45 protein-coding genes (2 of these 45 cut by a window edge) are annotated in these 57,671 nt (G+C 69.6%); 17 read left to right on the top strand and 28 right to left on the bottom strand.

Annotation, left to right across the window (positions count from 1 at the left end; all coding sequences use genetic code 11):
* The 9 genes from ABZ717_RS00485 to ABZ717_RS00525 all read right to left on the bottom strand — a co-directional run.
* Nucleotides 1-1,306, bottom strand: the 5' portion of a protein-coding gene (locus ABZ717_RS00485) for an NAD-glutamate dehydrogenase (protein ID WP_358503263.1). 3,569 nt of this gene lie to the left of the window's left edge; only the first 1,306 of its 4,875 coding nucleotides appear in the window; it begins with the start codon at nt 1,304-1,306; its stop codon lies off the left edge, out of view.
* A 458-nt stretch (nt 1,307-1,764) separates the two neighbouring features.
* Nucleotides 1,765-2,472 (bottom strand): haloacid dehalogenase-like hydrolase, encoded by a 708-nt coding sequence (locus ABZ717_RS00490; RefSeq protein ID WP_358503513.1) that lies wholly within the window; start codon nt 2,470-2,472, stop codon nt 1,765-1,767.
* Between the two features lie 116 nt (nt 2,473-2,588).
* Entirely contained in the window at nt 2,589-3,047 is a 459-nt protein-coding gene (locus ABZ717_RS00495; protein WP_358503266.1) for a hypothetical protein, read from the bottom strand.
* Between the two features lie 79 nt (nt 3,048-3,126).
* The gene (locus ABZ717_RS00500) at nt 3,127-3,786 is read right to left on the bottom strand and encodes an HAD family phosphatase (protein ID WP_358503269.1); all 660 of its coding nucleotides are present in this window, start codon (nt 3,784-3,786) and stop codon (nt 3,127-3,129) included.
* Nucleotides 3,787-4,106: 320 nt separating this feature from the next.
* Nucleotides 4,107-5,780 carry a glycoside hydrolase family 3 N-terminal domain-containing protein gene (locus ABZ717_RS00505; RefSeq protein WP_358503272.1) on the bottom strand — a complete coding sequence of 558 codons (1,674 nt, stop codon included), beginning with the start codon at nt 5,778-5,780 and terminating at the stop codon, nt 4,107-4,109.
* Nucleotides 5,781-5,912: 132 nt separating this feature from the next.
* The gene (locus ABZ717_RS00510) at nt 5,913-6,419 is read right to left on the bottom strand and encodes a PTS glucose transporter subunit IIA (protein ID WP_358503275.1); all 507 of its coding nucleotides are present in this window, start codon (nt 6,417-6,419) and stop codon (nt 5,913-5,915) included.
* Nucleotides 6,420-6,561: 142 nt separating this feature from the next.
* On the bottom strand, nt 6,562-6,798 hold the full coding sequence (locus ABZ717_RS00515) for a glucose PTS transporter subunit EIIB (RefSeq protein WP_067607352.1): 237 nt from the start codon (nt 6,796-6,798) through the stop codon (nt 6,562-6,564).
* Between the two features lie 154 nt (nt 6,799-6,952).
* Entirely contained in the window at nt 6,953-8,449 is a 1,497-nt protein-coding gene (locus tag ABZ717_RS00520; RefSeq protein ID WP_358503278.1) for a PTS transporter subunit EIIC, read from the bottom strand.
* Between the two features lie 44 nt (nt 8,450-8,493).
* The gene (locus ABZ717_RS00525; RefSeq protein ID WP_358503281.1) at nt 8,494-9,231 is read right to left on the bottom strand and encodes a GntR family transcriptional regulator; all 738 of its coding nucleotides are present in this window, start codon (nt 9,229-9,231) and stop codon (nt 8,494-8,496) included.
* A gap of 429 nt (nt 9,232-9,660) precedes the next feature.
* Between ABZ717_RS00525 and ABZ717_RS00530 the strand changes: the two genes are divergently transcribed.
* Nucleotides 9,661-10,704 carry an SIS domain-containing protein gene (locus ABZ717_RS00530; RefSeq protein ID WP_358503284.1) on the top strand — a complete coding sequence of 348 codons (1,044 nt, stop codon included), beginning with the start codon at nt 9,661-9,663 and terminating at the stop codon, nt 10,702-10,704.
* 76 nt (nt 10,705-10,780) lie between these two features.
* Here ABZ717_RS00530 and secA read toward each other — a convergent pair whose 3' ends face one another.
* Nucleotides 10,781-13,624 (bottom strand): preprotein translocase subunit SecA, encoded by a 2,844-nt coding sequence (gene secA, locus ABZ717_RS00535; protein WP_358503287.1) that lies wholly within the window; start codon nt 13,622-13,624, stop codon nt 10,781-10,783.
* A gap of 331 nt (nt 13,625-13,955) precedes the next feature.
* Here secA and ABZ717_RS00540 point away from each other — a divergent pair, with 331 nt between their 5' ends.
* Entirely contained in the window at nt 13,956-14,486 is a 531-nt protein-coding gene (locus ABZ717_RS00540; protein WP_358503290.1) for a hypothetical protein, read from the top strand.
* Nucleotides 14,487-14,641: 155 nt separating this feature from the next.
* Here ABZ717_RS00540 and raiA read toward each other — a convergent pair whose 3' ends face one another.
* From raiA to mtrA, 5 genes are all read right to left on the bottom strand, one after another.
* On the bottom strand, nt 14,642-15,313 hold the full coding sequence (raiA, locus tag ABZ717_RS00545) for a ribosome-associated translation inhibitor RaiA (protein WP_358503293.1): 672 nt from the start codon (nt 15,311-15,313) through the stop codon (nt 14,642-14,644).
* An 858-nt stretch (nt 15,314-16,171) separates the two neighbouring features.
* Nucleotides 16,172-16,972 (bottom strand): phosphoribosyltransferase family protein, encoded by an 801-nt coding sequence (locus ABZ717_RS00550; RefSeq protein WP_358503296.1) that lies wholly within the window; start codon nt 16,970-16,972, stop codon nt 16,172-16,174.
* 110 nt (nt 16,973-17,082) lie between these two features.
* Entirely contained in the window at nt 17,083-18,978 is a 1,896-nt protein-coding gene (locus ABZ717_RS00555) for an LpqB family beta-propeller domain-containing protein (protein ID WP_358503299.1), read from the bottom strand.
* Between the two features lie 50 nt (nt 18,979-19,028).
* Nucleotides 19,029-20,795: an MtrAB system histidine kinase MtrB gene (gene mtrB, locus ABZ717_RS00560; protein ID WP_358503302.1), complete on the bottom strand. Its 1,767-nt coding sequence runs from the start codon at nt 20,793-20,795 to the stop codon at nt 19,029-19,031.
* 16 nt (nt 20,796-20,811) lie between these two features.
* A complete protein-coding gene (gene mtrA / locus ABZ717_RS00565) occupies nt 20,812-21,489 on the bottom strand; it encodes an MtrAB system response regulator MtrA (protein ID WP_067607333.1) in 678 nt (225 codons plus the stop codon).
* A 447-nt stretch (nt 21,490-21,936) separates the two neighbouring features.
* On the opposite strand from mtrA, the gene ABZ717_RS00570 reads away from it, so the two are divergent.
* From ABZ717_RS00570 to ABZ717_RS00595, 6 genes are all read left to right on the top strand, one after another.
* Nucleotides 21,937-23,424 (top strand): glycerophosphoryl diester phosphodiesterase membrane domain-containing protein, encoded by a 1,488-nt coding sequence (locus ABZ717_RS00570; RefSeq protein WP_358503306.1) that lies wholly within the window; start codon nt 21,937-21,939, stop codon nt 23,422-23,424.
* Nucleotides 23,421-24,068, top strand: a complete 648-nt coding sequence (locus ABZ717_RS00575; protein WP_358503309.1) for a DUF4129 domain-containing protein — start codon at nt 23,421-23,423, stop codon at nt 24,066-24,068. Before ABZ717_RS00570 ends, ABZ717_RS00575 begins: the two co-directional genes overlap by 4 nt.
* Complete coding sequence (locus tag ABZ717_RS00580; RefSeq protein ID WP_358503311.1) at nt 24,065-25,264, top strand: DUF4350 domain-containing protein; 1,200 nt, start codon at nt 24,065-24,067, stop codon at nt 25,262-25,264. The genes ABZ717_RS00575 and ABZ717_RS00580 overlap by 4 nt, the downstream gene beginning before the upstream one ends.
* A gap of 99 nt (nt 25,265-25,363) precedes the next feature.
* Nucleotides 25,364-26,347, top strand: a complete 984-nt coding sequence (locus ABZ717_RS00585; RefSeq protein WP_358503314.1) for a MoxR family ATPase — start codon at nt 25,364-25,366, stop codon at nt 26,345-26,347.
* The gene (locus ABZ717_RS00590) at nt 26,347-27,645 is read left to right on the top strand and encodes a DUF58 domain-containing protein (protein ID WP_358503317.1); all 1,299 of its coding nucleotides are present in this window, start codon (nt 26,347-26,349) and stop codon (nt 27,643-27,645) included. The genes ABZ717_RS00585 and ABZ717_RS00590 overlap by 1 nt, the downstream gene beginning before the upstream one ends.
* 61 nt (nt 27,646-27,706) lie before the next feature.
* Entirely contained in the window at nt 27,707-29,743 is a 2,037-nt protein-coding gene (locus ABZ717_RS00595; protein ID WP_358503319.1) for a tetratricopeptide repeat protein, read from the top strand.
* Here ABZ717_RS00595 and ABZ717_RS00600 read toward each other — a convergent pair.
* Nucleotides 29,724-29,900, bottom strand: a complete 177-nt coding sequence (locus ABZ717_RS00600) for a DUF397 domain-containing protein (RefSeq protein WP_358503321.1) — start codon at nt 29,898-29,900, stop codon at nt 29,724-29,726. The genes ABZ717_RS00595 and ABZ717_RS00600 overlap by 20 nt on opposite strands.
* A gap of 29 nt (nt 29,901-29,929) precedes the next feature.
* Nucleotides 29,930-30,925: a stage II sporulation protein M gene (locus ABZ717_RS00605; protein WP_358503323.1), complete on the bottom strand. Its 996-nt coding sequence runs from the start codon at nt 30,923-30,925 to the stop codon at nt 29,930-29,932.
* 118 nt (nt 30,926-31,043) lie between these two features.
* On the opposite strand from ABZ717_RS00605, the gene ABZ717_RS00610 reads away from it, so the two are divergent.
* Complete coding sequence (locus ABZ717_RS00610; protein ID WP_358503325.1) at nt 31,044-31,979, top strand: RDD family protein; 936 nt, start codon at nt 31,044-31,046, stop codon at nt 31,977-31,979.
* Nucleotide 31,980: 1 nt separating this feature from the next.
* Here ABZ717_RS00610 and ahcY (ABZ717_RS00615) read toward each other — a convergent pair whose 3' ends face one another.
* Together ahcY (ABZ717_RS00615) and ahcY (ABZ717_RS00620) are read right to left on the bottom strand one after the other, a co-directional pair.
* Entirely contained in the window at nt 31,981-33,243 is a 1,263-nt protein-coding gene (ahcY, locus tag ABZ717_RS00615) for an adenosylhomocysteinase (RefSeq protein ID WP_358503327.1), read from the bottom strand.
* Nucleotides 33,244-33,256: 13 nt separating this feature from the next.
* Nucleotides 33,257-34,690: an adenosylhomocysteinase gene (gene ahcY / locus ABZ717_RS00620; protein ID WP_358503330.1), complete on the bottom strand. Its 1,434-nt coding sequence runs from the start codon at nt 34,688-34,690 to the stop codon at nt 33,257-33,259.
* A gap of 130 nt (nt 34,691-34,820) precedes the next feature.
* Between ahcY (ABZ717_RS00620) and ABZ717_RS00625 the strand changes: the two genes are divergently transcribed.
* Both ABZ717_RS00625 and ABZ717_RS00630 read left to right on the top strand, forming a co-directional pair.
* Nucleotides 34,821-35,231: a MerR family transcriptional regulator gene (locus tag ABZ717_RS00625; protein WP_358503332.1), complete on the top strand. Its 411-nt coding sequence runs from the start codon at nt 34,821-34,823 to the stop codon at nt 35,229-35,231.
* A gap of 192 nt (nt 35,232-35,423) precedes the next feature.
* Nucleotides 35,424-36,566 carry a hypothetical protein gene (locus tag ABZ717_RS00630; RefSeq protein ID WP_358503335.1) on the top strand — a complete coding sequence of 381 codons (1,143 nt, stop codon included), beginning with the start codon at nt 35,424-35,426 and terminating at the stop codon, nt 36,564-36,566.
* 21 nt (nt 36,567-36,587) lie between these two features.
* Here the strand turns inward: ABZ717_RS00630 and ABZ717_RS00635 are convergent, their stop codons facing one another.
* The 4 genes from ABZ717_RS00635 to ABZ717_RS00650 all read right to left on the bottom strand — a co-directional run bounded on the left by ABZ717_RS00635 (nt 36,588) and on the right by ABZ717_RS00650 (nt 40,274).
* Complete coding sequence (locus ABZ717_RS00635; RefSeq protein WP_358503338.1) at nt 36,588-37,946, bottom strand: protein kinase; 1,359 nt, start codon at nt 37,944-37,946, stop codon at nt 36,588-36,590.
* A 215-nt stretch (nt 37,947-38,161) separates the two neighbouring features.
* Nucleotides 38,162-38,344 (bottom strand): Trm112 family protein, encoded by a 183-nt coding sequence (locus ABZ717_RS00640; RefSeq protein WP_067607312.1) that lies wholly within the window; start codon nt 38,342-38,344, stop codon nt 38,162-38,164.
* Nucleotides 38,345-38,384: 40 nt separating this feature from the next.
* Entirely contained in the window at nt 38,385-39,749 is a 1,365-nt protein-coding gene (locus ABZ717_RS00645) for a phosphomannomutase/phosphoglucomutase (protein WP_358503342.1), read from the bottom strand.
* A 123-nt stretch (nt 39,750-39,872) separates the two neighbouring features.
* Nucleotides 39,873-40,274, bottom strand: coding sequence for a DUF3499 domain-containing protein (locus tag ABZ717_RS00650; RefSeq protein WP_067607308.1), 402 nt, complete (start codon nt 40,272-40,274; stop codon nt 39,873-39,875).
* Nucleotides 40,275-40,537: 263 nt separating this feature from the next.
* Here ABZ717_RS00650 and ABZ717_RS00655 point away from each other — a divergent pair, with 263 nt between their 5' ends.
* On the top strand, nt 40,538-40,888 hold the full coding sequence (locus ABZ717_RS00655; RefSeq protein WP_358503345.1) for a metallopeptidase family protein: 351 nt from the start codon (nt 40,538-40,540) through the stop codon (nt 40,886-40,888).
* Nucleotides 40,889-41,135: 247 nt separating this feature from the next.
* Here the strand turns inward: ABZ717_RS00655 and ABZ717_RS00660 are convergent, their stop codons facing one another.
* The 4 genes from ABZ717_RS00660 to ABZ717_RS00675 form a co-directional block, all read right to left on the bottom strand.
* On the bottom strand, nt 41,136-42,788 hold the full coding sequence (locus tag ABZ717_RS00660; RefSeq protein ID WP_358503348.1) for a DUF5719 family protein: 1,653 nt from the start codon (nt 42,786-42,788) through the stop codon (nt 41,136-41,138).
* Nucleotides 42,789-46,235 (bottom strand): glycosyltransferase family 2 protein, encoded by a 3,447-nt coding sequence (locus ABZ717_RS00665; RefSeq protein WP_358503351.1) that lies wholly within the window; start codon nt 46,233-46,235, stop codon nt 42,789-42,791.
* Nucleotides 46,236-46,528: 293 nt separating this feature from the next.
* A complete protein-coding gene (locus ABZ717_RS00670; protein WP_067605953.1) occupies nt 46,529-46,816 on the bottom strand; it encodes a WhiB family transcriptional regulator in 288 nt (95 codons plus the stop codon).
* Nucleotides 46,817-47,055: 239 nt separating this feature from the next.
* Complete coding sequence (locus ABZ717_RS00675; RefSeq protein ID WP_358503355.1) at nt 47,056-48,480, bottom strand: hypothetical protein; 1,425 nt, start codon at nt 48,478-48,480, stop codon at nt 47,056-47,058.
* Nucleotides 48,481-48,728: 248 nt separating this feature from the next.
* Between ABZ717_RS00675 and cofD the strand changes: the two genes are divergently transcribed.
* The 4 genes from cofD to ABZ717_RS00695 all read left to right on the top strand — a co-directional run bounded on the left by cofD (nt 48,729) and on the right by ABZ717_RS00695 (nt 54,067).
* Nucleotides 48,729-49,712, top strand: coding sequence for a 2-phospho-L-lactate transferase (cofD, locus tag ABZ717_RS00680; protein ID WP_358503357.1), 984 nt, complete (start codon nt 48,729-48,731; stop codon nt 49,710-49,712).
* Nucleotides 49,709-51,004 carry a coenzyme F420-0:L-glutamate ligase gene (locus tag ABZ717_RS00685; protein ID WP_358503360.1) on the top strand — a complete coding sequence of 432 codons (1,296 nt, stop codon included), beginning with the start codon at nt 49,709-49,711 and terminating at the stop codon, nt 51,002-51,004. Before cofD ends, ABZ717_RS00685 begins: the two co-directional genes overlap by 4 nt.
* A 300-nt stretch (nt 51,005-51,304) precedes the next feature.
* Nucleotides 51,305-52,894 (top strand): Na+/H+ antiporter, encoded by a 1,590-nt coding sequence (locus ABZ717_RS00690; RefSeq protein ID WP_358503363.1) that lies wholly within the window; start codon nt 51,305-51,307, stop codon nt 52,892-52,894.
* Between the two features lie 159 nt (nt 52,895-53,053).
* Nucleotides 53,054-54,067, top strand: coding sequence for a chitinase (locus ABZ717_RS00695; protein ID WP_358503366.1), 1,014 nt, complete (start codon nt 53,054-53,056; stop codon nt 54,065-54,067).
* Nucleotides 54,068-54,194: 127 nt separating this feature from the next.
* Here ABZ717_RS00695 and ABZ717_RS00700 read toward each other — a convergent pair whose 3' ends face one another.
* Complete coding sequence (locus ABZ717_RS00700) at nt 54,195-56,822, bottom strand: bifunctional FO biosynthesis protein CofGH (RefSeq protein ID WP_358503369.1); 2,628 nt, start codon at nt 56,820-56,822, stop codon at nt 54,195-54,197.
* Between the two features lie 216 nt (nt 56,823-57,038).
* Here ABZ717_RS00700 and ABZ717_RS00705 point away from each other — a divergent pair, with 216 nt between their 5' ends.
* Nucleotides 57,039-57,671, top strand: the 5' portion of a protein-coding gene (locus tag ABZ717_RS00705; protein WP_358503372.1) for a lysylphosphatidylglycerol synthase domain-containing protein. Its footprint extends 315 nt past the window's final position; 633 of the gene's 948 nt are visible here — the first part of the coding sequence; the start codon lies at nt 57,039-57,041; its stop codon lies beyond the right edge, outside the window.

A 57,671-nucleotide genomic window follows, 5' to 3' on the forward strand; every position in this document is an offset into this window, starting at 1 on the left:
GCGGCATGTACACGAAGCAGGACATGTAGCGGCCACCGTAGGGGTCGCGGCGCATGAACAGCTTGGTGCCGCGGCGCTCGCGCAGGCGCAGGACGCCCCGGACGATGCTGTAGAGCTCGCCGACCGGAATCTGCAGGAGTTCCTCGCGGGGGAAGGTCTCCAACAGCTCGATGAGGTCCTTGCCGTTGTAGCTCTCGGCGTCGAACCCGGCCTGGGACAGCACCTCGGCCCGCTTGCGACGCAGGATGGGGATCTCCCCGATGCCCGTGTTGTCGGCCTGGGAGGTGAACAGTCCGAGGAAGCGGCGCTCACCGACGATGTTGCCCTGGGCGTCGAACTTCTTGACGCCGATGTAGTCGAGGTACTTGGGGCGGTGGACGGTGGCGCGCGAGTTGGCCTTGGTCAGGACCAGGACGTAGGGCTCGCGGGCCTTGGCCCGGATCTCCGGCGGCAGGGCCGCGAATCCGGTGGAGGCCGGCGGGTCCATGCGCAGGATGCCCAGGCCGGTGCCGGGTTCCGGACGCAGGGAGTCGTCCCCGTTCTCGTCGGTGACCAGGGCGTACTCGCGGTACCCCATGAAGGTGAAGTGACGGCTTTCGAGCCAACGCAGGAAGTCGACGCTCTCGCCGACCTCGCGCGGGTCGACGCCTCCAGCGACCAAGGGGTCGGGGTCGGCGGAGATCTCGTCCGCGATCCGGCGGATCCGGTCACTCATCTTGTCGGCGTCCTCGTCCACTTGGCGGACGTCGCCGAGGACGGTCTCCAGGCGGGAGGTGATCTCCTTGACCCGCTCGGGATCGCTCTGCCGATCGATCTCGACGTGCATCCAGGACTCGTCGACGGGCAGCAGGCCGTCGCCGCCGATCTCCGGGTCGATCTCGATCAGGTGGCCGGAGAGGTCGCGCCCGACGGTCATCTGGGGGTGGATGACGGCGCGCACGCCCGCACCGAGGTCGGCGAGGGCCATGGTCACCGACGAGACGATGAAGGGCGCGTTGTCGGTGATCACCTCGACGACGCTGGACTGCTGTTCCCACCCGTCCCGTTCGAGGTCCGGGGTGTAGACGCGGACCTTGCCGCGCCCGGGGGTGCGCTCGGTGCCGAAGGAACGGTGCGCCTCGGCGGCGCCGCAGATCTGTTCGGGGGAACGGTCGCCGATCTCTTCGGGATCCGTGTGGCGGTAGTAGAGGGGAAGGAAACGGCGGATCGCGTCGGCGGCCTCGGGGCTCAGGCGAGCCCCCGGTTTCCACCGAGAGGCCGCGTCGTTGAGCAACTTCTGGAGAATGACGTCGGATTGCCCGGACATAGGGATCTCACTCCTTTGTGAGCGGCGTCGGACGAGCGTCGCGAAGGACAGCGGGTCATGTGACGTGTCGGCCGGTCGGCCGGCCGAACCGTCGGATCCGTGAACTTCTGTGGTCGACTGTGAGTTTCCGTGAACCCCTTGGGGCACAAGGGAACCGAAGTCGGCGTGGTCGGGTCCGTACCTGTGCGCACAGGTGACGTGAAGCGAGGTGGGGAACACCGTTGTTCCCACCTCTGGGGCACCCCGAGAGCGGGGGCCCGGCCCCCACCGTAGCGGGGACCCCGACCAGGCTACTGGTTTCGATCCCCGAGAACAGAACCGACACCGATACACGGTGATCGGTGTTGATGTGGACGGAATCGCGATGGTTCACACCAGTACACAAAGGGAACACGCCCTTCTCGCCGACGACGCTCGCTGTCGTTACGGAGACGTTACCGCCCCTCAGGGCGATGTATCTAACTCGTGGTGGCCTGGTGGACCGCGGTCATCACGGCCCGGGGGTCGCTCAGGTCGGGCAGGATGATCTGCGCCCCGGCATCCCGCAGCTGTCCCTCGGTGGAGGAGTCGCTGAGGACTCCGATAGGGGTCGCCCCACCGATCAGCGCGGCCCGCACGTCCGGGACGGAACCGGCGATGAACACCGTCTCCTCCTCCGTGTAGGCCCGTCCGCCCTCGCCCGAGGCGTGGAGTCGGATGGACTGGATCAGGCTCGCCTTGGGGTAGTTGACCGACCCGAACCCGCCCACGGCCAGGTTGAGGTAGGTGTCCAGACCGAAGGCCACCAGTTTGGCCGTGGCGTTGGCCCGGGTGCTGCCGCTGACCACCGTCTGGACGGTGTCGGGCATGGACGCCACCGCGGCCAACGACGCCGATGCGCCGGGCAGGGCACGCCCCTTGGCCAACAGTTGGTCGCCACGGGAGGCGAAGGAGGTCTCCAACGCGGCCAGGAAGTCGGCCAACGTCTCGGTGTCGGCTTCGAAGTCGACGTAGTTGCGGGCGCAGAACTCGAAGAACATCTCCGAGTCGGTGCGGCCCGCTGCCGACGTCAGGTAGACCAGCGGTTCACCGGTGACCTTCTCGAAGGCCTCCGCGTAGGCGACCCGCATGACCTGACCGACGTCGAGGAGGGTGAGGTCGATGTTCCATAGCACCAGGCGGCTGATGGCTTACTCCTCGGCGTTCGGGGTTTCGGGACGCCACCCATTGTGCCGGATGGCCTCATAAGGGGGGAATCGGCGTCCGAGTCCGGCCAGAGCCGCCCCGTATTCGACACCGAGCGTCAGCCGCGGAAGTCCTCGACCACGTAGCGGATCTCCTGGACGGCGAACCACAGCAGTTCGTGGTCGTCGGCGGCGCCGGACCCGGGGTCCTCCACCGCCTTGGCGACGTCCGCGACGGCTCGCTCGTCGTCCACGTGCGCCGCCTTCAACCTCTTGTAGGGGATGCTCGCCCGAACACCCACCCGCGCGACGCCGTCGCCGTGCCGGGCCTGGTGTTCGACGATGTGGTCGGGCATCTCTGCGGTCAGGACCACGCGTCGGCGCGGGGCCCGCGGGTCGGCGGCCAGCAGCCGCAGCGACTCCTCCGCGGCCGCGTACATGGCCTCGTACTCGGCCTCCTCGGGGTCACCGCCGGGCCCCGGTTCGGCCGTGAAGGCGGTCAGGGGCTCGGCCTCCAGGCGGCCCTCGTCGAGGAGGGCGGCCAGTGCGGGGACGGTGCTGGGCAGGAAGACGTACATCGAGGCTCCAGGGCGCGATCGGGTTCACTACGAGTTTCCCAAAGAACCCGAGGTGACCGGACCCGCGCCCCGTCGTGGATCAGACCGGTTGGCGTTGGTGGTCGCCCTCCGGGACCAGGAAGCGGGTCAGCGCCGCACGGGTGCTGTCCACGTCCGTGTGCAGGATGCCGGTCATTCCGAGGGACTCGGCGGTGGTGACGTTGTGTTCGAGGTCGTCGATGAAGACGCACTCCTCGGGCGCGAGTCCCAACCGTTCACAGGTGTGCAGGTAGATGCGCTCCTCGGGCTTGCGCATGCCCACCTCACCGGAGATGACGACGGTGTCGAAGGTGGCGGTGAAGCGCTCACGCGGGTAGCCGTTGCCCCAGGAGTTGGACAACAGCGCCGTGGCGTGCCCGCCGGTCCGGGCCGACCGGAGCGTTTCGTACATGCCGTGGACCGGGTCGAAGCGGGAGAACATCCGGTGGATGAGTCCCTCGGCCTCGACCGGGCCACCGTGGGTGGAGCGCAGCAGCGCGGCCAGGTCCCGTTCGAACTCGGCGGTGTCGATCTCGCCGCGTTCCAGGGCGTGCACGGGGTTGTCGGCCAGGCTGCCGTCGAAGTAGGGCCGGGTGACCTCGTAGTAGTGGTCGACGTCGATCGCGTCGTCCTGGAGCCAGCCCCGGATTCCGTCGATCAGTGGCGGAGTGAGCACGCCGCCCCAGTCGGAGATGACCCCTCGTCGGGTGGTGCGGTTCATCCGATCGCCTCCTCAGGTGAGCCGTAGGAACCACCCGCCCGGCTCCTCGAAGGCCGAGGAGTCGGGCGGGGAACCGTTCTTCCCGTTCCCCGCCCGACTCAACCTCGCGAACCGAACGACTCACCCCCGAAGGTTCCACCGCTGACCCAGGTCCGGTTCAGTGAACCACGGGGGGTTACCCGTTCGGGCGCCGTCAGGGTTCTGGAGGTGCCGGCGGTGGGATAGCACGCTTTTCCGCTATCCCACCAAGGCGCCGAAGGTTCCTGACTCCCAGGCGCCCGAACACGCCAAAGCGAAGCGGAGGCGCTAAAAAACACCGCCTAGTAACCGAGACCCGTGCCGGATTCCACGTCCGCGCCGGGGATGTCCACCGGCAGCGCACCCGAAGGTTCGACCTCTCCGGCGATGACCCTGGCGGCGGCCGTTCGGGAGACCTCCACCGCCGAATACAGGGCGAGGTAGCCCTCGACCTCGGGAATGACCTCCAGGTCGTAGGGGCCGCCCTGGGACACGGCCACGACCGGTGTGCCCGCGCCCTGCGCCGAAGAGACCAGGCCCTGTTGCTCGGTGGAGCCGCGGGCGCCCTCGGTACCCACCACGAGCACGTCCTCGCCGCTGTCCACGACCTCCAGGCCCGTGTCGGACAGGGCCGGGGCCAGGCTTTCGGAACCCACCCCCGCCACCCGCACCTTGGTGCCCCGTGCGAGGGGCAGGAGGTCGTTCTCGTTCCGCACCAGGGTCACCGAGGCCTCGGCCACCCGACGGGCGGCCTCGGCGTGCTCGGGGTCCTCCATGACCGCGGTGGCCGCGGCCGGGTCGATCGGATCGGCCTCCAGGATTCCGCGCTTCTCCTTGAGCGTCAGCACCCGCAGCACCGACTCGTCGACGCGTTCCTCGCTCAGCCGACCGCTCTCCACGGCCTCGCGAATCGCGGAGAGCGCGGCGCTCGGGTCCGGCGGCATCAGGAGTTGGTCCACACCCGCCTCGATCACGCGAACCGCGACCTCCCCGTCGTCGTGACGCTGACGCACGCCCTCCATGTTGAGGGCGTCGGTGGTGACCACACCGTCGTAGCCGAGTTCCTCCCGCAGGATCCCGTCGATGATCGACGGTGAGATCGTCGCGGGATCGGGGTCCTCGGAACCGTCCAGCTGCGGCATGAGCACGTGGGCGGTCATGATCGAGTCCACCCCCGCCTCCACCGCGGCCCGGAACGGCGGCAGGTGCTCGGCCTCCCACTGGTCCCGGGGCAGGTCGATGACGGGCAGACCGGTGTGGCTGTCCACGTCGGTGTCGCCGTGCCCGGGGAAGTGTTTGGCCACCGGCACCACACCGCTCTCGGCGTAGGCGCCGGCCTCGGCCAGCACCATCTCGGCGACCTTGTCCGGGTCGGAACCGAACGAACGGTTGCCGATCACCGGGTTGTTCGGGTCGGTGTTGACGTCGGCGTCCGGGGCGTAGTTGAGGTTGATGCCCACCGCGGCCAGCTCGGTGGCGGTGGTGGTGGCGCGCAGGGCCGCGAGTTCGGTGTCGCCGGTGGCCCCGACCGCCATCGCGTCGGGGAAGTGCGTGCCCACGGGCATGCGTACGACCCGGCCCTGCTCCTGGTCGATGCCGAGGAACAGGGGAACCCCCTGCCCCTGTTCGGCGGCCAGTTCCTGAACCCCGACGGACAGCTCGGCGATCTGTTCGGCGTCGCTCAGGTTCGCGTCGAAGTAGATGAGCCCGCCGGGGTTGTAGGACTCGATGAGCGTGGCGTTCTCCGCGGCCGTGGTGCCCTGGGCGGTGAGGACCATCAGCTGGCCGATCTTCTCGTCCAGGTCCATTCCGGCCAGGAGTTCGGGTGCAAGGACCGGCTCGAAGGGCTCGGCCGAGGCTTCCGGTGACTGTTCGTTCTCTCCGGGCGAGGTTCCCACCTCCTCGGGTGTCGTGGTGCAGGCGGTCATCATCAGGGCGAGGCCTGCGCAGACCGGGGCCAGGGCGTGCGGTTTCATGTGGGGTGTCATCTCCGGCGGTTCGCTTGGTGCGGCCGGAGAATACCCTGTCGGGTTCGGTGGGCGGGGTCACCCCGCCGGTGGCTCGGTTATGGCCTCGGCTCCGTCGAGGGCGTTCGGGTGGTCGGGTGTTCAGGGCCGGACCGGGTCCGGGGTCCACGCGAAGAGCTCGTCGCCGGCGGTGACGGCGCCACTCGCGTGCCCGCTCAGGGCGTCGCTGCCGGCGTCGAGTGCCACCACCGGGACCACGGAGGGTCTGCCCAGGGAGGCGACCAGCCCCGGCGACCACTCGATCACCGGAGTGCCCGCCGTGACCTCGGCGCCCTCCGAGACGAGGAGGGTGAACCCCTCCCCCGCGAGTTGCACGGTGTCGATGCCCAGGTGGACCAGGACACCGTGTCTGTCGTCCGGGGCCATGACCACGAAGGCGTGGGGGTGGAGCTTGACCAGGGTCCCGGATATGGGCGCCACCGCCTCCTGCCGGGACTCCTGACCGCCCTCCTGGCCGGGTTCGGGGTGTACGGCCAGCCCGGGGCCGACCATGCTCTGTGAGAAGACCGGGTCGGGCACGGTCTCCAGGGACATCGCCGTTCCGGTGACGGGGGAGAGTACGCGCAGCGCACTGGTGTGGTCTGACATGGGGGAGATCTTCCCTACGGACGCGACTTAATCCAGGATCACATCGACCAAAAGGGCCGAAGGGCCCGCGTTCTCTCCCCCACCCCGTCCCGGAACCCTCCGGCGGTCGCCCCGACGGCCGTTCCGGCACTCTGACCGGGGGTTACTCCAGCAGGTCCTGGATGTCGTCGGTGAGGCTGTCGGCCTCGGGTCCGACGACGACCTGGACGACCCTGCCCGAGACCAGCACCCCGTGCGCGCCGGCGGCCTTCAGGGCCTCCTCCTTCACCAGCCCCGGGTCGGCGACCTCGGTGCGCAATCGGGTGATGCAGGCCTCGATGTCCTCGATGTTGGCGGCTCCGCCCAGCCCGGCGACGATCGCCTCAGCCTTGTCGGCCATGTACCCTCCGCGCTCTGTTCTCGCGTGTCCGACGGACACGTCCACGAATCCCAACCGAGCTTAGAAGGTGATGGACCGCACACGCCAGGGTCGACGCCGACCGGTGCCCGGCGAAGGTCCCGGGGCACCGGTCGACGAGGACGGTCGGCGTGGGTCAGTCGGCGGGGTCCTTGCCGGCCCCGGCGGCCCCGGCGGCCCCTCCGTCCTCCCCCGTTCCACTCGAACCGGCGCGGTTCTCCTCGTCGGCGGCCGAGGTGGTGTGCGCGGCGACGTTCTCCTCCGGTTCGGCCTCCCTGCCCGGGGTGGGGATGTTCAGCTTCTTGATCAGCAGGTAGAAGATCCCGAAGTAGACCAGGAAGTACAGCACCCCGAACAACAGCAGGATCCCCAGACCCTCCGTATTTCCCTTGGTGGCGTTGAGCAACAGGTCGATCAGACCCGCGGAGAAGCCGAAGCCCAGTTGCACGTCCAGCGCGTTCAGCACGGCCATGGAGACACCGGTGAGCACGATGTGCACACCGAACAGCACCGGGGCCACGAAGATGAACGCGAACTCCACCGGTTCGGTGATGCCCGTGGCGAACGCGGTCAGCGCGGCCGGGATCATGATCGAACCGATCTGGGCCCGGCGGGCCGGGGACGCCGCCAACCACATGGCCAAGGCGGCACCCGGAAGACCGAACATCAACACGGGGAAGAACCCGGACAGCAGGCCGCCGGCGTCGGGGTCCCCGGCGAAGTACCGGGTGATCTCACCGTGGGAGACGCTACCGTCCTCGGCCGTGTAACTGCCCGAGACGAACCAGATGAACGAGTTCACCACGTGGTGCAGGCCCATCGGCAACAGGATGCGGTTGATGATCCCGTAGACGCCGGCACCCAGCGCGCCCGCGCCGATGATGGTCTCACCGAGGTTTTGGATCCACATCCCCACGATCGGCCAGATCAGACCCAGGGCCACACCCATGAGCAGACCGACCAGGGCCGTGACGATGGGCACGAAGCGCCGGCCGCCGAAGAAACCGAGCCAGGTGGGCAGCTTGATCCGGTGGTAGCGCTGCCAGAGCACGGCGGCGAGCAGACCGATGACGATCCCGCCGAGTACGTCGGTGGGGTTCTTGATCGCGTGGTCGATCGCCGGAGCGACCGCGTTGACCGTCTCGGGATCGGTGACGGGTTCCCGGGTGACCGGATCGATCGGGAGCGGATAGGAGGTGACCTGGGAACCGAGGTCGCCCTGGGGCCCGTCGAACGTGGCCATCGTCCAGGTCGCGACCCGGTCGAAGACCAGGTAGCCCACGACCGCGGCCAGCGCGGTGGAACCGTCGGCGCGCTTGGCGAAACCGATCGCCACCCCGATGGCGAAGAGCAGCGGCAGCGCCTGGAAGATGGCGTCACCGGCGGTGCCCACGGCTCCGGAGACCGGGTTCATCCAGGACATGCCCGGCAGTCCGCCCAGACCGTCGGCGCCGAGCAGGTCGTCCTGGCCCAGGCGGAGCAGGATCGCGGCGGCGGGCAGGACCGCGATCGGCATCATCAGGCTGCGGCCGAGCCGTTGGAGGACGGCCAGCGCGGACGAACCGCGCCCACCTCCTCCACCGGTACCACCGGATGGTTTCGGTGAGGTATTGGCTGCTTTCGGGTCCGACATGGCGGGGGGCCTCCCTTGGCGGTGCGCCGATGGGCGCGGGGGTGTCAGTCTCCGTGCCGGCGCGGGTCCAGCCTGGAGTGCAGCTGGTAACGGTCGGCACGGTAGGTGGACAGTGCCAGTTCCACGCACTGTCCCTTGGAGAAGCTGCGGCGCTGCATGATCAGCACCGGGCTTCCAGCGGGCAGACCGAGGAGACGGGAGTCGGCCGAGTCGCAGATCCCGGCCTCGATGGTCTGTTCCCCGGAATCCAACAGGATGTCGAACTCGTTTTCCAGGACCTCGTAGAGGGATCTCTCGGCGAGGTCGTGGTCCTCCAGTCCCGGCACCATCGCGGCCGGGATGTTGGAGCGCTCCACCGCCATGGGTTCGTCGTCGGCGGTGCGCATGCGTTCGATGTGGTGGACGAGGGTGCCGGGTGCGATGTCGAGCATGCGCGCGGTGTGACCGCTGGCCGGGATGACCTGGCGGATGAGCTCACGGGCGCCCGGTTCATAACCGCGCGCCCGCATGTCCTCGCTGTAGGAGGCCAGGACCAGGGACATCTCGATCTTGGGGCGGGCGACGAAGGTGCCCTTGCCGGGAACCCGGTAGATCTTGCCCTCGGCGACCAGGAGGTCGATGGTCTGGCGCACCGTCATCCGGGACAGGCCGTAGTCCACGCTGAGCTCGCGCTCGGAGGGGATCATGTCGTCCACACCCAGCCCCGCCGACGTGATCCGGTCCAGCAGCAGTTCGCGCAGCTGCACGTACTTCGGCATGGGATTGGTGGGATCGATCGACATGGGCGACCTTCTGTTCTGCGGTCGGGGTCGGGGTGGGGACGACCCTAGTGCCGTGTCGGCCGAGGTTCATCCCATCGCGGCGTTCGGCAGGGCGCCTCTCCGCTTTGGCGGAAAACCCACGTGGGAACCACCATGAGGGCTTCCCGCCGCCTTGCGACGCACCATCCTGAACGCCACTCCGTAACGGGCGAACCCCGACCGACGCGGCATTAGCGCGCGACCCGCCCTTACATTCGGGCTTCTCAGGGCAATTCGGCTGCGACTGGTATAGTCCGGACTAGACCATAGCCTCCGACTCCATGTCAATCCTCTGCCGACGACGTCGAGGCGAGCGTGGAACCACGGGCTCCCCGCCGTTCACCGACCTTCGGCGCGGCACCCGACGCCCGTCCAGGGCGACCCGTACACACCCTGGGAAGGTTGTTGCACATGACCACCACGACGAGCACGATGCGAGCGGAGATCGCCGAGCAGCCCGACGCTCTACGCCGCACCTTCGCCGAACTCCTCCCCCTGCGCGGGGAGATCGAGGCACTGGGCCGTCGCACCAAACACGTCCTCTTCATCGCACGAGGGTCCTCGGACAACGCCGCCGTCTACGGTGGTTACCTGCTCCAGGCCCACACCGGCCGGCTGGCCACCCTCGGCTCTCCGTCCATCGCGACCGAGTACGGGGCGAAGGTCGACCTGTCCGACGTCCTGGCGGTGGCCATCTCCCAGTCCGGCAAGACCGAGGAGATCGTCGAGACCATGCGCTGGGCCGCGAGTTGCGGCGCCCGGACCCTGGCCGTCACCAACGGCGCCGACTCGACTCTGGCCGACGAGGCCGACGTCGCCCTGGTCACCCGGGCGGGGAACGAGCTCTCGGTACCCGCCACCAAGACCTACAACTCCCAGCTGGCCGCTCTCGCGGTACTGGCTCTGGGATTGGGCGCCGACCTGGACCCCGGCGAACTCGACCTGGTCCCCCAGGGCATCGAGGAGACCCTCGCCGCGCCCACGGACGTCCTGGAGGAGATCGTCGAACGGATGGTCGCGGTGCGGGGCGCCGTGATCTCCGGACGCGGCATGGTCTACTCCACGGCCCTGGAGACCGCCCTGAAGCTCAAGGAGGCCTGCTACCTCCACGCGATGGGGATGTCCTACGCGGACCTGCTGCACGGACCCATCGCGGTCCTGGACCCGCGCACCCCGGCGGTCCTGGTCGCCTCACCCACCGGGCCGACCCTGCGGGGCACGGTCTCCCTGGCGGAGAAGGCACGCGCGGTCGGTGCCCCGGTGTTCGGCATCGGCGGTGGCAAGGCGTTGGCCGCCGCCAGTGACCTGTCCATCCCCGCCCCGGACGTGCCCGAGTGGGTTTCGCCGATGAACCTCATCGTTCCCGCCCAGTTGCTCACCGAGCACCTGGCCCGCCGTCTCGGCCACGACCCCGACGTCCCCCGCGGGCTCAACAAGGTCACCCAGACCTCCTAGGATCGCCCGGACACGCGCGTGGGCGCGGCCCCCGAGGGGACCGCGCCCACGCGCTCTTCGGTCAGGGAACCACCGGCTACTTGGCCGAGGCGTCCCCGTGGCACTTCTTGAACTTCTTGCCGGAGCCGCAGGGGCAGGGCGCGTTGCGCGCGGTGCCCGCGTACTCGTCGTTGGCCTCGCTGTGCCGTTCGACGGTGCCGTCCTCGCTGGGAGCCGAGTACTGCAACCGGCTGGGTCGGTCCTCGCCGAAGCCGGGAACCACCACGTCCTCGGCCGGAACCTCGGTGTCGGGGGCCTTGACCTCGGCGGCCTCCTCGTCCTCCGCCACCGCGGTGGCGACGGCGGTCGCGCTCGCGGTCCCCCCGCCGACCTTCGCGGCGGTCTGCGCGGCGGCGGTGGTGGTGAGGCTCGGCTCGGCCTTCTTCTGCACCTGGACCTCGACGTTGAAGAGGAAGCCGACCGACTCCTCCTTGATGGCCTCCAGCATCTGCTGGAACATGTCGAAGCCCTCGCGCTGGAACTCGATCAGCGGGTTGCGCTGAGCCATCGCGCGCAGGCCGATGCCCTCCTGGAGGTAGTCCATCTCGTAGAGGTGCTCACGCCACTTGCGGTCCATCACCTGGAGGATGACGCGGCGCTCGACCTCGCGCATGGCCTCCTCGCCCAGCTCGGACTCGCGGATCTCGTAGGCCGCCTTGGCGTCCTCGACGATGCCGTCGGCGATGAGCTCGGTGGTCAGCGTGTGGACGTCACCGTTCTGCTCGACGAACTCGTCGACGGTGAAGCTGATCGGGTAGACCTGCTTGAACGCCCGCCAGAGCTTGTCGAGGTCCCACTCGTCGGCGTCGCCACGGGCGGTCTCCTCGGTGACATAGCCGCGGAGCACCTCCTCCAGCATCTCGATGACCTGCTCGCGCAGGTCCTGGCCTTCCAGGACCTTGCGACGCTCGGCGTAGATCACCTTGCGCTGGCGGTTGAGGACCTCGTCGTACTTGAGGACGTTCTTTCGGATCTCGAAGTTCTGCGACTCGACCTGGCCCTGAGCGGAGGCGATCGCCTTGCTCACCATGCCGGACTCGATCGGCTGGTCGTCCGGGATGTTCAGCTGGTTCATGAACACCTCCAGACGGCTGGAGTTGAACAGGCGCAGCAGGTCGTCCTGGAGGGACAGGTAGAAGCGGGACATGCCCGGGTCACCCTGACGGCCGGAACGACCACGGAGCTGGTTGTCGATCCGGCGCGACTCGTGGCGCTCGGTGCCCAGCACGTACAGACCGCCGGCCTCGACGACCTTCTCGTGCTCCTCCTCGAACTCGGCCTTGGCCTTCTCCAGGGCGTCCGGCCAGGCCTCCTCGTATTCCTCCGGGGTCTCCAGCGGGCTCAGGCCACGGTTCTGGAGCTCCTCGTCGGCGAGGAAGTCGGGGTTGCCTCCGAGCATGATGTCGGTACCGCGACCGGCCATGTTCGTGGCGACGGTGACGCCGCCGAGCTTGCCGGCCCGGGCGATGATCGAGGCCTCACGGGCGTGGTTCTTCGCGTTGAGGACCTCGTGCGGGACGCCTTCGCGCTTGAGCATCCGGGACAGCAGCTCGGACTTCTCCACGCTGGTGGTACCGACGAGGACGGGCTGGCCCTCCTCGTGACGCTCGGCGATGTCCTCGGCCAAGGCCTGGAACTTGGCGTCCTCGTGCTTGTAGACGACGTCCTTGACGTCCTCACGGATCATCGGCTTGTTGGTGGGGATGGGCACCACGCCGACGCCGTAGGTCTGGGTGAACTCCGCCGCCTCGGTCTGGGCGGTACCGGTCATGCCGGCGAGCTTCTCGTAGAGGCGGAAGTAGTTCTGGAGCGTGACCTTGGCGAGAGTCTGGTTCTCGTCCTTGATCTTGACGCGCTCCTTGGCCTCGATGGCCTGGTGCATGCCCTCGTTGTAGCGGCGTCCCGCCAGGACACGGCCGGTGAACTCGTCGACGATGAGCACCTCACCGTCCTTGACGATGTACTCCTTGTCCTTGCGGTACAACTCCTTGGCCTTGAGGGAGTTGTTGAGGAAGCTGATCAGCGGGGTGTTGACGGCCTCGTAGAGGTTGTCGATGCCCAGCCAGTCCTCGACCTTGGCCACACCGGACTCGGTGATGCCGACGGTGCGCTTCTTCTCGTCGACCTCGTAGTCCTCCTCCGCCTTCAGGCGGGGAGCGATCTTGGCGAACTCGGAGTACCAACGGGAGTTCTGCTCGGAGGGGCCGCTGATGATGAGCGGGGTCCGCGCCTCGTCGATGAGGATGGAGTCGACCTCGTCGACCAGGGCGAAGTAGTGCTCGCGCTGGACCGTGTCCTTGAGCGACAGCGCCATGTTGTCGCGCAGGTAGTCGAAACCGAACTCGTTGTTGGTTCCGTAGGTGATGTCGGCCTTGTAGGCGTTGCGGCGGGCCTCCGCGCTCATCTGCGGGCCCACCACGTCGACCTCCAGCCCCAGGAACTGGTAGATGCGGCCCAGGTTCTGGGCGTCGCGTCGGGCGAGGTAGTCGTTGGTGGTGATGACGTGGGCGCCCTTGCCGGCCAAGGCGTTGAGGTACACCGCGAGGCTTCCGGTCAGGGTCTTGCCCTCACCGGTCTTCATCTCGGCGATGTTGCCCAGGTGCAGGGCGGCCGCGCCCATGACCTGGACGTCGAAGGCGCGTTGGCCCAAGGTGCGCTTGGCCGCCTCGCGAACCGTCGCGAAGGCCTCCGGGAGCAGGTCGTCCAGGGACTCCCCGTCCTCGTGGCGTTCCTTGTACTCCTGGGTCAGGGCGCGCAGCTCGTCGTCACTCAGATCGACGAAGTCGTCCTCAAGGAGGTTGACCTGATCTTTGTACTTATTGAGCCGGCGCAGGATCTTTCCTTCACCCGCGCGCAGGAGCTTGTCGAGTATGCCTGGCACTTCCTATGCGCTCCTCGCAGATCGCGGTCGTCTCCACTTTCGGTGGAGGGTCAGATCTTGGCCCGCTGACCGCACTCGTTTTCTCGTGGGAGGTCAGGGGATAACCCCTGGGTCCTCGGGCCTACATCCTAGAGGAACCCGACCGGCTCCCCGTCCTATCGACAAACGAGTTGGACGGGGGTGGATGTTCCCGCCATTTTGATGATGTTCGTGCAGACTCGCGCATTTCTTCGGGTAGTGCAACGGGTACAGGGTGTTCCGAACGCGGTTTCGTGCTCACACGTTCCGCGCGACGACGCCCGACCGGAAAGGCACCACCGAGGGAGGAGCCATGCGAGCCGGCAGGAAGCACGAAGGGGCCACGGCCCGAGACTTCGAGGACGAGCGTCCACCGGGGCCTCGAACTCCGGCCGACGCGATCGAGTCCGCGATCGAGAACCCGCACGGGAGACGCCCCCGCCCCTCCGAGGAGGACGATCCCGCGCTCGCCTGGGAGCGGCACCACCCCGGTGACGACGAACAGAGACGCCGAGGACGCATCCGGGGGTTCCAGCGCCAAGGCGGCTCGCTGGCGCCGAGCAGCGGTCACCGTGGCAGCGCGGCCTCATGGATCGTCGTGGCGCTCGCCTGCGTGGGCTTCGCCCTGGGCGGCCTGGCGATCGTCCTGGGCGGGTCCCCGTGGCTGTTGGTGGTGGGCGGTCTGCTGATGCTGGCCGCGCTGGCGGTGGCGGTGTCCTGCGACATCCTCTCCGACGTGGTGCTGGATCCGCCGCGCGTGGAGTCGGAGGAACCACACCAGACGCCGCTGCACCGCATCAAGCAGTCCACCGAGGAAGAGCGAACCGAGGGTTCCGAGGGTTAGGGGAGCGAAGGCCGGCCTCGGCCGCTTCGGAGGTCCGGCGAGGGGCCACCACCGGACCTTCCCCGCAGGAACGCGGCGGGCCCGGACGGGCCCGCCGCGACCGCTACGTCCTCACCTCCGGCGTGTTCGGATCCGAGGGCGAGGCCACGATTGCGCTAGTCGACCAGTCGCAGGACTCCGTAGTTGAAGCCCTTCCGGCGGTAGACGACGCTCGGGGTGTCCTTGACCTCGTCGTGGAAGAGGTAGAAGTCGTGGCCGATCAGCTCCATCTCCATCAACGCCTGGTCGATACTCATCGGCTTGGCCCGGTGGAACTTCTCCCGCACGATCACGGGAACGTCCCCTTGGGTGTCGAGTTCGACGAACTCGTCGGAGAAGCGGCCGTCGACCTCGACGCCGTCGATCTCCTCGTCCCCGCTGCGGCGGGCAGGGGGCGCCGTTCCACCGGTCGGGGCGAGTGAGGGCAGGTCTCCTGGGAGGTCGGCGGTCGCGGCCGCCACGGAGACGGGAGTGCGGTTGCCGCGGTGGACCTTGCGGCGGTCCGCGGACTTGCGCAGACGGGCCTCGACCTTGTCGAGGGCGAGGTCGAGGGCTCCATGGCGGTCCACGGAGGCGGCCTCGCTCCTGATGACCGGGCCGTCGGAGTGGATGGTCAGTTCAACCCGCTCGCGGACGTCGGCGAGCTTGGGGTTGCGCTCCTGGGACACCTCCACATCGACGCTCATGCCCTTGCGCTCCCACTTGGAGAGCCTGTCGAGCTTGGTCTCGACATGCTGTCGGAACTTCTCACTCACACCGGTGCGTCGACCCTTGACGATGATGTCCATAGGACCCCCTTCATCGCATGGCCGTCGTGAAGGCGACGGCCAGGCTGGTTCTACTCCCTCCCCGGGTAGGGAGGGGTGTGACGCGTCGACCCCCTTCCGTCGGCGGCGCGAGCCGGTGCACGGCCCGCTTGAAAGTGCGTATACCCATCAGGGACAGGGTCATCACCCGCCCCAAGGACATGATTGCCCGGAGCCGGTGAGCTGCGAATAAGGACCTTCCACGGGTTTAGGACATGTCCGGGCAAGTCGCCTGAATCGGTCATGAGAACCCGCGGTGGGAAAGGTGCGCGGACCCCGGTGAAGTACCCGACACGAACGTCGGTACGGTCGGGACGAAGGATGTCGGAAACGACGGGACGACCGCGATCGCGGGACGCCGCGAGGATCGCGAGAAAGCCGTCCCGGTCCTGGGAACGGTAGGGGGCCCACGCCCACGGGATCTTCACCCCGGACACGTCGGACCCCCGCACGTCGGCATGCCACCCGTCCGGCCGACCTGGTCTTCGTCCCCACATCCGCCTGCTGAGAGTGTCGCCGCTCTTGATCGCGACTACTGCTCTTCTCCCTGTCATGAGGGACATCGGGACCCTCCGCGGGGCAGGGCTTACCTCTAAGGCGCACCGTGATCGGTCGACGAAAAGTCGCCTTACGTGGGCCGTTTCGCCTGCGCCTGGCATCGGCTTGCCGGAGGAGCTCCCCGGTTTTCCCGGAGGCTCAGAGATTCCGACGCAACCACGGACCCGGACGGGTGCCATACCTGGACCGTAACCTGTCCGGGCCCGTATGTCAGGTGGAGAACCGGCCCTCGACCCACCCCTCAGGCCCGCAAAGCCTTACAGAAAGGCATCTTTCGCCTGTTCAGGGGGGTTTGTAAAACCTTGGTCCTCGAACATTGCCCGCGCCCGAAGTCGGCCGCTCCGACGCCCGTCCCCGCTCCGCCAGCACGACCGCGCCCAGGACCCGGGCGCCCTCCGCCCGCAGGACTCGGGCCGCCTCCGTGAGCGTCGCCCCGGTGGTGAGGACGTCGTCCACGATCACGACCGATCGGCCGGCCGGTTCGACCCGCCCACCGTGTTCGAGTCGGGCGAGTGGGCGGGCCGTGAACACCCCGGCCCGGTTGGTCAGGCGTTGTGCCCGCCCCAGTCCCACCTGAGGTCCGACCGGGCGCCGGTACGCGAGGACGGGTGCCGTTCCGGCCGCCCCGGAGGGGCCCGCGCCGCGGACGCACTCCCGCGTCAGCCGCGCCACCCGACCGCTTCCCGCTCTGGTGCCCCAGCGGCCCGGGACCGGAACGAGCAGCACGTCCGGACCGGCACGACCCGAGGCCCACAGTGTCCTGGCGAGTCTCTCCCCCAGCACACCGGCCAGCCGCCCGTCACCGTGTTCCTTGTAGGCGAGCAGGACCCGACGTTCCCGCCCCGCGTGCCCGCCCGCCGCCCAGGTCGGTGGGCATCCCCTCCGTGGCACGCAGGGGCGCGGCCTCTGGGCGAGCAACGTCCGGCAGTCGGGGCACAGCGGGCCGTGGGGCGCGGAGCAGCCCGCGCAGCGCTGTGGCAGTAGGAGGTCGAGAAGTGCGGTGAGGAGGGCCGACAGGTGGTGCACGAGCCCGGACGACAGGCCCGGTAGCCACCCCCGTGAGGGTGCGCCGTCTTGGTCCATGCCCTCAAGGGTGCGGGACCGGGCACCGCTCCACCAGTGCCGACTTCGAACCTGTGGACAACTCGGCGCCCCACCGCCGTCGGGCCATGCGCGTTCGTCTGTTCGGTGGGTCAGCCCGGGAAGGTGGGCGCCCCGCCCTCGACGACGTTCTGCCAGTTCAGCGGGTCATTGGAGGCCCAGATGTTGCCGTCGTCGGAACCGGCGAGCAAGGGCTGTCCGGGCGCTCCGGAGATGGTGACCATGCCCGCGGCGGGGGTGCCCGCGCTGGCCGCGGGGGTGCCGCCGTCCAGCGCCACCAGCATCGCCTGGTGCGTGCCACCGTCCCTGCTGCCCAACACCACCAACTGGTCGCTGGAGCGCCAGGCGACCGCGGTGACGTCCTCCAGCTCCTGGGCGAGGGTGATGAACTCGCCCACGGAGACCTGACCGTCGCGGTCGTCGACCACCCGGCCGACCTTGAGCGCTCGTTCACCGTCCTGTTCGGTGATGACCACCGCGCGCGCACCGTCCCGAGAGATCCGGAAACTCACCAGGGAGTGATCGCGCAAGCCGCTCACCTGGGCGCGGACGACCTCGTCGCCGTCACGGAGCATCCACAGGGCGCTGTCACCCGGTTCGGGCGGTTCCTCGGCTCCCGATCCGCTGAGGTTCGGGTCCCCTTCGGGCTCCCGACCCGCGCCCTCCTCTTCGTCCTCGCCCTCTTCGTCCTCATCCTTGGTCTCCTCCACCACCCAGAGGTTGTTGTCGATGTCCCAGGACAGGTCGGTGAACAGACCCTCGTCGAGGACCTCCTGGGTCTGGGCTCCCGGATTGGCGAGGCTGGTGACGACCTCGCTCCCGCCGAGGGTGATGCCGGCGATGGTGCTCTGGTCGAGCGAGACCGCGAACCGGTCCAGCGTCTGGTCACCGCGGCCGAGCGGGCCGGGGACCGGTTCGGCGTCGCCGAAGTTCTCGGCGGTCCAGTCGGAGGCCGACCACAGCTGCCCCTCGTGGGTGTAGTAGCCGCGGATGTCGGAGGAGGTCGCCCCGGGACTCACCCTGGCCCACAGGTCGCTGCCGGGGCGCGGCCGATCGGCGCTCTCCCCGTCGGAATCGGGGAAGGCGACCTCTTCGCCGTTGACCTTGAGGGTGAACTCCTGGACCTCGGGCAGTTGGCGCAGCGTCCAGGCGATCTGGGCCGCCATGTCGTACTCGTCGATCTCGGCGACGCCGCTGACGTTGATCACCGCGTGCTGGGCGTCGACCTCCAGCCGGGTGGTGGCCTCCTCGGGGAACGCGGAGGACACCGCGGGCGCGAGCCAGTCGGTGGGGCCGGCGATGAGCTTGCGGAGCAGCCGCTCGGCCGGCTGGTCCGGGCTCACCGGCAGGTAGACCGGGTCTGGGACCAGGGCCGTGCGCTCGGCGTTGAAGTAGTAGAGGTTGAACGGTCGATGGGTGCGTTCGATGTCGAGCGCGCTCAGCAGCAGTTCGTCCGGCAGGTCCTGGATCCGCCACTCGCCCTCGGGGTCGCCGTCCTCCCGGGCCAGGGTGAACGTCTCCTCCAGGAGGGTGGCCGAGGACTGGGTGGGGACGTACTTGCCGCTCTCGTCGATGGTCGCCACCAGGTTGCTGCGCACCAGGACGCGGGCGGTGAGGCCGTCGTTGCTGATCTCGGCGTCGAAGTCGGCGGCGTCGAGGTCGTTGAACACGCTCACGCCGCCGTCGGGGGACCACGTCCCAGCGGTCTCGGGCAGCATGTAGCTGCGCGCCGCCTTGTGGTCCTCCTCGAAGCTGCCCATGTCCTTGAGGAATCCGTCGACCAGACCCTCGGGGGCCACTCCGGGCTGTGGGCCGGCGGGCAGCAGCCGCACGTAGCCGTCATAGGGGTCGCCGGAGACGTCGCCGCCCTCGCCGGGGACCACCGGGCCGGTCATGGGGACGGTGGCGCACGCCGCGAGCGTCACGCAGGCGAGCGCGGCGGCTCCCAGGCTCCGTGTGGCCCGGGACGACCACCGCGGGGCCCTCACGCCCGGTTGTGGCGTCCTCGGGGACCACGCGACCGTTCGTGCCTTCTGGCTCACGGTGCCTCCTCGTCTTCGGTGCCACCGCGCACCTTGGCGGACGTTTCACCCGGGGCGGTGAAGTTGTTACGGCCCAAGGCGATCTCCGGTGGTACCAGCGGCAGCGGAGAACCGCGCAGTTCGGTGCCGGAGCGTCGAGGCAGGGACAACCGGAACTGGGATCCCTGGCCGGGCATGCCCCACGCCTGGAGCCAACCGCCGTGCAGGGTGGCGTCCTCCTTGGCGATGGGCAGTCCGAGGCCGGTGCCTCCGGTGGTGCGCACCCGGGAGTAGTCGGCCCGCCAGAAGCGGTCGAAGCACAGGTGCTCCTCCCCCTCCTTGAGACCCACACCGTAGTCGCGCACGGCCACGGCGATGGCGTCGCGGTCGCCGGCGGCGGCGACCACGACGTCGCGGCCCTCACTGTGCTCGATGGCGTTGACCACCAGGTTGCGCAGAATGCGGTTGATGCGTCGGGTGTCGAACTCGGCCATGCAGGGTTCGGCGGGCAGTCGCAGGATCACCTTGATCCCACGGCGTTCGGCGATCTGCTCGGCGTCGCCGACCGCCTTCATCACCGAGTCCCGGATGTCGGAGGACTCGATTCCCAGGGTGGCCGCTCCCGCGTCGTGTCGGCTGATCTCCAACAGGTCCGAGAGCAGTTCCTCGAAGCGTTCCACCTGGCTCTGGAGGAGTTCCACGGAACGTCGGTGGGAGCCGTCGAGCTCCTCTCGATCGTCGAAGAGCAGGTCACCGGCCATGCGGATGGTGGTGAGCGGGGTGCGCAGTTCGTGCGAGACGTCGGAGACGAACTGCCGCTGCACCTTGGACAGCTCCTCCAGCTCCTGGATCTTCTCCTGGAGGTTGCCCGCCATGTCGTTGAAGGACATCGAGAGCCGGGCGATGTCGTCCTCGCCCCGCACGGTCATGCGTTCGGAGAGGTCGCCCGAGGCGAGTCGTTCGGCCGACTGCGCCGCGGAGCGAACCGGGGCGACCACCATGCGGGTGACCATGAACGCGATGAACCCGAGGAGGACCACGAGCAGGACGCCGACGAGCGCGACCGTGTTCTGGACCAGGTCCAGGATCTCCTGCTCGTGTTGGAGCGGGAACACGTAGTAGAGCTCGTAGGCGTGGGTGAGTTGGGCTCCCACGACCAGCGCGGGTTCGACGGAGCCGTCCTCGGTCTCGATCCGCGTGTACGTGTGGTACTGCTGGTCGGGCACTTCGGAGTGGCGGACCTGTTCGACCAGGCGTTCGGGCACGCTCTCGTTGACGGTGTCCTCGTCGACGGTCGCCCAGCCTCGTTCGTCGCTGACCGAGGGCAGCACGATGACGCCGTACAGCCCGGTCTCACCGCTGCGGCTGGTCAGCTCGCGCGCGATGTTGTTGAGCAGGCGGTCGCGGTCGCTGGTCTCGTTCTCCTGCAGTTCCGCCACGGCGTAGCTGAGGCCGGCGCGGTGGTCGTTGACCGCCCCGTTCACCTTGGCCTCCAATAGTCCGCCGCGGACCTCGGAGATGAGGACGTAGCTCAGTCCCACCAGGACGAGCAGGGACAGGACCAGGGTCGTACTGATGACCCGCAGGTACAGCGAACGGCGCCAGTTGGTGTGCGCCCCGCGCACCAGTGCGCGCGCGGCGTGCTGGGCGAGGAGGTAGGCGCGGGTCAGGCCCGAGTTGGATTCGCTCGGGGCGTCCTCGGACGCGGGCAGCCCTGAGGAGGGGACCGGCCGTTCCCCTTCGGGGTCGGCCTGCCGCCCCTCCTCGGGTTCGGACACGGTCATGGGGTTCTCGGTCGGATCAGGCGGTACCGGCCTTGTAGCCGACACCGCGTACGGTCACGACGACCTCGGGGTGCTCGGGGTCCTTCTCGATCTTGGCGCGCAGGCGTTGCACGTGCACGTTGACCAGGCGCGTGTCGGCGGCGTGCCGGTAGCCCCAGACCTGTTCGAGCAGCACCTCGCGGGTGAACACCTGACGCGGCTTGCGGGCCAGGGCGACCAGCAGGTCGAATTCGAGCGGGGTGAGACTGATCTGTTCGCCGTCGCGGCGCACGGCGTGCCCGGCGACGTCGATGTTGATGTCGCCGATCTGCAGGACCTCGGGGGCGGGCTCCTCGGTGCGGCGAAGACGCACCCGCACGCGGGCCACCAGTTCCTTGGGTTTGAAGGGCTTGACGATGTAGTCGTCGGCCCCCGACTCAAGGCCCAGCACCACGTCGACGGTGTCGCTCTTGGCCGTGAGCATGACGATGGGCACCCCGGACTCGGCGCGGATCTGACGGCACACGTCGATGCCGTCGGCCCCGGGAAGCATCAGGTCGAGGAGGACCAGGTCGGGCTTGGTCTCGCGGAAGGCCTCCAGGGCCTTGTCCCCGTCGTGGACGAACGAGGGTTCGAACCCCTCACCCCGCAGTACGATCCCCAGCATCTCGGCGAGGGCGAGGTCATCGTCGACAACCAGTACACGTCCCTTCATCGGTGTGTCCGGCGCCGTAGGGCCGGCGTCACCCTGGGGCGACGCGGGGTTTTCGGCGCCTACTCCTCTCTCCTGGAACACTCAAGCGGCGTCAGTGGTTCGGTCCCCGTGATCCCGGTTCGGGATCGTCGGGAACCGCGTTACGTCTTCTCCAACCTTGCCGGCTATGGCCAGGGTTGGAAGAGCGGTCAACGGTGTTGGGCCCTTTTGGCCTGCTTTCGACCACCGGCGGTGTCGCCCCTGGCCAGGAAGACCTGGAAGGCTACGTGACTTGGCCGGTTGGTAACAGAAAGCATACAAAAGGAATGAAGTGCGTCGGTTGGCATGGGACACACTCCGAGGCCACTGAAGAGCGGTGGGACCGACCGGTAGGTTGGTTTCCGACAGATCAGAATTGGCGCGAATACGCTCGCGCAGAGTAACCGAACCTCACGGAGGGCGGAACGGATGAGCCAGGAGGACGGCCACCGGGACACGTCCGGGGAGAGCCCGGACGGCACCGAGGAACAGCGGTCGCCCGACTCCGGGAGCTCCGGCGGGTCCGAGCGGCCGGCCCCGGGTTCCCCCGACCAGGGTCCCGCGGCCCCCGGATGGGCCGCTCCGGGGCAGGGGGCGACGCCTCCTCCCACGGGGACCGATGACCCGGGCCTCGCACAGCCCGCACAGCCCGGGCACGGCGAACAACCCGCCTATGGGCAGCCGTCCTACGGGCCACCGCCCGGGTACGTCCCGCCCGCACAGCCCGGCCACGGCGGGCATCCCCCCTACGGACAGCACTACGGACAACAGCCTTCCTACGGGCCACCGCCCGGGAGCGTCCCGCCCGGTGTCCCGGGTTACGGCGTTCCCCCCGGATACCCGCCCGGCAACGGCCCCCAGGGCGGCCACGGATACGGCCCCGGGCGACCCAACGCCCCCAAGCCAGGTGTGGTGGCGCTGCGGCCCATGAGCCTCGGTGACATCTTCAACGGGGCGTTCAGCTACGTCCGCAACAACCCGAAGACCACCATGGGGTCGGCCCTCGTCGTCATGGCGTTGGCGACCATCCTCAGCTCGATCGCCTCGACGCTCTTCCTGAACGACTACACCACGTTCCTGGACGAGGTCATGGCCGATCCGATGGCCGTCGACCCGAACGCGCCGCTCTTCCCGTCCTCTCCGCTGGTCATGGGCCTCATGTACCTCGGCGAGCTGATCGTCTACCTGGGCGCGGCGATCCTGCTCGGCCTCCTGGCGGCGGTCGCGGGCATGGCGGTCCTCGGTCACAAGCTCACCCCGAAGCAGGCGTGGGAGGCCGCCCGCGGCCGAATCGGCGCCATCATCGGCCTCTCCCTGTTGAAGCTGCTCCTCGGGTTCGTCATCGGCGTGGTGTTCTTCCTCGCGATGTTCGTCGCGATCCTCGTCGGCGTCATGGTCGGCTACTCCTCCGGTGGTGGGGCCGGAGTGGCCGTCGGACTGCTGGTCGGCCTGCTCGCGGCGGTCGCGGTGATCGCGCCCGCGATGTGGATCTGGATCCGGCTGTACTTCGCCATGCCGATAGTCGTGCTGGAGCGGATCGGTCCCTTCCAGGCCATCGCGCGTTCCTGGCGCCTCTCGCGGGGCGGTTGGTGGCGCACCCTGGGCTACTGGATCCTTACCGGGCTCATCGTCATGCTGGTGCAGATGGTCCTGAGCGGCCCGGTGGCTCTGATCACCGGTGTCATCAGCGTGGCCGCTCCCGAGGCCGCCTGGCTCACGATCCTCGCCGGAGCGATCACCTACCTGCTCACCGTGCTGATCTACGCGGTCACCCAACCGTTCGTGGCCGGGGTGAACACCCTGCTCTACGTCGATCTGCGGATGCGCCGTGAGGGGCTCGACCTGAAGCTGCACCAGGTCGCCCAGCGGGGCGGGTCGAGCGGCCCGGAGATCTACCTGCCGGAGCCGCGCGCGTGAGGCCGGCGACGTTCGCGCCCCTGGAGGTGAGCCGGGACGAGGGGCGACGCCGCGCCATCGAGGAACTCTCCGACCCGCTCTACGGTGAGCACGAACCCTCGATCATCGATCGCTTCCTGGCCTGGCTGGGAGAGTGGTTCGACGCCCTGATCGCCGCCGGTGAGGGGTACCTGCCCGGTTGGGTCTGGGCCGCCCTGATCCTGCTCATCGTGGCGATCGCCGTGATCGTGCTGGTCGTGTACCTGCGACCGAGGCGCAACCTCCGTATCGACGCCCTCGTCCACGAGGGAGCCGTCCGCTCGGCGGCCGACCACCGCGCCGCGGCCGAACGACACGAGACCGCCGGCGAGTTCGCCCAGGCGGTCATGGAACGACTGCGCGCCATCAGCGTGGACCTGGAGGACCGGACCATCATCGCTCCCCGGGCCGGGCGCACCGCCACCGAACTCGCGGCCGAGGCCTCCGACGTACTGCCGGGAGAGGCCGAGGAGCTGCGCGAGGGCGCCCGCATCTTCAACGACGTGGTCTACGGCGACCGGGTCGCCACCGCGGACTCCGCCCGCATCCTGCGCGAACTGGACGTTCGGCTCAGCGCCGCCCGTCCGGTGCTCGCCGAGGGCGAGACCGTGGAGGGGACACGATGACGGCGACCGCTCCGGCCTCCCCCGAGTCCGCGACCCGAGAACGGCCCCGTCCCGGGAACGACTCCGGAGCCCGACGACTGTGGCGCTCGGTCCGTGTCCCGGCGGCCCTGGTCTCCGCCCTGCTCCTGGTGGGGGTCCTGCTGTCCCTGGGCGGCGAACAGTTCCCCTCCGGCCACCTTGAGCCGGGCAGCCCCGAACCCGATGGGGCGCGGGCCCTCGCCCGGCTCCTGGGCGAGGAGTCCGACGTCACCGTGGCGCGTGACTCCACGTCCGCGGCGCGGGCCGTGGAACGCGCGGGTGAGGACACCGTGCTGCTGGTCTTCCTCGACCATCGGTTGCTGCCCGAGGAGCTGGACACACTCTCCGAGCTGGGCACGGACACCGTGCTCGTGCGGCCCTCGCTGCGTTCCCTGGGGGCGTTCGCGCCGGGAACCGACGTGACCGGGCGGGCCGACGACGAGGAGTCCCTCGAACCGGAATGCGCGCTGCCCGCCGCCGATTCCGCGGGGTCCGCCGAGGTCGGCGGTGAGCTGTACTCCGCGAACGAGGACGTGGTCGCCCAGGCCTGCTACCCGTCCGACGACGGGTCCGCGCTGATGAGGGTGGATTCTCCGCACGGAGGCACCACCACCGTGGTCGGCACCGGTGCCTTCCTGTCCAACCGCGACCTGGACGCCGACGGCAACGCCGCCCTGGCCCTGAACCTGGCGTCGGCGGAGAACGTCGTGTGGCTGCGCCCGGACGCCCCCGAGGAGGTCGGCGGCTCCGACATCGTCGACCTTCTCCCGGGCGGACTGCTGTGGTCCACGGTGCCCCTCGCCCTGACGCTGCTGCTGCTCGCCCTCTGGCGGGGCCGGCGGATGGGCGCCCTGGTCCAAGAGTCGCTGCCCGTCGTGGTGCGCGCCTCGGAGACCACCGAGGGGAGGGCCGGGCTGTACCGGTCGCGCAACGCGCGGGACCGGGTGGCGGCCGCGCTGCGCAACGGTTTCCTGGAACGTTCGGTGCCCAAGCTGGGACTGAACGCCGACTCCGGCTCGCAGACCGTGGTGGCGACGCTGGCCGCGCGAACCGGGGACGACCCGCGTCACTTGGAACAACTGCTGTACCCGGGGCCGAACGACCCGTACGTGGCCGATGACGCCGCCATGCTCGGGCTCGGCGAAGCGTTGGACGGGCTCGCCCGGAAGCTGCGATGACCCGCGGCACCGGGCGACGCACCGAAGGACCGGGACCGAAGGGTCGCGCGGTTCTCCCCAGACCAGAACCGACAAGGGATCGAGAGAGGTAGACGGCACGTGAGCGCGTTCACACCCGAGGCACTGCCCTCCGCCGACGAGGCACGGGCGGCACTGACCGCCCTGCGCCGTGAGGTGGCCAAGGCCGTCGTGGGCCAGGACGAGACGGTGACCGGCCTGGTCGTGGCACTGCTGTGCCGGGGCCATGTCCTGTTGGAGGGTGTGCCCGGTGTCGCCAAGACACTGCTCGTGCGCACGGTCTCCGCCGCACTGTCCCTGGACAACAAGCGGGTCCAGTTCACCCCCGACCTGATGCCCGGCGACGTGACCGGGTCACTCGTCTACGACCAGCACACGGCGAAGTTCGAGTTCATGAAGGGCCCGGTCTTCACCAACCTGCTGCTGGCCGACGAGATCAACCGGACGCCGCCCAAGACCCAGGCCTCCCTGCTGGAGGCCATGGAGGAACGTCAGGTCACGGTGGAGGGCGCCCCGGTGGCGCTACCGGACCCGTTCATGGTGGCGGCCACCCAGAACCCCGTGGAGTACGAGGGCACCTACCCGCTGCCCGAGGCCCAGCTGGACCGGTTCCTGCTCAAGGTGACGATCCCGCTGCCCGAACGCCACTCGGAGATCGACATGCTCGGCAGGCACGCCGCCGGGTTCGACCCGGGCGACCTGGCCGCCGCCGGCGTGACCGCGGTCGCGGGGGCGGCCGAACTGCGGGCGGCCCGCGAGGCCGTCGCGCAGGTACGGGTGGCCCCCGAGGTCCTCGGTTACATCGTGGACCTGTGCCGGGCCACCCGCTACTCGCCGTCCCTGCGGTTGGGCGCCTCCCCTCGTGGCGCCACGGCGCTGCTGCGCACCAGCCGGGCCTGGGCCTGGCTGTCGGGGCGTGACTACGTGACCCCGGACGACGTCAAGGCCCTGGCCAAGGGCACCCTGCGGCACCGGATCGGACTGCGCCCGGAGGCCGAACTGGAGGGCGCCACCACGGATGGGATCCTGGACGGCGTGCTCGCCTCCGTCCCGGTGCCGCGCTGATGGTGGTCACCGGCCGGGCCGTGCTCTTGGCGCTCCTCGCGACGTGCGCGGTGGCGATCTCCGGTCAGATCGGTGAGCCCGTCACCTACATCGCCGTGGGCCTGGTGGTGCTGCTCATCGTGCTGGACGTTGGGTTGGCGACCTCCCCTCGCCGGATGCGGCTGTCCCGGGAAGGCGACACCTCGTTGCGGCTGGGCGACTCCGCTTCGGTCTCGGTCCTGGTGGGCAACCCGACCAAGCGCCGGCTGCGCGGTTCGGTGCGCGACGCCTGGCCGCCCAGCTCGCACAGCACGCCCAAGGCACGGCCTCTTCGGGTGGCGGCGGGTGAACGACGGCGGGTCACGACCACCCTCACCCCGACCCGGCGCGGCGACGCCCGGTCCGCCGGGGTCACGGTTCGCAGCGTCGGCCCGTTGGGGCTCGCCGGGCGTCAGGCCACCCTCCAGGCTCCGTGGACCGTGCGGACGCTGCCGCCGTTCCACAGCCGCAGGCACCTGCCGGGCAAGCTGTCCCGGCTGCGCGAGTTGGAGGGACAGCACACCGCGATGGTGCGTGGTCAGGGCAGCGAGTTCGACTCACTGCGCGACTATGTACCCGGGGACGACGTCCGGTCCATCGACTGGCGTGCCACGGCCCGCAACGACGGTGTGGTGGTGCGGACCTGGCGTCCCGAACGCGACCGGCGCATCCTCATCGTGTTGGACACCGGACGCACCTCCGCCGGACGCGTGGGCGACACCCCTCGGCTGGACCACGCCATGGACGCGGCCCTGCTGCTCACCGCGCTGGCCGGCAAGGCGGGCGACCGGGTGGACTTCATGGCCTATGACCGGGTCGTCCGCGCCCAGGTGAGGGCCTCGGGCAAGGGCAGCCAGGTGCATCGGGTCGTGGAGGCCATGGCGCCGTTGGAGGCCGAGCTGGTGGAGTCGGACCCCGCGGGGTTGGTCAGCACGGTGCTCTCCCAGGGCCGCAGTCGCCGGTTGGTGGTGTTGTTGACCGACCTCAACGCGACCGCCCTCGAAGAGGGTCTGTTGCCGCGTCTGCCGCTGTTGTCCTCGCACCACCTGTTGTTGGTGGCGGGGATCAAGGACCCGAAGGTGGAGGAGATGGCGACCGAACGGGGTAGCGCCGCCGCGCTGTACCGGGCGGCCTCCGCCGAACGCACCATGAGCGAGCGACACCGGATCAGCGCGGAACTGCGCCGGATGGGCGCCGAGGTGGTCGACGCCGACCCCGAGCGCATCGCCCCGGCCCTGGCCGACGCCTACATCAACCTCAAGGCCCAAGGCCGGTTGTAGCACCCGGACTCGAAAGGAGGCGCTCCCGTACGGGGGCGTCTCCTTCGTGCACTATGGGGACATGGCCTCACCCCCTGACGCCCACAACTCCGCCCACGGCGCCGTCCACGGGCAACTGATCCAGTCCCGTGACATCCACGGCGACGTCAACGTGTACTCCCCTCAGGCGCCCGCCACCGTCGCGGACGTGTCGCTGGACCCTCCGCGTCTCGCCACCGCCGTACGAGGGCGTGACGGGCTTTTGGAGGCCCTCCGGGACGCGATGGCGCCCGGGGCGCCCGAGCCACATGTGCTCACCGGGCCCGGCGGGTTCGGCAAGACCACCGTGGCGGCGGCCCTCGCCGAGCACGCCCGCACCGAGGGGTGGACCGTGTTCTGGGTGCGGCCGGACGCGATCCTGCCGAGCATGCTGGAGATCGCCGTGGAACTGGGCGCCTCGCGCACCGAGGCCGAGCAGGTGAAGGGCGCCCCTCGATCGGCTGCCCGCTGGGTCTGGCGACACCTCGACGCCGCTCCCCATCCCTGGCTGCTGGTAATCGACAACGCCGACCGCCCCGAGCTGCTGGACCCGGAGAACCGCCCGGGCGAACAGCGGGGTTGGATGCGCTCCAGCCCCGGAGGATTCGTCCTGGTCACCAGCCGCGTGAACGACCCCGCGCTCTGGGCTCCGGCGAAGGTGCACCGAGTGGAGATTCTGACCCACCAGGCCGCGAGGTCGGCGTTGAGCGACCACGCCGGGGCCGAAGACATACCCGGGGCCGAGGCCCTCGCCGAACGCCTCGGTGGCGTGCCGATCGCCCTGGCACTGGCCGGACGCATCCTCGCCACCCATGGGTTGCTGTTCCCCGACGCCTGGTCGCTGCTGGAACGGTTGAAGGACGATGTCACCGGCCTGGACAGACTCGCCTCCCCGTTGATCGCCGGAACGAGCAGCGAGCGCGAGCTGCTCTCGGGGGTCTGGAGCCTGTCCTTGCGACTGGTCGGCGAGCGTTTCCCTCAGGCCGAACGGCTACTCGAGTTCCTGGCTCTCCTAGGACCCGAAGGCATGCACGTGTCCGTGCGCAGGCTTCCGATCTCCGCGCTTCGGGGCGGTCTCCTCGACGATCCCGCGTCCCCCTTGGACGAGGCGACCCTGGCCCGTTCGATCAACGCCTTGATCGTCCAAGGACTGGTCCGGTCGAGCCTTGACAGGGGTGAGCCGGCGGTACACCTGCACCCCCTCGTGGCGGAGACCGTGTCGGCGGGTCTCACCTCGTCGGACGCACCGCTCATCGACGAGGTCACCTCACTCCTGTTCCGGCAGAACGGACGTGACCCGTTCCAGGAGTCGATCGCCCATTTCCACATCCTGCGGCGACGGGCCCGGTGGGGAGACCCGCTTCCGGGCGACGATCCGGATTTCCGAGAGTCGCCGGAACTCGTCTCCCAGGCGGTGGAGATCGTTCGCCTCCTCAACCTGGCCGGCCTGAGCGAGGGAGCCGAGTCGATGGGGCGTCGGTTCGTACGGGACCTGGAGTCTCAGCTCGGAGAGAGTCACCCCGAGACTCTCAGGATGCGGCACGGCATAGCCGAGTCCTGGCTACAACAGGGAGAGCTGACGAAGGCCGAGAGGGCCTACCACGACCTCCTCGAAACCAACCTCGCGGTGCACGGCGAGGAGCACGACGCCACGTTCAGCGCGCGTTTCATGGTCGCCCTCATGCCCCTGCGCCGTGGTGACTGGCAAGCGGCCGTCACGGGGTTCCGCCCCTTGATCGAGTCCAGGACACGCCGTTACGGACCGGACGACGGCCGGGTGCTCCTCGCACGCGAGAACGTCGCCTTCGCCCTCATGCACCTGGGGGACGTACGTCGCGCCGAGGACGAGTTCCTCGCCGTGCGAGAGATCCGTCTACGGACGCTGGACGTCGAACACCCCTTGGTCGCGATGTCCGACTACTACCTGGGGCGAGCGGCGTTCATGGCCGGAGACTGCGACAGGGCCGGTGAGCACCTACGACGCTGTGTGGACGTGCGCGAGCGGACCCTGGGCCATGGCCACCCGGACTCCGAGGACTCCCGCGAGTGGCTGGAAAGGGTCAACGAGGAGGCGAACTGACGAAGGCCCGCCATTCCGCCCCGTCGAAGACCAGCCGCTCATCCTCGGGTCGTCGGGAGTCGCGCACCAGGATCACCGCCTCCGACCTCGCGACTTCGAGGCAGCAGCTCACAGCCGCGCTGTAGCTGCTCTTGAACCAACGAGGGGATGCACTCATGACTTCGATTCTGTCAGAGGAGATCTCGCCTAGCCGGCGACGGGGACGGCTGCGGGGGCGTCCTCGATGTCGCCGGTCTCCCCCTCCTCATGGGCGCGCTTGCCGACGGTGAACACGTACAGGAAGAACAGCGCCTCGGCCACCACACCGATGCCGATGGCGACCCAGGTGTTGGTGATCCAACCGGTCACCAGGCCCTCGATGAGGCCCGAGATGAACAGCACCACCGCCAGTCCCAGGGCCACACCGATGGCGGCACGGGCCTCCTCGCCCAGGGCGCGCAATCGGGTGCGCTCGCCCGGGGAGATCAGCGACCACCCGATCTTGAGGCCCACACCTCCGGCGACGAACACCGCCGTGAGCTCCAGCAGGCCGTGCGGGAGGATCAGCGCGAAGAAGACGTCACCGCGGCCGTGGGCGAACATCATGCCACCGGCCATGCCCACGTTGATCGCGTTCGTCAACAGCACCCAGAGGGTCGGCAGCCCGAAGGCCACCCCGAAGATGATCGCCTGCGCCGCCACCCAGGCGTTGTTGGTCCACACCTGCGCCGCGAACGAACCCGCCGGGTTCTCCGTGTAGTAGTTCGCGAACTCGTACTCGACGTAGCGGGCGATGGATTCAGGGGTGCCCAGCGCCGCCAGCACGTCCGGATCGCCCGCCACCCACCACCCCGTGACGGTCGCGACCAACAGGGTTCCCAGGGTGGTCCCGATCCACCACCAGCGCAGGCGGTACAGCGTGGCCGGGAACCCGCGGGTGAAGAACGCGCCGACGTCGGCCCAACCGGAGGAATGCGCGCCCGTCACGGCCGACCGTGCCCGGGCCACCAGGGACGACAACCGTCCCGAGAGCGCCGGGTCCTGTCCGGAGGTACGCACCACCGACAGGTGTGTGGAAACCCTCTGGTAGAGCTCGACGAGTTCGTCGATCTCCTCACCCGTGAGCGAACGGCGTCTGCGCACCAGTTCGTCCAGCCGGTCCCATTCCTGCGTGTGCACCGCGGAGAACACGTCGATATCCACGCATTGGACACTACTGGATCTTGACCCGGCCACCGTGCTCCCCCGCGACCGGTGCGCGCTCGGCCCGGGTAGTGTCGGTGGAACGGTTCCAGAACACCCGGAGAGGGAGCGTGTACAGGTGTCCTACCCCGGCGGCGATACCCGCGGCGACGTCTACGGCGTGACGCCGTTGGTCACGGGGGACGCGGTGGTGCTGGAATTGCGCCCCGCGGGGTTCGCGACCCGTACCGCCGCCTTGGCCATCGACGTCATCCTGCAGGCCGTCGCCCTGCTCGCGCTGGCCGTGGTGGTGATGTGGATCGGCGTCTCCGTGAACCCGGCGGCGACCGCCGCGATCTACCTGGGGCTGAGCATCCTCATCCTGGTCGGTTACCCGACCGCGTTCGAAACGCTCTCGCGCGGACGTTCCCTGGGCAAGATGGCGCTGGGTCTGCGGGTGGTCGGCACCGACGGTTCGCCGGAGCGGTTCCGTCAGGCGCTGGCCCGCGCGCTGAGCGGGGTCGTGGAGTTCTGGATGACCTCGGGCGTGATCGCGCTGATCACCTCGATGATCAACCGGGAGGGCCGCCGCGTCGGTGACTTCGTGGCCGGGACCATGGTGGTGGAGGAACGCTCCGTCTCCCGCAGGCAGCAGGAGATCCCGATGCCGCCGCAGCTGGCCGGATGGGCCGCCCAGGCCGAACTCTCCCGGTTGTCCCCCGAGACCGCGGACTCCGCCCGCCAATACGTGCTGCGCTACGGCGAGCTGGCCGAGCACACCCGGCACGAGATGGGCGCGCAGTTGGCCGACACGGTCGCCGCCCAGGTCAGCCCGCCCCCGCCGCCGGGGACCACTCCCCCGGTGTTCCTCGCCGCGGTGCTGGCCGAACGGCGCCGCCGCACCCTGCACAAGATGACCGGCACGGACCCGAACGCGGCCGAATGGCAGCAGCCGGGTCCCTACCCCGCGGGCCCACGGCAACCGGGGCCGTACCCGCAGGCCCCGGCGCCGTGGCAGTGGCCCGGTGGCAGCGATCGGACACCTCCGCCCCACGACCCCGGACCACCCCGGTGAGTCAGGGACGCCAGGAGCTGAGGTAGGCCTCCTGTTCGGATGTGAGGGTGTCGATCCCCACGCCCAGGGCCGCCAGTTCGAGTCGCGCGACCTCGTTGTCGATCTCGGCCGGTACCTCGACCACGTCCGGGGCCAGGTCCTCGTGCGCGCCGGCCAGCCACGCCGTGGTCAACGCCTGCACGGCGAAGGACATGTCCATGACCGCGGCCGGGTGGCCCTCGGCTGCGCCGAGGTTGACCAACCGCCCCTCCGACAGCAGCAGGACGCTCCGACCATCCTCGAACACGTACTCGTCGGCCTGTTCGCGCACTCCGTGGTTCACCCGTACCGCCAGCGACTCCAGGGCCGGTAGGTCGATCTCCAGATCGAAGTGGCCCGAGTTGGCCAGGATCGCGCCGTCCCGCATCCGCTCCAGGTGTTCTCCCCGGATCACCTCGCGATTGCCGGTGGCGGTGACGAACACGTCCCCGACCGGCGCGGCCTCGCCCATGGTGGCGACCGTGTACCCCTGCATGACGGCGTCCAGGGCCTTGACCGGGTCGACCTCGGTGACGACCACGTTCGAGCCCATGCCACGGAAGCGTTCGGCCAGTCCCCGGCCGCAGTAGCCGTAGCCGGCCACGACCACGGTCCGCCCGGCCAGCAGGGTGTTGGTGGCCCGCAGGATGCCGTCGACGGTGGATTGCCCGGTGCCGTAGCGGTTGTCGAACATCCGCTTGGTGCGGGTGTCGTTGACCGCCACCATGGGAACCCGAAGCTCTCCGGCGGCGCTCATCCGGCGCAGCCGGATCACGCCGGTGGTGGTCTGTTCACAGCCGCCCAGCACGCCTTCGAGCAGGTCGGGGCGGTGGGCGTGGACCGTGTTCACCAGGTCGCAGCCGTCGTCCAGCAGCAGGTGCGGACGGGACTCCAGGACGGTGACCAGGTTGCGGTCGTAGGCGACGGTGTCCATACCGGCCCAGGCGTGCACGCCCACCCCGTACTCCGCCACCAGCGCGGCGGCGGTGTCGTCCTGGGTGGACAGCGGGTTGGACGCGGCCAGCCACACCTGGGCACCGCCCGCCCGCAGGGCGCGCAGCAGGTTGGCGGTCTCCGCCGTGACGTGCAGGCACGCCGCCACCCGCAGCCCTTCCAGGGGACGTTCGGCGGCGAACCGTTCACGGACGCTGCGCAGCACGGGCATGGAGCGTTCGGCCCAGGCCACGCGACGGACCCCGGCCTCCGAGAGGCCGAGGTCCGCTACCTCGTGTGAGGGCGTTGTCATCGCCGGAGGTCCATCAGTAGCGGTAGTGGTCCGGCTTGTACGGCCCGGCCACGTCCACGCCGATGTAGGAGGCCTGCTCCTTGGTGAGCTCGGTCAGCCTGACGCCGAGCGCGTCCAGGTGCAGACGCGCGACCTTCTCGTCGAGGATCTTCGGCAGCGTGTACACACCGGTCGGGTACTCGTCGGTCTTGGTGAACAGCTCGATCTGCGCGATGACCTGGTTGGTGAAGCTGTTGGACATCACGAAGCTGGGGTGACCGGTGGCGTTGCCCAGGTTGAGCAGGCGGCCCTCGGAGAGCACCAGGACGGACTTGCCGTCCTCGAAGGTCCACTCGTGGACCTGCGGCTTGATCTCCTTCTTCTTGATGCCAGGGATCTTCGCCAGGCCGGCCATGTCGATCTCGTTGTCGAAGTGGCCGACGTTGCCGACGATCGCCTGGTGCTTCATGCGCGCGATCTGGTCGGCCATGATCACGTTGAAGTTGCCGGTGGTGGTGACGAAGATGTCACCGGTGTCCAGCACGTCCTCCAGGGTGGCGACCTGGAAGCCGTCCATGGCGGCCTGGAGGGCGTTGATCGGGTCGATCTCGGTGACGATGACGCGGGCGCCCTGGCCACGCAGCGCGTCCGCGGAACCCTTGCCCACGTCGCCGTAACCGCAGATCACGGCGACCTTGCCGCCGATGAGGACGTCGGTGGCACGCATGATGCCGTCCGGCAGCGAGTGGCGGATGCCGTACTTGTTGTCGAACTTGCTCTTGGTGACGGAGTCGTTGACGTTGATCGCCGGGAAGGAGAGCGTGCCCTCACGCTGCATCTCGTACAGGCGGAGCACACCGGTGGTGGTCTCCTCGGTGACGCCCTGGATCTCCTCGGCGAGCTTGGTCCACTTGCCGGTGTCCTTCTTCAGGCTCTCGCCCAGAAGCTTGAGGACGACCGCGAACTCCTCGCTGTCGGCGGTGGAGGGGTCCGGCACGACGCCGGCCTTCTCGAACTCGGCGCCCTTGTGGACGAGCATGGTGGCGTCGCCGCCGTCGTCCAGGATCATGTTGGGGCCCTCGCCCGGCCAGGTGAGCGCCTGCTCGGTGCACCACCAGTACTCCTCCAGGGTCTCGCCCTTCCAGGCGAAGACCGGGACACCCTTGGGGTCGTCGACGGTGCCGTCGGGGCCGACGACGATCGCGGCGGCCGCGTGGTCCTGGGTGGAGAAGATGTTGCAGCTGACCCAGCGGACCTCGGCGCCCAGGGCGACGAGGGTCTCGATGAGGACCGCGGTCTGCACGGTCATGTGCAGGGAGCCCATGATGCGGGCGCCTCGGAGGGGCTTGCTCTCCCCGTACTCGGCTCGGGTGGCCATGAGTCCGGGCATCTCGTGCTCGGCGAGGCGGATCTCGTCGCGGCCGAACTCGGCCAGGGAAAGATCGGCGACCTTGAAGTCGAATGCCATGGGTTCCTCACTCGTCAAGTCGTGGTGGCGACCCCGATTCTAGGGGCGCATCCCCACCCGGGTCACAAAGTTGACGACGGAGCGTTAGATTCCCCCCGCGCACAGGTGGGGGTGGGTTAGGGTCGCGTACATGGCCGCCCGCGACACTCCTTCCATCGAACCCGGCGATTCCACCGATCCCGCCCCGGTGCCGATCTCGGCGGCCGCCGAACGCGTCGGCAGCACGGCCCGCATGCTCCGCTACCGAGAGGGCCTCGGGCTGCTCCCCCGCACCCAGGACCCGCCGATCGGGCGCGGCCACCGGCACCGCCGGTTCACGGAGGAGGACCTGCGGACCATCCGCGGTGGGCTGGAGCTGGAGCGCGAGTTCGACATCCCTCCGGCCGCGCTCTCCTTCGCCCTGCGGGTCCTGGCCGAACCCGAGGTCCTGGCCCGGGTGCGCTCTCACGGCGAACGCCTGGGTCGACTGACCCCGGCGCCCGCGCGGGCCATGGACTTCGAGAAGGAGAAGGCGATGCGCCTGCTCCGTCCCACCCTTTGAGGTACGGCGGCCCCACCTCGGTTCGGGCGCCCGAACGGCGACCTCCCGCACCACAGGACGGAACCCGGTCACCAGCGGCCCCAGGACGCTCTTGAAACTCTCTGGTTGACCCGGATTCACGGCCGCCTCCGGACACCCAGACCAACCGTTCGGCATGTTTTGGCAAACCGCCCCCGGGCTACGTGAACACACGTGGACAGCCAACTCGGCGCCCCTGTCCGGGACTCCCTCCCGGATCGCGTGCGCACAGAACTCACGGACGTCGACCGCCTTCGGGCGTTCTGGGCCCGGCACCGCCAGTGCCAGACCCTGGAGGCCCGGGCCGCGGCTCGACGTTCCCTCACCCACGACCGCGTCCAGGGGTGGGGCGGCGGACCGGCGCTCGCGGACCTGTTGCTCGTCGACCCGGTCGAGCCCCACCCCCCGATGACCGCCGACCACATCGCCGGCCTCGCCGGGCGGGTGGCCGAACTGTCCGCCGTCTCGGGCCCGCCGCAGGCCCCACTGTCCGCCGAACACACCCGTGCCCTGGCCGAGGCGGCGACCGTGCCCGCGCATCCGGTCGTACGCGCCGCCCACGTATACGCGGAGTGCGCGCGGACGCTGGACGAGCTGAACGGACCCTCCACCGAAGCCTCCGAAGGAGCACCCGCTCGGATCCTGCCGTGGGTGCTGGCGTCCAGGGTGCTCCAGCGCGCCGACCACCCGCCGTTGCTGCCGGATCCGCGCACCCCCGCACCCCGGGCCCGGGTCGGTCCGCGGGAGGGCGAACACTTCGCGGAGCTGGTCACCCACTTCGCCCGGCTGGTCACCGAGGCGTTGCGCGCGGAGATCGGATGGGGTCCGAGGACGGGTCCCGTGCTCGACGCTCCCGTGCCACCGCTGAGCGCGGTCACCCGAAGAAGGGTCCTGGACTACGTGCGCTCCCGCGGCGCCACGGTCGAGCTCATCCTGCGAGCGCTCGACCCGACGGCACGCGCCACCGTGACCTCTGGGGACGGTACTTCAGGCGCCGGGACCGGGGTGGCCGCGCGCGTGCTGCTCACCCCCGGAGCCACGCACTGGTGGGCCCGCCTGGACCTGGAGGTAGGTGCGGCGTGCCTCTCGCTGTACGTGGTGGTGCAGGACGTGGGCAGACCACCCTCGGGCGTGCTGGCGGTGACCGCGAACGCGCGCCTGACCACACCGGAGGGGGTCCAGGACGTCCTGGAGATGTCGGGCAGCGACAGCGTCACGGTGATGCCCAGCGACTGCGTCGACGACCGGTGGCCCCGGGTACGCGACCTGGTGGACGAGGCGGTCTCGCGTTCGATGAACGAGCTCACCCGGGCCTGACCGCGCCCGGGGCCCGCTCGGTCAGCCGCTGATCGCGAGGATGAGCACCAGCAGGAGCAGGATGACGATGGTGATGAGCACGAGCGGGATGACCCAGCCCTGCTGCAGCACCGAGTCCTTCCGTTGCTGCTGGTAACCGCCCCCGTAGGTCTGGTTGGGGTGCAGCCCGCCGGTCATCATGGGGTTCGCGCCGTGCTGCGCCGCCTGCGGGAGCCTGGGCTGCTGTGGCAGCGGCGGCTGCCCGAGCATGCCGGGACGCGGGTCGGACGTGCCCGGCTGCATGGCGTAGCCGCCGTGCCTGGGGTCCGAGCTCATGGGGTGCCCCGGCATCCCCGGCCGCGGGTTGGAAATACCGGGGTTGCCCATGCCCGGGGTGGGGTTGGCGAACCCGGGGTTCTGACCGGTTCGCGGGTCGGAGACCCCCGGCGGGTAGGCCATCCCGGGGCGTGGCCCGGTCTGGGGTTGAGGGCCCGTCTGCGGCTGGACCGGCGGCAACTGCGCCCCGTTGAGCAGACCGGTCTGGGCGACCCGCTCACCCCGCTCGAACGCGTCGGCGGTGTCGGGTTCGTCGGCCTCGTGCCCGAGCAGCCGCATGAGGAGCTGCTGGGCGTTGGGGCGGTTGTCGGGGTTCTTGTCCAGGCACGACTCGACGATGGGGCGCAGCATGTCGTCGATGCCGTCCAGGTCCGGGGGCGCGCTGACCACCCGGTGCACCACGGCGGGCACCGTGTCGGAACCGAAGGGCGCCCGTCCGGTGGAGGAGAACGCGATCACGCATCCCCACGCGAAGATGTCGCACTTGTCGGTGATCCCGCGCCCCTCGATCTGTTCGGGCGCCATGTAGGAGGGCGTACCGACGATCGAGTTGGTCATGGTGGCGGTGCCGTCGTCGACCCGGGCGATGCCGAAGTCGATCACCCGCGGCCCGTCCGGGCCCAGCAGCACGTTGCCGGGCTTGAAGTCGCGGTGGACGATGCCCGCCTTGTGGATGGCCACGAGCGCGGTCGCGGTGGACACCGCCAGTCGCTGGAGCGCGGCCCCCCGGACCGCGCGCCCCTTGGCCACGGTCTCCTGGAGGTCCTTGCCCGGCACGAACTCGCTCACCACGTAGGGCGGATCGTGATCGAGTTGGGCGTCGATGATCGCCGCGGTACAGAAGGACGCGACCCGCTGGGCGGCCCGCACCTCCTTCTCGAACCGCTTGCGCAGGTCGGAGTCCTGCGACCACTGGTCGTTGAGGACCTTGACCGCGTACTCCTCCCCGTCGGTGTCCTCGACGAGGTAGACGACGCCCTGGCCGCCCTTTCCGAGTCGTCCGGTCACGCTGTAGTCACCGAACGATGAGGGGTCGCTCGGCAGTAGCGATTCGGGACCGGGCATCGGTGTCCTCCAGGGAGGTCGTCTTGTGCGGGGCGCGCAGGACCAGGGTACGGGCAGGGTACGTCGGTCGGCGTGCTGGGAGAGACGGGACCCTGTGGGTCACCGCCTGACCGACGTACCCCCTATGACTGCCGAAACGAGTAGAACGTTCCGTTTCGGCCCGAACCTTTTTCGATCCTGCCGGGGGTACCTCGTGAAGGCCCCTGGGTGAGGGTTCAGGGCTGGGAGATCTTGCGCGCCTCGTCGACGAGCAGGACCGGGATGCCGTCCCGGATGGGGTAGGCCAGGCCGCTCTCGTCGCAGACCAGCTCGTCGGTCTCGGGGTCGTGGCGCAGCGGCGCCTGGCTCTGCGGGCAGGCCAGGATCTCCAGCAGCCAGCCGTCGATCTTCGTGCTCATGATTCTCGTTCCTCGTGTGCCGGCCTCGTGCGAGGTCGGGTCAGGCACGGACAATGTCCAGGACCTCGTCGCGCAGGCGCGCGACCTCTGTGTCGTCGGCGGCCTCGACGTTGAGCCGCAGGAGCGGCTCGGTGTTGGAGGCGCGCAGGTTGAACCAGGCCCCTTCCGGCAAGGTGACGCTGAGACCGTCGAGTTCGTCGACGGTGACTCCGTCCCGTCCGACGAACGCCTCGCGTACCGCCGCCATGCGACCGGAGGCGTCGTCGACCTTCGAGTTGATCTCACCCGAGGCCGCGTAGCGGGAGTACTCCTCCGTGATCTGCGAGAGCGGCCGTTGGTCCGCCCCCAGGACACGGAGGACGTGCATCGCCGCGAGCATACCCGTGTCCGCCTTCCAGAAGTCCCGGAAGTAGTAGTGGGCGGAGTGCTCACCACCGAAGACGGCCCCGCTCTCGGCCATCGTCGCCTTGATGAAGGAGTGACCGACCCGGGTGCGGACGGGCTCGCCGCCGTGTTCGGCGACGATCTCGGGGACCGCCGCGGAGGTGATGAGGTTGTGGATGATGGTCGCGCCCGGTTCGCGCTTCAGTTCCTGGACGGCGACCAGCGCGGTGACCGCGGACGGGGGTACCGGTTCGCCCCGCTCGTCGATGACGAAGCAGCGGTCGGCGTCACCGTCGAAGGCCAGACCGATGTCGGCGCCGGTCTCGCGCACCTTGGCCTGGAGGTCGACCAGGTTGTCGGGGTCCAACGGGTTGGCCGGGTGGTTGGGGAAGGTGCCGTCGAGTTCGAAGTACAGGGGCACGATCTCCAGCGGCAGGTCGCGCAGCACCGCGGGGACGGTGTGGCCGCCCATGCCGTTGCCGGCGTCCACCACGGCCTTGAGCGGCCGAGAACCCGACAGGTCCACCAGGTCGCGCAGGTATTCGGCGTAGTCGGCGAGCAGGTCCCTCTCGGCGACGGTGCCCTTCGGGCCGTCGTGGGCGGGGACGCCGCCCCCGTTCAGGCTCTCCTGGGCGAGACGACGGATGTCGTCCAGACCGGACTCGCCGCTGATGGGCGCGGCCCCGGCCCGGCACATCTTGATGCCGTTGTACTCCGCCGGGTTGTGACTGGCGGTGAACATGGCACCGGGCATGTCCAGGGCACCGGACCCGTAGTAGAGCAGGTCGGTGGAGCCGAGTCCGGCGAACACCACGTCCACGCCCTGGGAGGTGACCCCGTCGGCGAAGGCGTGGGCGAGCTCCGGCGAGGAGGGGCGCATGTCGTGGGCGACCACGACGGAGGAAGCGGCCACCACGCGGGCGAATGCCGCACCGATCGCTCGGGCGATATCGGCGTTGAAGGTGTCCGGAATCACACCCCGCACGTCGTATGCCTTGAAGATGCTTCCGAGGTCAACCACGTCTGCTCCGGCCGGGTCGGTTCTGCCACGAGTTCGGTCCAGCGTCCGGGTTCCGGACGCCGTACAAAACTAGCAAGGTACCGGCTGGGAGCCCCACGGGCATCGCCCGGAGGGGGCGCCCGTTCAGCCGTGCGGTCGGCGAGGGTCTCGCTGTTCGGAACGGTCGGACTTGACCACGCGTAGGTGGCCGCGGCGCAGGATCTCCTGGCCCTCGCCCACCGGCTCTCCGGGGGACGGCTCAGAACGCGCTGGCGGCCGCGCCGCCTCACGTACGGCGTCCGCCAGCGCCTCCAGGTCATCGCTGCCGGGGCCTCCGCCCGACGTCTCGACCGGGAGCCGGACCACCTCCCACCCGCGCGGTGCGGTCAGGCGCTCGGCGTGCATGGCGCACAGGTCGTAGCAATGCGGTTCCACGTAGGCGGCGAGCGGTCCGAGGACGGCGGTGGAGTCGGCGTAGACGTACGTGAGCGTGAATACGGCGGGCTGCCTGCACGCGGTGCGGGAACAGCGTCGAACATGGCTCACAGCGTTCGACTGTATGCCTTTACCGAGGGACACGCCAGCATCGTGTCATGAGCTGTACGTTTTCCGAACCCACTCGCCGGCTTCGAGCGGGTTCCCGGGATCCACGGCCCCACCATGGCCTTGGGGCCCGAATCGGACAGGGGCTACGCCAGGGGCCCGTGATGGCTTAGGCTCGAAGTGTGCGACGAGTGCGCCTTTCCAGTGGCCAACCAGATCGAGTCCGGCGCCGGGACCGCCGCGGCCGAGGCATCCGCGGTCCTCTCGTGCCCTCCGACCTACCGGTGTACCGCAGCCGAGCGCAGGCCTTCGACGACCTCGTCTTGGACGCGGTCGAACGCCTCGAACGGTTGTGGGCACGCGAGCTGGCGAACGTCGACTTCCTAGTGGAGGACGTTCCGCCGGTCCCGCCCCGCGGCGAGCCATCCGAGACGATCCCCTTCTCCCGCCTGGAGACCGACCCCGAGGGTCGGGCCAGGATCGTCGTCTACCGCCGTCCCGTGGAGATCCGGACCAAGGATCCGGACGAGATGGCCCTCCTGGTCCACGAGGCCGTGGTCGAGGAGGTCGCCAACCTGCTCGGGGTGGAGCCGGAGTCGGTCGACCCGGAAGGGTGACGACCCGGCCCCGCCCCCACGGGTCCGGATCCGGCCGTGCCACCCCGCACGACCGGATTCCACCCCTGCCCGAAGCGCTCCGCCAGTGCCGCGTCGGTCGGGATTCGCCCGTTACGGAGCGGGGTTCAGGATGGTGCATCGCAAGGCGGCGGGAAGTCCTCATAGTGGTTCCTATGTGGGCTTTTCGCCAACGCGGCGAGGTGCCGTGCCGAACTCCGCGACGGGGTGAATCCTGGCTGACGCGGCACTAGGGGACCACACCGGTCATGCTGTCTCGGACGACCGGTAGGCGGACCTCGATGGGCGCGGGCCGCACGGGCAGGACGCTGATCCCCGAACCCGAGCGCAGCACCCGGGCCACGTACACCGGCCCGGAGTCGTCCAACAGTTCCAGGCGCACCGCGTACCCGTCCGCGGGGTCGGCCCCCGAGGGCGGGGCCCAACCGTCGGTGTCCGTTCCGAAGACGTGCGTGGTACCGCCCGCCACGTCGGCGCGCACCGCGTCGCCCATGCTGCCGTCGGCGGAGATGGGGGTGGCCACGACCCTGGCGTCCTTGTCGGGGGCGCCCAGGATGAGCTCGACGTCGACGTCCTCGGGCACGTCCGGGATGACCGCGGTGCCGTTCAGCGGGGCCGCGAGCGGGTCGACGGCGGCCGTGTAGGCGGTCTCCACGACGGTCGAGCCGTCGTCGGAGTCGACCTCCTCGACGATCACACCGGCCACGACCGGGGAGTCGGACTCGACCACGATCGTGCCGGGGAGACCGGCCAGGGCGCTCTCCATGGTCATCCAGGCGGAGGCGGCGGGCGGCACGTTGAGGATCATCGGATCGTCCGGGGTGCCCTTGCCACCGTTGCCTTCGCCCTCGTCCTCGGCCTCTTCGTCACCGTCCTCGGTGGAACCCTCCTCGGGGACCACGTGGACGCGGGCCTCGACGGGTTCGTCACCGGGCGCGGCCACGATCAGGCGCCGGACGCCTTCACCGGCGGGCAGACCCGGAATGACCTGTTCGACGTCAGGGGCCCGAGTGGGGGTGACCCAGTCGGTGTGCCCCTCGGCGTGCTCGGCGAGCAGGGAGGCGGCCACGCGTCCCGTGCTGGTGCGCACGTGAACGCCGATGGAACCGGTGTTCTGGATGAGCTCGGTGACGTCGATGGTGGTCGACTCCCCCGGTTCCAGGCCGATCCCCCGGCTCTCCGGTGAGTAGGAGGGCCCTTCGGACGCGTAGATGTCGATGCTGGTGGTGGCCCGGAAGTCCTCGGGGTTGGTCAGGTGCACGGTGAGGGTCTCCAGTTCGACCCCGTCGGCACCGCCACCGCCGGGCAGGGCGAACCACGCGCCGATGCCGGGTTCACCGCAGCGGACCTCGGTGACGGCGTCGTCGGACACCGTGGTCTGGGCGACGTCCAGGCCGGAGGCCAGCGAACCCTCGGCGTTCAGCGCGGTGGGATGGGAGACCTCACCGGTGTCGGTGCGCCAGACCCGGCCGGGTTCGGTGAGTTCCTCGCCGAGCAGGTCTCCGCGTTCGTCGGCCTCCTCGGCGTCATCGGGGCTCCGGGACTCGGTTTCCGTGTCCTCGTCCGCCTCGTCCGTCTCCTCCGCGTCGGTGTCCTCGTCCTCCTGCGGGGTTCCCTCGACGGGTGTCGCCCACAGGGCCCCCTCGTCGTCGCGGCCCACCCGGGGCGCGAAGCCCGCCATCGAGCTCTCCGCGCCGTCGTCCTCTGACTCATGGGGGGCCGGGCACACGCGTGTGGCCAGTTCGGGACGGACGGTCCCGGGCCGGGACACCCCGAGTTCGGGGTTGACCGGCCGGATGACGAAGGCGACCCCGAACAGGGCGAGCAGGGCCAGCGCGACCAGTCCGAACAGGGCGAACCGGTTCTCCACGATCAGTCGCATCTAGCCCTCCCTCTCATCGTCGGGGCTCTCCGCGTCATCGCGGGACGCGCCCTTGTCGTCCGCTCGACGCTTCTTCGGAGCCCTGCGGGTGCCGGCCCGCCTGGTCCCGCGCTTGCCACGACGACGGCCGCCGACCACAGGAATGGACCCGGTGGTGGTGGGCCCGCTGTCGGGCTCGTCGCCCGGGTCATCGACCTGGTCGTCGCCGGCGTCCTCCGGGGAGACGCCCTCCTTGGCGGTGTCCTCCGGTGGAGCCTCGGTCTCGACCGTGGCGCCCCTGCGGGTTCGTCGGCCCCGACCCGGCGCCGAGGGGCCCTTGCGCGGACGGCGCGGGCTCGGCATCGGGGTGGCCTGGATGAGGCGCCGTTCCTCCTCGGTACGCACACCCGGCGCGGCCAGCACCGACACGATCAGCAGCAGTACGCCCTGGGTCAGGACCCAGGCCCGCTGCACCAGGTCGGTGTAACGGATCCGCAGTTCCCCGCCGTTCACCGGCAGGGTCCAGGCCTGGGTACCGTTCTCGGTCTCCACCGGGGTGAGCTCGACACCGTCCAGGCTGGCCTCCCAGCCGTCGTCGGCGGTCTCGGCCAGGGCCAGGCGCCGTCCCGTGTGGCCTTCCTCGACCTGTGCGGTGAGGTCGTCGGCGGAACCGTCCACGGTGAGTGCCTCGGCGGTCACACCGTCCTCTTCGACCACGCGCAGCGCACCGGTGGGCTCGGCGATCCGCCAGAGCCCGTAGTGGTGGGAGAGCGACTGCCGACCCAGGCCGGGGGTGCCGTCGAGGATGTCGACCATGGTGGCGTCCGCGGGTCCGCCCAGCTCGGGCCGGGGGTAGAGCACGTACTGGATGCCGTGGTCGAGCAGGGCGACCAGCTGATCGCCCTGGCCGGCGGCGAGTTCGGCCACCGCCCGATCCATGACGGCACGGGTCTCCGGATCGGGCACGAGCCGTTCCTCGCCCAGGCGGGGTTCGCGACCTCGCGCCACCACGTAGTCGAAAGCGCCGTCATCGGCGGGGGTGACGATGAGGGTGCGGGGTCGGGTCCCATCGCCGCTGACGCTGATCAGGGCACCGGGAACGGCCGGGGTGGCGTCCGCGGTGAGGGGTCCGTCCACTCCCTCCCACATCCACAGACCGGCCGCGGTGATCGGGGTGGCCAGGGCGAGGGTGGCCACACCCAGGGCGAAGTACCGCTTGAGGCCCCCTCCACCGATCATGTCGCCGAACGCCCGTGCCGCCGTGGCCGCCGTGAGCAGCACGGCGGTGGCGACGAAGGCGAGCGCGACCCCGGGCCAGACCTGGGCGGGCGGACCACCGAAGTAGGGCTCGATCACGACCTGGCCGGTGAGGATGGCGATGAGCAGACCGAAAAGGGCGAGCGACCAACCCGCCGCCACGATCATCCTGTTGCGGAGCAGCAGCAACGAGCACAGCGCCGCCGCGATGAACCCGGCGGTGACCCAGTACGGAGGGGTGCCGGGGCCGCCCGGGGACAGCATGAGCAGTTCGACGGGGGTGGCCCCGGGGTCGGACAGCTCGGGCCGGTGCAGCCCCGCCTCCAGCAGCCACAGGCTCGGGTGCAGCAGGAGTTCGAGGGTCCACGGCATGAGCAGCATCAACGGCACGCCCAGGCCGATTCCGACGCTGACGTAGACGCGGCGGCCCAGGTGCCCGAAGGCCAACGCCACGAGTACCCCGGTGACCAGGCACAGCAGCCAGACGAGGGGGACGAATGCGGTGGCCACGGTCAGGGTCAGGGCGAGTCCCCAGGCGGCCCGTCGGGAGGACTTGGGCGGCATGGACACGAGCCGGACCAACAACAGTCCGAGGATCGGCAGGAGGGCGTGTACCAGGGCCGTCCCCAGACGGCCTTGGGCGACCGCGCCGGTGGCCATCGGCATCAGCGCGTAGGCGCCGGCCATCCACAGACGGGCCGGGCGGAAGCCCAGCACCTCCTTGGCGAGCAGGTAGGCGGTCAGGCCGGCCAAGGGGACGCAGCCCAGCAGGATCACCATGACGGCGACCCAGGGTTGGCCCAGGGTGAGGGTGGACAGCAGCGCCAGCACACCCACGTAGGGCGGGACCGGGCCGTCGGTGCCCACACCGGTGTCGGGATGCGCGGACAGGTACAGGTTCCACAGGTCGGCGGCGTTGCCCGCCACCGCGGGAAGCGCGCCCCCGGCGAGCAGGTCGCCGAAGAGGAGCGAACGTTCGGCGATGATCGTGATCACGGTCAACCCGATGACCAGCATCGGACCGGGTTGCAGGACCACCCGGCGCAGGAACGAGTCGGCGTCGTCGGCGACCCCGTCCTCTTCCTCACCCGGCTGGACGGTCACGGCCTGGTGCCGGCCCGCGGTGTCGCCGACCGATTCGCCGGTGAGGAGCCCGGTGAACGCGTCGGCGAACTGCCGGGCGGCCACGCCGCGGGCGAGGAAGGGGCGGATCGCGCTGTAGGTTCGGCGACGGTCGCGTCGGCGGCGGAAACGGGCCTTGGCCAGCCGGAACGGCCTGCCGTAGACCATGGTGATCGCGGCCGCCTCGTCCAGCGCGTTCGCCGGCTGTTTGATGAGCAGGTACAGGATCACGCGCAACAGTGAGGCGACCGAGTTGCGCAACAGGGCGAACACCATGCCACCGACGGGCAGGTTGGCGAGCAGGACGAACACCGCGTGCCTGCGGTCGATCCGGCGGGGGTGGTTGCGGGTGGCCGTGATGCGCCGACGGCGGCGGGCCGAGGCCTCGGCGTGGTAGGCGATGGCCTCCGTGACCAGGCGCACCCGGAGTCCCGCGCCGCCCACACGCCAGCAGAAGTCGATGTCGTCGCGGAACAGGGGCAGCGCCGGGTCGAACCCGCCGAGCCGTTCCCACACGTCGCGGCGGACCAGCATGCCCGCGCTGGAGACGGCCAGGACCTGGCGGGTGCCGTCGTGCTGACCGTGGTCGAACTCACGCTGTTCCAGGCCGGTCTCGCGGCGGCCTGCCCCGTCGATGGTGACGCCGACCTCGACCAGGAGCCGGCGGTCGAACCAGTCGCGGAGCTTGGGGCCCAGGACCGCGGTGCGGGGGTCGTTGTCCGCCGCGGTCAGCAGCTGTTCGAGGGTGTCCCTCTCCGGGGTGAGGTCGTCGTGGATCAGCCACAACCACTCGGTGGCGTCGTCGTCGAAGCCCCGTACCTCGGTGGTGGAACGCGGTAGGTCCAAGGCGGCCCGGATCGCGTCGCCGTAGCCGGTGTCGTCGGGCAGGTCGATCATCGCGTCGTCGGGCAGGTGGTCCGCGAGGACGTCGGTGCTTCCGTCGGTACTGCCGGTGTCGGCCGCCACCACGCGCTGGACGGGCCTGCTCTGCGCACGCAGCGCGGACAGGGTTTCCGGCAACCAGCGTGCGCCGTCGTGGGACACGAGGACAGCGGTGACGACGTGACGGGCGGAATCCAGGTCATGCACGGCTGTGGTGGGTTCTCTCCGGGAGATGGATCGGCACCCGTGCTGCACGGGGCCGGGGATACTCCGGCCGGGCCGGCCGGTCGGCGCGTGAGTGCGCGGGGCGGCTCGCGGGCGCGAACGCGGGACATCACGATACGCCACCCCGCACCATTACAGGTCTATTCGGGTCAGGGGGACGGTGCGACCATATCGGAGCATTCACCCCATCGGAGGAGGGAGGGCGTGGTTCAGAGCCACCGACATGAGAAAAGCGCGCCCGGGCTCGTGCCCGGACGCGCTATGGCGATGGCTCCTCAGAGCATGTCCGCCAGGAAATCGAAATCTCCCCCGGCGGCTTTCTTCAGCCTTCGGCGCTCGCGCTCGGAGAGTCCCCCCCAGATGCCGAAGCGTTCATCATGCTCCAGCGCGTATTCCAGGCACTCCGCACGTACCTCGCACGACTGACAGACCTTCTTGGCTTCCCTGGTGGAGCCGCCCTTCTCGGGGAAGAACGCCTCCGGGTCGGTCTGCGCGCACAAGGCACGTTCCTGCCAGCCCGGATCTTCATCCGAACCGTGCGCCAGCGGGATGACCTCGCTCATGCGCACCTCCTGTAGCCCCCCAATAGATGTCCCGACCCTTTTCATCCCCCGGGTCGGGCGGAAATCCCACATTGGAATTACACGTGGATGCTCGACCTGAGGTCAAGCGCCCTGCGTGGTAATCCACTGAATATCATGCGACGAGCCTCCAACGGCAGGCCCGCGATGTCCGTTCTGTGGATTACCACGCCATTCACGTACCTTCCAAGGTGCGCTTCCGGGAGGCCTACCAGGATGGATCAGCGCTGACCGTCGTTGCCGTACCAGTTCTGCTGGCCATCGGCTCCACCCTGTCCTTGCTGGTCAGAGCCGTAACCGGCGCCTGATCCGTACTGGCTCCCGTAGGTGCCGGCGTTCGGATCCGACGACTCACCACCATTGTTCTCACCGGAGTTAAAGAATCCTTCAACTCCGCCCTCGGCAGGCGGCTCCTGCCCCGGCTGGGCCTGGTTCTGGTTCTGGTACCAGCCGTTCTGGATGGCGTCCTGGGCCTGCTGGTCGGCGACCGGCTGAGCGTCGTAGGGCTGCGGGGCGTACTGGGAGGGGTCGTAGCCCTGCCCGTACTCGGCCGGCTGCGCGGCCGGCTGAGCGCCCGTTCCGTACTGCTGGCCGTAGGCGTCGACGTTGTACTGCTGACCGTAGGAGTCGGCCCCGTACTGCTGGCCGTAGGCGGCCTGCTGCGCACCGGTCCCGTACTGCTGGGCGTAGGCATCCTGACCGTAGGCCTGCTGAGCGCCGGTCCCGTAGGCCTGCTGGCCACCCGTGCCGTACTGCTGACCATAGGCGTCCTGGCCGTAGGCGGCCTGCTGCGCACCGGTCCCGTACTGCTGGGCGTAGGCATCCTGGCCATAGGCCTGCTGAGCGCCGGTCCCGTACTGCTGGGCCGCCGGGTCCTGGCCATAGGCCGCCTGCTGCTGGGCGGCGGCGTCCTGCTGCTGACCATAGGGGTCCTGGCCATAGGCGGCCTGCTGCGCACCCGTGCCGTACTGCTGGGCGACGGCCTCCTGCTGCTGGCCGTAGGCGTCCTGACCGTAGGCCACCTGCTGCTGAGCGGCTTCCTGGCCGTACTGCTGACCGTAGGCCGCCTGCTGCGCCGCCGGGTCCTGGCCGTAGGCCTGGGCCGGGTCGGCCGAGGGGTAGCCCTGCTGGGCGAATCCCTGCTGCGCGCCGGTGGCCGGCGGGAACTGCTGCGGGTACTGGACCTGCTGCTGCGGCTGCGCGCGCGGCACCAGGTTCGGGTCGTTGAACGCCTTCAGCAGAGCGAACCCGAAGAAGCCGAGCACCGCGCCGAGTGCGGCCCGAGACAGGAAGCCGGAGAACGCCAGGCCACCGTTGTTGATGTCGATGAACCCACTGATCAAGCCGATCAGGCAGAACAGCAGCCCGACCCCGACCATGATCATCGCGGTGAGGACCACCGGGAAGGAGTTCGGGCGAGTACGCTCACCGGTCAACACCAGGGCCACCGCCGCGATCAGCAGCAGGGTGACGTTGATGCCGTAGAAGGACGAACCGGCCCCTCCCATGGCCCCGGCGAAGCTCCCGCCGATCTCGCTCGAAATGATGATCAGATCGATGAGACCCGAGAGCATCGTGACACCCACGGCCCCCAACAGGACCCAGGCCCCGGGCAGGCGTAGGCGTTCTAGTGTTTCGTTTTTCAAGAGAGGTTCCCCTCTGCTGCTTCGCCATCGCGTCGGAGGAAGCTTGGCATATCGTCGGACTGTCGGGTGAATCGGCTCGACCGTGCGTGGGCGGGACTTAAGGGACACCGAACGCGGAGCCGATGGGGTGGGATGGTGACCGCCACCGGAAGGTTCGCAAACCGCTCGCACCGGATCGGTCACGATGGACCGCGCCCACCATGGGGCAGACGACCCATACGCCTGCCCAGCCTGCCAGACTTGGGCGCATGCGGATAGTCGTACCGGCCGGCGGTATCGGCGGCGCACGTTTCCTCCGCGGCCTCAAGGCCGCCTTGGGAATGGACGCGTCGACCGGCCCGGACCAGGCCACAGACCACGAGATCACCGTCATCGGCAACACCGGTGACGACATCACCCTCTTCGGCCTCCGGATCTGTCCGGACCTGGACACCGTGATGTACACCCTGGGCGGTGGGATCAACGAGGAACAAGGCTGGGGCAGGATCGACGAGACCTTCACGGTCAAGGAGGAACTCGCCGCCTACGGGATGAAACCCACCTGGTTCGGGCTCGGTGATCGGGACACCGCCACACATATCGTACGTGCGCAGATGATCGCGGCGGGTTTCCCCCTCTCCGCGATCACCGAGGCGCTATGCGACCGCTGGAAGCCGGGTGTGCGCCTGCTCCCGATGAGCGACGACCAGGTCGAGACGCACATCGTCGTCGAGGACGGGCAAGGGCGCCGGGCCATCCACTTCCAGGAATGGTGGATCGAGCACCGTGCCGCACTGCCCGCCTCGGAGATCGTCTCCGTGGGCGCGGACACCGCGAAGCCGGCCCCCGGCGTGCTACGCGCCATCCAAGACGCGGACGTGGTCCTGCTGCCGCCGTCCAACCCCGTGGTCAGCGTGGGTTCCATCCTCGGGATCCCTGGGATCCGCGAGGCCCTCGTCGACAAGACCGTGGTGGGCATATCCCCCATCATCGGCGGCGCGCCCGTGCGCGGGATGGCCGACGCCTGCCTCACCGCCATCGGGGTCGAGACCAGCGCCCGAGCGGTCGCCGAGCACCTGGGTTCGGACCTGCTGGACGGCTGGCTGGTCGACGAGGCCGACGCCGACACCGAGGTCGACGGGATCGAGGTCCGATCCCGCCCCCTGTACATGAGCGACCCCCGGACCACCGAGGCGCTGGCCCGGGCCGCCCTGGACCTGGCCCTGGAGCTGCGCGGGGACGAGGACCGATGAGCACCGGCTTCCGCGTGCGCGGCCTGGTCGGGATACCGGAGGTACGCCGAGGAGACGACCTGGCCGCGCTGATCGTCGACGCGGTGGCGGCCTCGGGCGATCCACTGGTCGACGGTGACATGTTGGTCGTCACCTCCAAGGTCGTCAGCAAGGCCGAGGGGCGCGCGGTGCGGATGGACCGTGAGGAAGCCATCGACGCCGAGACCGAACGGGTGGTGGCCCGCATGGGTCGGACCCGGATCGTGCAGACCCGACAGGGGCTGGTGATGGCCGCCGCCGGGGTGGACGCCTCCAACGTCGAACCCGGGACGGTGCTATTGCTGCCCGAGGACTCCGACGTCTCCGCCCGTGCCCTGCGCGCCGAGATCACCGAACGCCTGGGCGTGCGCGTGGCCGTGGTGATCTCCGACACCTTCGGCCGCCCCTGGCGGGAGGGTCAGACCGACGTGGCGATCGGGGTGGCCGGACTGCGCGCGGCACAGGACCTGCGCGGCACGGTCGACACCCACGGCAACCTCATGGACGCCACGATCAACGCCGTCGCCGACGAGATCGCCGGCGCCGGTGAACTGGTCAAGGGCAAGACCAGCGCGATTCCGGTGGCGATCGTTTCGGGTCTGGGCGACCTGGTCGACGAGGAGGACGGCCCCGGCGCGGCCGAGTTGATCCGGCCGGCCGACGCCGACATGTTCCGCTATGGATCGCGCGACGTGGTCCCCGCCCGACGGACGGTACGGTCCTTCACCGACCGACCGGTCGACCCGGCGCTGGTGCGCCGCGCCGTGGCCACCGCGGTGACCGCTCCGGCCCCGCACCACACGACGCCGTGGCGGTTCGTCATGGTGGAGTCGGCCCACACCCGCAAGCGTCTGCTGGACGAGATGTTGCGGGCGTGGGTGACCGACCTGCGCGGGGACGGGTTCACCGAGGAACAGATCACCCGGCGGACCCGGCGCGGCGACGTGCTGCGACGGGCCCCGTACCTGGTGGTGCCGTTCCTGGTCGCGGACGGGGCGCACCCGTACCCGGACGAGCGCCGGGCCGACGCCGAGCGGTCGATGTTCCATGTGGCGATGGGCGCCGGCGTGCAGAACCTGCTGGTGGGGCTGGCCATGGAGGGGCTGGGTTCGGCCTGGATCTCCTCCACGATGTTCTGCGCGGACGTGGTCCGAGAGGTACTGGAGGTGCCCGACGACTGGCGTCCGATGGGCTCGGTGGCCGTGGGATACGCGGCCGAACCTCCCAAGGACCGCCCGCCCCGGGATCCCGACGACTTCGTCGTGGTGCGCTAGGGCGTGTTCCGTGGATGCTGCCCGTCGCGAGCGGTGCATCCAGTGGTGCCGGCACAAGGCCGAAGAAGGAGTCATCCCGGGTTTGGCTGTCGACTGATGAGAACGCTGTGACGGTGCCGCTGGGGCGCCGCGCAGCAGGGTATGTATTCGCGGAACACGCCCTGAGCCCCGCTCCCTTTCGCGGATTCCCCGGCTCCACGTCAGGACGCGCCGCCCGCCACGCGGGCGGCGCGTCCTCGTGTCGTGGCCGCCCGACCACTGCATGCTGGTCCGGTGCGCGACCGAAGTTAGGGGGCCCGGGTGCGCGTGGAAGAGTACGTGATCGCCACGTTGGTCGTGGTGGTGGCGGTCATCGTGGGGAAGGTCGTCTCCGGGCGGATCCGGATGCCCGGCGCCGTGGTGCTGGTGATGCTGGGGATGGTCCTGGGCGTGGTCCCGTGGATGCACTCGCTGTCGATCACCCCCGAGATCATCCTCCTGGTCTTCCTGCCGCCGCTGATCTACAACGCGGCGTTCTTCTCCTCGCCCAAGGACATGCGCGACCTGATGCGGCCCATCATCGTGCTGTCGGTGGGAATGACCCTGGCGACGGCGTTCGGGTTGGCCGCGATCGTCCACCTGCTGTTGCCGGACGCCGGGTGGCCCGCGGCGATCGCGTTGGGGGCGGCGATCGCCCCGACCGACGCCGTGGCGGCCTCGGCGATCCTCAAACGCGTGGGCACCCCGCGCCGGGTCCTGACGATCCTGGAGGGCGAGTCCCTGATCAACGACGGGGTGGCGCTCACCCTGTTCGGTCTGGCGGTCACCGCGATGGCGCATCCCCTCACCCCGGGGGACGCCGCCCTGGAACTGGGCAAGGTCGTGGTGGGCGGGCTGGCCTACGGGGCGCTGGTGGCCGTGGGGGGCGCCTGGGCCCGGGGCCGGATCCGGGACGCGTCATTGCAACTGATGGTGTCGCTCGTCCTCCCGTTCGTGGCCTACATCCCTGCGGAGATGGCGGGCTTCTCCGGGGTACTGGCGGCGGTGGTGGCCGGGTTCTACCTGGGCACGCACGGGGAGGGCCTGTTGCCGCCCCGGGTGCGGGTGAGCGGCCAGACCATCTGGGGCACGTTGGTGACCCTGTTGGAGGCGATGCTGTTCGTCCTCCTGGGGTTGCAGTTGGACGCGGTGGTCACCAGCGTGCGGGAGAGTTTCGACTTCCTGTACCTGGTGTCGGTGGCGTTGGCGGTGACCGCGACGGCGATCGTGCTGCGCGTACTGCTGATGCTGTTGATCAGCCCCCCACGGCGTCTCGCACCGCGGCTGAGATCGGACCTTCCGTCGTTCCGTGAGCGCGTCGCGATCGGGTGGAGCGGCATGCGCGGGGCGGTGTCCCTGGCGATCGCGCTCTCGTTGCCCGCGACCTTGGACGGGGACCCGTTCACGGATCGGGGCGGGCTCATCTTCGTCGCCGGGGTGGTGGTGATGGTGACGTTGGTCGGGCAGGGGGCGACACTGCCGTGGTTGCTGCGCCGGCTGGGGCTGACCGACGAGGGGACCCGGCGCAAGGAGTACCTGCGGGCCGAGTACGAGATGGACTGCGCGGCGGTACGCAAGGTCGACGAGTTGCTCACCGCGGGCGACATGGAGGACGAGACGGCGGACGTGGTCCGGGAGAGGTACTCACGGCGGATCGGTCGGTTGAAGAGGCTGCTCGACACCGAGGAGGGCGACCTGGACCGGATCAAGCGGGACGCCCGGGAGCGGGGCGCGATGCTCGGTCAGATCGATCAGGCTCGCCGGGACGCGTTGATGGCGCTGTACCGCTCGGGGGAGATCGACCACGACGTGTTCACCGGGATCGGCAAGGAGCTGGACCTGCGTGGCAAGGGCGGTGGGATCGCCCCCTGATAACAGCCGGTACCGGGTACCCAAGAAAACTACAAACTTTCTTAACCATTTCCGTTGACGGGCACCGGCGGTAACTCTAAGGTCTCCTAACAATTACCGGTTCACACGAGCACCTTCGTCTCCCCCGTCTCCCCGCTCGACGAAAGGAACGACCCCCTCATGCTCATCACCCGAAAGGCCCGGCTCGCCCTCATCGGCGGCCTCGCCGCGGCCACCACCGCGCTCGTCTCCTCCTGTGGCGCAACCGCCGAGCCGGTCGAGACCGTGGCCAACGCCGACTCCGTCGAGGTCCAACAGACCGACCAGTGGCTGACCGGGTACTGGCACAACTTCGACAACGGCTCCACCGTGATGCCGCTCGGGGACGTGCCCTCCGAGTACAACCTGGTGCCGGTGGCCTTCGCCGACAACCACCCCGAACTCGACGGCGGCATCACGTTCAACCTCGCCAGTGACGAACTGGGCGGGTACACCGACGAGCAGTTCCGCGAGGACATCACCGCCCTGCAGGCCGAGGGCCGCAAGGTGATCATCTCCGTGGGCGGCGAGCTCGGCCACGTCGACGTCACCAACCCCACCCAGGCGCAGAACTTCGCCGACACCACCTACGAACTCATGCAGGACTACGGGTTCGACGGCGTCGACATCGACCTGGAGCACGGCATCGACGCCCAGCACATGAGCGACGCCCTGCACGACCTCAGCGGCCAGGCCGGTTCCGACCTGATCATCACGATGGCCCCGCAGACCATCGACTTCCAGAGCCCGGACGCCGGGTACTACCAGCTGGCGGAGAACATCTCCGACATCCTCACCATCGTGAACATGCAGTACTACAACTCCGGCACGATGCTGGGGTGTGACGGCAACGTCTACGAGCAGGGCACCAGCGACTTCGTCGCGGCCCTGGCCTGCATCCAGCTGGAGATGGGCCTGAGCGCCGACCAGGTCGGCCTGGGCCTGCCCGCCACCTCCGACGCCGCCGGCGGCGGGTACATGCCGCCGAGCGACGTGGTCGCCGCCCTGAACTGCCTGCAGACCGGCGAAAGCTGCGGCGCGTACTCCCCCGAGACCCCCTACGGCCAGATCGGCGGCGTGATGACCTGGTCCGTCAACTGGGACGCGGTGAACGGCTACGACTTCGCCCAGACCGTTTCCGCGGCCCTCGTGTAAGAGGAAACGATCCGCGGGAGCACTCCCACCCGCGGCCTCGCGCGGCCCGAACCTCCCCTCGCCGGGCCGCACCCCACAAGGGGCGGGACGCCATCACCGGCGTCCCGCCCTTCGGGTTCGGGGCCCCTCAGACCACGGGCAGGTTGGGGCGCAGGATGCTCGGGGCGACGCCGTCGCTGTCCTCGGCCACCCTCTGGCGTTCTTCCGGGACCGGGCCGTAGGTGGTGGTGCGCTGGCGAACGGGACGGCCCGTCGGCCCCACCAGGGCCTTGATGTCGCTGATCGTCTTGTACGAACCCTGGCCCGAGCCCGCCATCCGGCTGATGGTCTCCTCCATGAGGGTGCCGCCCACGTCGTTGACACCGCCCTGGAGCAGCTGCCGGAAGGTGCCCTCGGCGAGCTTGACCCAGGAACCCTGGATGTTGTCGATCTGTCCGTGCAGCAACAGCCGCGCCAGGGCGTGCACCGCCCGGTTCTCGCGCACGGTGGGACCGGTACGGGCCAGCCCGGCCAGGTAGATCGGAGCGCTGGTGTGCACGAACGGCAACAGGACGAACTCGGTGAAACCGGGCCGTCCGTTGCGCTCACGGGACCGTTCCTGGAGGGAGCGCAGCAGCTTGATGTGCGCCACCCAGTGGTGCGGGGAGTCCACGTGTCCGTACATCATCGTGGACGTCGTGGGGATCCCCAGGTCGTGCGCGTTGGTGATGACGTCGACCCACTCCGAGGCGGGCAGCTTGCCCTTGGTGAGGACCCACCGGATCTCGTCGTCGAGAATCTCCGCGGCGGTACCGGGGATGGAGCCCAGACCGGACTCGCGGGCGCGGGTCAGCCAGTCCCGGATCGACATGTTCGTGCGGGCGGCGCCGTTGACGACCTCCATCGGGCTGAACGCGTGGACGTGCATGTCCGGAACGCGTTCGCGCACGGCCGCGGCGATGTCGAAGTAGGCGGTGCCGGGCAGGTCCGGGTGGATACCGCCCTGCATGCACACCTCGGTGGCTCCCGCCTTCCACGCCTCCTCCGCGCGGTCGGCGACCTGGTCCAGGGAGAGCGTGTAGGCGTCCGCGTCGGTGCGGCGCTGGGCGAAGGCGCAGAACCGGCAGCCGGTGTAGCAGACGTTGGTGAAGTTGATGTTCCTGGTGACGACGTAGGTGACGTCGTCACCGACGGTGTCGCGGCGGACCCGGTCGGCCAGACCGGTGAAGGCCTCCAGGGCGTCGCCGTCGGCGTGCAGCAGGGCGAGCGCCTCGGCGTCGCTCAGCCCGGCGGGGTCGCGTTCGGCGCTGCGCAGGGCGGCGGCGATCTCGGGGTCCGTCCGCCGGGGCACCGCGCCTTGGCGGTCGACGACGGGGGTGAGTTCGTCCCAGTCCCCGTAGACCGCGTCGAAGTCACTCCGCCGGTCCTCGGTACGGCCCTCGGTGTCGATGTCGGTGTGCAGGTCGGTGCGACCCGAGGAGACCATGACCGCCTCGGGTTCCTGCCAGGGGCGGCCCACCAGGGGCGCGTCCTCGCGAGCCAGGCCGGTCGCGGGGTCCACCAGGGCGTCGACGTGCGCGCGCACCCGCGGGTCGATCCAGGGTTCGCCGGCCCGGATGTACTCGGGGTAGACGGTGAGGCGCTCGCGCAGCGTGAAGCCCTGGGCCGCGGTACGGGCGGCGAGGTCGTCGATCTGGGGCCAGGGGCGTTCGGGGTTGACGTGGTCGGCGGTGAGCGGGGAGACCCCGCCCCAGTCGTCGATGCCCGCGCGGATCATCAGCGCGTACTCGTCCACGCTCCCGTCCTCCGCGCCGATGAGGTTGGGCGGTGCCTGGATGTGCGCCTTGGGTCCCATGACCAGGCGGGTGACGGCGATGGTGGCGGCCATCTCCTCCCGCTCGGCGTCGGGCCGGTGCATCATCGCGGTGTCCGGCTTGGCGCGGAAGTTCTGCACGATGATCTCCTGGAGACCGCCGTAGCGGCGGGAGACCCCGCGCATCGCGAAGATCGAGTGCGCCCGGTCGGCGAGCGTCTCGCCGATGCCCAACAGCAGGCCGGTGGTGAAGGGGACGCTGGAGCGACCGGCGTCCTCCAGGGCGCGCAACCGGACGGCCGGGTCCTTGTCGGGGCTGCCGTAGTGGGGTTGGCCCTTCTCCTCGAACAGACGCCGAGAGGTGGTCTCCAACATCATGCCCATCGAGGGCGAGACCGGCTTGAGGCGTTGGAAGTCCGACCAGGTGAGCACCCCGGGGTTGAGGTGCGGCAGCAGGCCCGTCTCCTCCAGGATCATGATCGCCATGGCGCGCACGTACGAGAGGGTGTCGTCGTAGCCGCGCGAGTCGAGCCACTCGGCGGCCTGCTTCCACCGGTCCTCGGGGCGGTCGCCCAGGGTGATGAGGACTTCCTTGCAGCCCATCTCGGCGCCCTTGCGAGCGATCTCCAGGACCTCGTCCGGGGACATGTAGGGGGATTCGAGCCGACCGGGGACCGTGACGAAGGTGCAGTAGTGGCAGCGGTCCCGACACAGTCGGGTCAGTGGCACGAAGACCTTGCGGCTGTAGGTGATGACGTTTCCGCGCCCGGAGGCCTCCAGGCCGGCGTCGCGTACCCGTCCGGCGTGGTCGAGGAGGAGGTCGAGGTCTTCGCCACGGGCGTGCAGGAGGATCTCGGCTTCGGTGGGGTCCAGGGTCTTGCCGTCACGCGCTCGGGCCAGCGCCCTGCGCATGGCGGACGCCGTGGGCGTGGGAATGGGCTCCGGGTCGTTCGCACCGCTCATACCGGCCCACCCTACGCGTCGGTCTTTCACGGATCCTGGCCGCCACCCGACCATTCGGTATGGCCGGAAATGTTGGCGGTGTGATTCACGGGTCCTCAACCGGGATGATCTTGCTCGTAGCGCCCATTTGGGCGCCCAAATGGGCGCTACGAGCAAGATCACGCGGGACAGGCCCGAGTCGGTGAACCTAGGGGGTCACCGCATTAGGCTGGCCGGGTGCTGACTCGGCTTCGACGTAACACGTGGGTGCGCCTCACCCTGCTACTGGTGGTGTGCGCCTGCGCGGGCGTGGCCGTGCACGCGAACTGGAATCAGGCGCGCGAGGCCGTGGCCGAACTCCCCCTATGGGTACTGCCGACCGCCGTCCTGGCCGGGATGCTGGGGTTGGCCGCGCAGATGCTGGCCTGGCGTTCGCTCCTGGCCGGGCTGGGTTCACCACTGCCACGTACGGTGGCCGCACGCGTGATGTTCGTCGGTCAGCTCGGCAAGTACCTGCCGGGTTCGGTGTGGGCCTTCGTCGCCCAGGTGGAACTGGCCCGGGACTGGAACGTGCCCCGCTCACGTGGTGCGGCGGCCACCCTGGTGGCGATCGCGGTGACGGTGGCGGTGAGTCTGGCCGTGGCGGCGGTGGCGCTGCCACTGTCATCGGCGGAGGCGGCCCGCCGCTGGTGGTGGGCGCTGGCCGCCGCCCCGGTGTTGCTCGCCTGCCTGCACCCACGGGTGTTGGGGTGGGGCATCGGGCTGGCCGCACGGCCCTTCGCCCGCTTCCGAGAGGTGGCCGAGGCCGGTCCACTGCGGATCAGCGGGGGCGCCGTGGCCGCCTCGGTGGGGTGGACCCTGGTGGCGTGG

The sequence above is a fragment of the Nocardiopsis sp. NPDC006832 genome (assembly GCF_040635885.1).
Classification (GTDB): domain Bacteria; phylum Actinomycetota; class Actinomycetes; order Streptosporangiales; family Streptosporangiaceae; genus Nocardiopsis.

Coding starts and splice junctions, on each gene's coding strand:
- ahcY (WP_358503330.1), bottom strand. CDS start 34,690: ATGGCATTCGACTTCAAGGTCGCCGATCTTTCCCTGGCCGAGTTCGGC.
- ABZ717_RS00625 (WP_358503332.1), top strand. CDS start 34,821: ATGGCCGCCCGCGACACTCCTTCCATCGAACCCGGCGATTCCACCGAT.
- ABZ717_RS00670 (WP_067605953.1), bottom strand. CDS start 46,816: ATGAGCGAGGTCATCCCGCTGGCGCACGGTTCGGATGAAGATCCGGGC.
- ABZ717_RS00515 (WP_067607352.1), bottom strand. CDS start 6,798: ATGGCCGACAAGGCTGAGGCGATCGTCGCCGGGCTGGGCGGAGCCGCC.
- ABZ717_RS00550 (WP_358503296.1), bottom strand. CDS start 16,972: ATGGACCAAGACGGCGCACCCTCACGGGGGTGGCTACCGGGCCTGTCG.
- ABZ717_RS00640 (WP_067607312.1), bottom strand. CDS start 38,344: ATGAGCACGAAGATCGACGGCTGGCTGCTGGAGATCCTGGCCTGCCCG.
- ABZ717_RS00510 (WP_358503275.1), bottom strand. CDS start 6,419: ATGTCAGACCACACCAGTGCGCTGCGCGTACTCTCCCCCGTCACCGGA.
- raiA (WP_358503293.1), bottom strand. CDS start 15,313: ATGGACATCATCGTCAAGGGTCGACGCACCGGTGTGAGTGAGAAGTTC.
- ABZ717_RS00700 (WP_358503369.1), bottom strand. CDS start 56,822: ATGAGCGGTGCGAACGACCCGGAGCCCATTCCCACGCCCACGGCGTCC.
- ABZ717_RS00495 (WP_358503266.1), bottom strand. CDS start 3,047: ATGTACGTCTTCCTGCCCAGCACCGTCCCCGCACTGGCCGCCCTCCTC.
- mtrA (WP_067607333.1), bottom strand. CDS start 21,489: ATGAAGGGACGTGTACTGGTTGTCGACGATGACCTCGCCCTCGCCGAG.
- ABZ717_RS00595 (WP_358503319.1), top strand. CDS start 27,707: ATGGCCTCACCCCCTGACGCCCACAACTCCGCCCACGGCGCCGTCCAC.
- ABZ717_RS00520 (WP_358503278.1), bottom strand. CDS start 8,449: ATGTCGGACCCGAAAGCAGCCAATACCTCACCGAAACCATCCGGTGGT.
- cofD (WP_358503357.1), top strand. CDS start 48,729: ATGCGGATAGTCGTACCGGCCGGCGGTATCGGCGGCGCACGTTTCCTC.
- ABZ717_RS00525 (WP_358503281.1), bottom strand. CDS start 9,231: ATGTCGATCGATCCCACCAATCCCATGCCGAAGTACGTGCAGCTGCGC.
- ABZ717_RS00635 (WP_358503338.1), bottom strand. CDS start 37,946: ATGCCCGGTCCCGAATCGCTACTGCCGAGCGACCCCTCATCGTTCGGT.
- mtrB (WP_358503302.1), bottom strand. CDS start 20,795: ATGACCGTGTCCGAACCCGAGGAGGGGCGGCAGGCCGACCCCGAAGGG.
- ABZ717_RS00660 (WP_358503348.1), bottom strand. CDS start 42,788: ATGCGACTGATCGTGGAGAACCGGTTCGCCCTGTTCGGACTGGTCGCG.
- ABZ717_RS00530 (WP_358503284.1), top strand. CDS start 9,661: ATGACCACCACGACGAGCACGATGCGAGCGGAGATCGCCGAGCAGCCC.
- ABZ717_RS00570 (WP_358503306.1), top strand. CDS start 21,937: ATGAGCCAGGAGGACGGCCACCGGGACACGTCCGGGGAGAGCCCGGAC.
- ABZ717_RS00600 (WP_358503321.1), bottom strand. CDS start 29,900: ATGAGTGCATCCCCTCGTTGGTTCAAGAGCAGCTACAGCGCGGCTGTG.
- ABZ717_RS00500 (WP_358503269.1), bottom strand. CDS start 3,786: ATGAACCGCACCACCCGACGAGGGGTCATCTCCGACTGGGGCGGCGTG.
- ABZ717_RS00685 (WP_358503360.1), top strand. CDS start 49,709: ATGAGCACCGGCTTCCGCGTGCGCGGCCTGGTCGGGATACCGGAGGTA.
- ABZ717_RS00505 (WP_358503272.1), bottom strand. CDS start 5,780: ATGAAACCGCACGCCCTGGCCCCGGTCTGCGCAGGCCTCGCCCTGATG.
- ABZ717_RS00580 (WP_358503311.1), top strand. CDS start 24,065: ATGACGGCGACCGCTCCGGCCTCCCCCGAGTCCGCGACCCGAGAACGG.
- ABZ717_RS00590 (WP_358503317.1), top strand. CDS start 26,347: ATGGTGGTCACCGGCCGGGCCGTGCTCTTGGCGCTCCTCGCGACGTGC.
- ahcY (WP_358503327.1), bottom strand. CDS start 33,243: ATGACAACGCCCTCACACGAGGTAGCGGACCTCGGCCTCTCGGAGGCC.
- ABZ717_RS00695 (WP_358503366.1), top strand. CDS start 53,054: ATGCTCATCACCCGAAAGGCCCGGCTCGCCCTCATCGGCGGCCTCGCC.
- ABZ717_RS00540 (WP_358503290.1), top strand. CDS start 13,956: ATGCGAGCCGGCAGGAAGCACGAAGGGGCCACGGCCCGAGACTTCGAG.